Raw genomic sequence first — 56,562 nt, 5'->3', positions numbered from 1 at the left:
GATCGAAAAGAAGGGTATCGGCTACTCCGCGTTCGACCTTGCTTCGACCGACGGCGCGACGAGATGGCTGGGCGGCACCTGGCCCACCGCGTCGGTCCTCGCGCGTGCCGACTGGGTGGAGAAAAACAAGGCGACCACGCAAAAGGTGGTCAATGCGCTCGTCGCGACCATGCACTATATCGCCACGCACTCGGCCGCCGATATCGCAGACCACCTGCCAGCGAACTTCACCAGCAACCCTCTCTCCAGCAAGCAGGAATACATCGATGCCCTTGACAAGGACAAGGGTCAGTTCCTGCCTGACGGCATGATGCCGAAGGGCGGTCCCGAAACTGTCCTTGCAGTGGAGAAGGCGGCTGGAAAGATCAATGGCAACGTCGATCTGCCGTCGACCTACACCGACGACTTCGTCATCGAGGCGAACAAGACACAGGGCTTCGCGAAGTAGGCGAAAGTCGTCATAGCGCGCGAGGGGGCTCACTCCCTCGTCTGCGCCATCGGGACCGGCAATCCAAACGAGCAGTCGTGGCGCCTGATCGGAACAGCCGATCGCGGCCCCACGATGGTGCCGAAGCCCTCTCTGAACTCGCAGCAAAGCATCTGGCCTCGATGCGATGCTCCTCCGCAACCACCGTTTCTCGGTCTTTCCGATCCCCACGATGCAATGAGGAATGTGGCGCGAAAGCCGCGCCTTTGAAGGCCGAGTTTGCCGGACTTTCAGGTCCTTGTCAGCCAAGTGCGTCAAATGAAACTAACCTCTCAAGGGAATCTTCAAAAGCATGATGCGGTTTCGTTTTCGTCGGTTTTCGATTGCTGTGGCGGCTGTCATCGGGTCCGTCGGCGTTGGCTGCGGCGCGTATGCCGGGTATCTGCAGCTCAGCGGCAACTTTCACCCGGTCATCGATGGTCAACTCTATCGCTCCGCGCAGCCCACGGCTGATGAGCTTGCTGCATATGTGCGCGCTCATGGAATCAAGACCGTGATCAATCTCCGGGGAGCTAATCCGGGCACCCCATGGTACGATGACGAAGTGGCCATGGCCGACGGTCTGGGCGTCAAGCATATCGACTTCGGATTGTACGCCTCCAAGGTCGTCTCGGCGCAGAAAGTCGACCAACTTGTCGCGATCATGGAAGCCGCGCCCAAGCCGATCCTCATTCATTGCCAGGCAGGCGCCGATCGAAGTGGCCTCGTTTCTGCGCTCTACATGCGCAAGATTGCCGGCATGGATGAGCGGCAGGCCGAGGGCCAGCTGTCGTTCTACTATGGTCATGTTGGCATACCCGTCGTTTCCTCCGCATATGCGATGGATCAGACGTGGGAAGAAATGGAAGCTCGTGACAAAAAGCAGGCACAGGCGGACCTTCCAGCAGACGCCCTTGTGCGATAGCTAACTGGTGTTGCTGGATCGACGGCCCTGTGACCTATCCGGTTGAGGCAAACGTCAGGCGCACGTTCGTTCCCGTTGCGGGCGTTCCGATTTCCAATTTCGTATCGTGAAGCCGAGCGATCGCGGACACCAAACTTAGGCCGAGTCCGTTCCCAGGCGCATGCCGACTTCGCTCCGCTCGGTAGAACCTGCGCAATACAGCCTCTGCGTCCTCGGGACGAATTCCGATTCCAGTATCCTCGACACTGACCACGATGTCTTTCTGCCCGTTCTCTATGCGAACGGTAGCGCTGCCTCCCTCGGAAGTGAACTTGATCGCGTTGTCGATCAAGTTTGCGATCGCCTCGAAGATGAGGCTCGGATCGCCTAACGCGGTGGCAGGTTTCGGTCCTCCATCCAGCAGATTGAGGGCGACGCCTCGCTCTTCGGCGGCCGGCTCGAAGAACTCGACGGCATCTCGCACGATGGTCTTCAAGTCGAGCTCGACGAAACCGGATCTCCGAAGCCCGTCCTCGACTTCCGAAATGCGAAGGAGCGCGCTGAACGTCTTGAGGATACCCTGGACCTCTTCCAGGGACTCCTCGACGGCCTGGCTGTAGTCCTCGACTGACGTCGCACGCCGCCTTGCTCTTTCGAGACTTGCAAGTAGCCGTGTCAGTGGTGTCCTCATGTCGTGCGCGATGCTGTCGCAAACGCCTTTCACCTCGTGCATAAGGCGCTCGATCTCGTCCAGCATGTGGTTCACGACGGTGGCGAGCCGATCTATGTCGCCTCCCGCACGTCCTGTCGGCAGCCTCTGCTTGAGATCTCCTTTCATGATCCGGGTGGCCGCATCCGAGATCGCGTCCAGCCGTTTCATCGATGCCAATCCGATACCGCCAGCTCCAAACAGTCCCAGCAATGCAGTCGCCAGGGACGCAAACAACGTGGCGTTCTCCAGCATTTCCCGGAATTCACGCTGTTCCTGAAGGCTTTGGGCGATGAGAAGCGCACCGCCATCGGGCAGGCGATGGAGCAGCCCACGATAATGTTCCGTCCTGGCAGACGCTCGGTTCGCGAAGTCGAACGGGATTTCGAACTCAGGCTCCAGTGGGAATGCGACAGCATTGCCAGCGATGAGCTGCCGTTTGTCGTCGAACAGAGAGAAAGGCCTTTCGCTAGAGGGACCGTCCTTTGCCCTCAGCGTCAGGCGCGTGGTGATTTCGGCGACCGGGAGACGCTGGATCGACTGCATTTCGCGTTGCAACCATTCGTCGCTCCGCCGATCGAGAAAGTCATGCATCTGCCAGTCGACAAACACGAAGAGCAATGCCGCAGCAGCACCGAACAGGAGAAGAAATGCCAGCGCCAGACGAAAGCTGGTGGTTCGGAAGATTTCAAGTGGTCGCATCGAGAACGTATCCCGAGCCGCGGAGGGTGCGGATCATGGGCGTGAGACCCGGAAGATCCACCTTCTTTCGAATCTTGCTGATGTGGACGTCGATCACGTTGGTGGCCTCGCCATACCGGTAATGCCAGACCTCCTCGAAGAGCATCGTCCGCGTGACGATCTGCCCGGAATGGCGGACCATGTATTCGAGCAGTCGATATTCGCGCGGAAGCAGGTCGACGGTGTGTCCGGCGCGCATGACGGAATGTGTCAGGAGGTTGATTTCGAGATCGCCGGCGCGAAGCGTGGTCTCCTGTGGTGCCACCGAACGGCGTCTGACAAGCACGTCCAATCGCGCTGTCAGTTCCAAGGATTCAAACGGCTTCGTGAGATAGTCGTCGCCACCGGCCTTCAGACCGCGCACGCGCTCGTCGACTGCCGAGAGAGCGCTCAGAATGAGCACCGGGGTCTGAACTGAGGCGGCACGCAGCGCGGTCAGGATTCCAAGGCCGTCCATGCCACCCGGAAGCATGCGGTCGAGGACGATCGCATCGAAGTCCCCGGAGAGCGCCTTGATCAGTCCGCCCTTGCCATCGGGGGCCTGAGTGACCGCACATCCGTGGTCGACAAGTGCCGCCTCGATTTCGGACGCGGTTCCCTCGTCGTCCTCGATTACCAGTATCTTCGACACATTTCCTCCAAGAACGCTGAATAGCTCTGCGCCTAAGATACCATTGACCGATCTATGCTGAAGGCGGCATCGCCTGAAGATTAAATCAATTTCATCTTCCCGGTCGCAGGAGACGCCACCGCGCACCGAAATAGGCAGGATTGGAATGCGTCTGCTCGTAATCGAGGATGATGACAGAAGTGCGGCCTACCTTAAGAAGGGACTGTCGGAGTCCGGCTTCGTGGTTGACCACGCCGCAGACGGCGAACTGGGCGCCGCCCTCGCTTTGGAGCCCATCTACGATCTGCTGATCGTGGATCGGCTGCTGCCCAAGCTCGACGGGATCGAACTGGTCAGCCGCATCAGAGAGAGTGGCGTCCTCACTCCGGTCATCATGCTGAGCGCGCTCGGCAGCGCATTCGATCGCGTTGAGGGCCTCCGCGCTGGCTGTGACGACTACCTGGCGAAGCCCTATTATTTTACAGAACTACTCGCGCGCATCGACGCGGTGACACGGCACAGAACGCCCGGAGGGACGGACGGCGAGATCGTCGTCGGTCGGCTCTCACTCGACACGCGTCGCCGTGTGTGCACCAAGGACGGCCATGTCGTCGGGCTCCAGTTGCGCGAATTCCTTCTTCTGCAAACATTGATGCGCAATGCTGGAAGCGTCGTCACTCGTTCGATGCTCCTGGAGGCCGCGTGGGATTATGACTTCGAGCCCAGAGGCAACGTGATCGACATGCACATCCATCGGCTACGCAAAAAGATCGATGGTGATGATCCGGTCAGTTCGATAACCACGGTTCCTGGCGCAGGATATCTGGTCAAGGGATGACCAGCAGCGCTATCGGCAGGGTTTTGAGCGCGAAGACTGTGATCCCGACACATGCCGTTTGCAAGGTTGCTGGCGTTGGCTTCGCCATTCGTGCGGGCCAGACCATAAATTAAATTTCATCTTGATGCGAATTCGTCGAAAGTTGCGATCCGGCATGGTTCCAAGCGAGCTACGGCGGTGCGATCCGCCGATCGATTGAACGCTTGATGGAGTGCTGTCGTGAATCCTTCCCGCGAACCGCCGAGAAAATCGGGGCGCAAGAAAACCTATCTCTTTGGAATGATCGTGTTGGCCGCCGTCGGGACGGGGGCGGCGCTTGTCTGGTACCCGACACAAGGGGAGGGAAGGACGAAAGCGAAGTCTGAAGAGGCTGCATCGCGACCGATCCCGGTCCATTCGACGAAGGTGATGCACGAGGACCTGCCGGTTGTTCGAACCGGTCTAGGCATTGTGTCTCCGCTTAGTGCAGTCGACGTCAAGACTCGAGTGGATGGACAGCTGCAGCACTTGGCCTTCACCGAAGGGCAGGAGGTAAAGACTGGAGACGCCATTGCGACAATCGACACCCGTCCGTACGAAGCAGCGGTCGCCCAGGCGCAAGCCGACTACGAAAAGGAGCTTGCGCAGGTCGAGCAGGCCAAGGTCGACGAGGAGCGTGCACAAAAGCTCACGACGACGGGGAGCGGCACGACCCAGGCCGCCCAGACAGCAGCTGCACAGGTCAAGATCATGGAGGCCACGGCGGCGTCAGGGAAGGCGGCACTTGACACCGCGAAGCTGAACCTCGATTTCGCGACGATCAGGGCGCCGGTGAGCGGCAGGACGGGGCTGCGCCAGCAGGAGGAGGGCGCAATCCTGCACGCGACCGACAGCAGCGGCGTGGTCACAATCACGCAGATGCGCCCGATAGCAGTCCAGTTCACCCTCACGCAGGACGATCTTCCCGATCTCGTCGCGGGACAGGAAAATGGACCGCTCCCGGTGTCCGTTTTCAGTCGAGACGGTTCCAAGCATCTCGCCGACGGCAAGCTCACTGTCATCGACAGCCAGATCGATTCGACGACCGGGATGGTCAAGCTCAAGGCTGTCTTTCCGAACGACGACATGAGTCTGTGGCCCGGCGAGCTTATCACCGCGAGTATCACGCTCCGTACCGACGCCAATACGAACGTGGTGCCTTCCTCCGCAATACAGAACGGTCAAGGCGGCCCCTACGTCTTCGTCGTCAAGCCCGATCAAACGGTGGCAACGGCGTCGGTGACGACCGGTGAAGTGCATTCCGGCATGACCGCCGTGAAGCAGGGGATATCGACTGGCGATCTCGTGGTGACGTCGGGACAGTCGCGCCTGACTGATGGAACAAAGGTCGATGCTTCGCCCGCCGACACGAACAAGCTTGCCGCGACCGACGGGGAGAAGATCCAGTGAATATTTCCGAGATCTTTATCAAGCGGCGGATAGGAACCTGTCTGCTTGCCGTCGGACTGCTGATCGTTGGATCGGTTGCCTACCGGCTGCTGCCGGTGGCCTCCCTTCCGCAGGTGGACTTCCCGACTATTCAGGTTTCCAGCAGCTTTCCAGGCGCCAGCGCCGAGACAATGGCAACCGCCGTGGCGACGCCGTTAGAGAACCAGCTATCGACTATCTCCGGCGTATCGGAGATGACGTCGACCAGCTCCTCAGGACGCACGGGTATCACCCTTCAATTCGATCTCAGCCGCAATATCGATAGCGCGGCCCAGGATGTGCAGGCTGCGATCAGCGCGGCAAGTGGCCAGCTTCCCAAAGACCTCCCCGCGACGCCTAGCTTCCACAAGGCTAATCCCGCCGAAGCCACGATCATGACGCTGGCGCTGACCTCCGACCGCATACCGACGACCGAACTAGATCACTACGCCGAAGACATCATCGCGCAGCAAGTCTCGCAGATGAACGGCGTCGGTCTGGTCGACTATCATGGCCCGCAGCGCCCGGCGATACGGGTTCAACTGGACCCGGACAAGGTGGCGGCTCGCGGCTTGACGCTTGAAGACGTGCGCGACGCGATCGGAAGCCAAACCGTCAACGAACCCAAGGGACAATTGTCAGGCAATGGCAGAACCACGGTGTTGGACGCCACGGACCAGATCATGGACGTCCAGACGTTCAGGTCGATGACCATAGCCTACAAAAACGGATCGCCGATCCGGGTCCAGGACATTGGCACGGTCATCCCGGCCCCTGAGGACGTTCATCAGGCGGCCTGGCTGCAGGACAAACGGTCAGTGATGCTCGACGTCCACAAGATGGCCGGATCAAACGTTCTTGATACGATCGACGGAATCAAGAGCAAGCTGCCACAGCTGGAAGCGGGTCTTCCCGCAGGCATAAAGTTGTCCGTCGTCGCCGACCGGTCCGGAATCATTCAGGCGTCCGTCGACGACGTCAAGAAAACCATCCTGATCACGATCGGCCTTGTGGTCCTGGTGATATTTGGATTCCTTCGGAATGTCTGGGCCACGATCATCCCAGCCGCAACGATACCGCTTTCTCTCGTGGGAACGTTCGCGGTCATGTACGTGCTCGGCTACAGCCTCGACAATCTCTCGCTTATGGGGCTCACGATCGCGGTCGGGTTCGTCGTCGATGACGCTATCGTCGTGATCGAGAACGTGATGCGGCATGTCGAAGAGGGAAAACCCGTGCCCGAGGCGGCGGTCGAAGGATCGCGGGAAGTGGGCTTCACAATTGTCTCGATGACGATCTCGCTGGTCGCGGTGTTCATCCCGATCCTGCTGATGAGCGGAATCGTCGGACGACTGTTTCGCGAGTTCGCGGTGACGATCAGCGTCGCGGTCCTGATTTCCGGACTGGTCTCGCTTACCGTGACGCCGATGCTCTGCGCCTGGCTGATCAAGCACGAGCACGGCAAGTCCCACGGGGCCCTGTTTCGCTGGACCGAGCAGCTTTTCGACGCCTGCACTGCTGGCTATGGCTGGCTCCTCGACGCGGTCCTGCGAAACAGGATTCCCACATTGGTCGTCGCCATCGCGACCGTCGGCCTGACCGGCTGGCTCTATACTGACATTCAGAAGGGCTTCCTGCCGCAACAGGACTCGGGCTGGGTGCAGGGCCAGGCCCAGGCGGCCACCGACATTTCCTTCGCGGACATGTCGGATAAGATGCAGCATCTCGCTGGTATCATGATGAAGGATCCGGCGGTCGCTAATGTGGCCTACTGGATCAACCCGAGCCCCTCCGCGAGCGTCGGCCAGATGCAGGTCAACCTGACGCCGATCGGGACTAGAAGCTCGGCACAGCAGGTACTGGCGCGCCTACGCAAGGCGTCCGCGGACATGGAAGGCCTGACAGTCGGGCTTCAAGTCCGGCAGGATGTGCAGATCGGCGGCCGAGCCTCCGCATCGCAGTATCAATACACCTTGCAGGATCCGGACACTGCCGAGCTTAGCAAGTGGGCGGCAACAATGACGAAGGCGCTCAAGGCGTTGCCGGAACTACAGGATGTCATTTCCGACAGGCAGAAGGCCGCGACGAGCGTCACGCTTGACATTGATCGCCCGACGGCTTCAAGGCTCGGCGTCAACGTGTCCCAGATCGACCAGACGCTCTACGACGCGTTCGGCCAGCGACAGGTCGCGACGCTATTCACCCAAGTCAGCCAATATCACGTGGTGATGGAACTCGACCCACGCTTTGCATTGTCGCCGGACGCGCTTTCCCATCTCTACGTGAAGTCGTCCACCACCGAAAAGCTGGTGCCGTTGACGATGCTGGCATCCTTGAAGACAGGCGTGCTCCCGGTCTCGATCAACCATCAAGGCTCGATACCGTCGACGACGATCTCGTTCAATCTGAGCTCGGGCAAGGCCCTGAGTGACGCGGTGACGGCGATCAAGGCGGCAGAAATATCGGCCGGAATGCCTGCGACCGTCATCGGCTCCTTCCAAGGTACCGCACAGGCGTTTCAGGATTCGCTCCGCAGCCAGCCGTTGCTCATCCTTGCTGCGGTCGTCGCGGTCTACATCGTCCTCGGTGTTCTCTATGAAAGCGCGATCCATCCGCTCACGATCATATCGACTCTCCCGTCAGCGGGGCTGGGTGCACTCCTGGCCCTGAAGCTCGGCGGTATGGATCTTTCGATCATGGGCATGATCGGGATCATCCTGCTCATCGGCATCGTGAAAAAGAACGCGATCATGATGATCGACTTCGCTCTTGACGCCGAGCGCAACCAGGGAATGGCGCCCGCTGACGCTATTCGTCAGGCCTGCATGCTGAGGTTTCGACCTATCATGATGACGACGTTGGCGGCACTGTTCGGTGCAGTCCCCCTGGCTCTGGGGACCGGCGCCGGGTCGGAGCTTCGCGTTCCATTGGGCATAGCGATCATTGGCGGTCTGATTGTCTCGCAAGCACTGACCTTGTTCACGACCCCCGTCATCTACCTCGCGTTCGACAGTCTTCGCGGTCGAAGGAATGGCGTTGCCGCGCTTCAGCATGCTTCTCCAATGTCCAATTCGTAAGAAATCGGCAAAGTGGCGAGAAGGTTGGACGCCTACGCTCTCAATGCCCGGCGCTACCAGCGCGGGGCCCAAACCCGGAAAACTCACGATGTAAAGGAGTTAGTCATGTCAACCAAATCGCTTGCGATCGCCGTCGCTGCCGTGGCAACACTGACCGCTGGAGCCGCTCTGGCGCGTGACGAGAGCGGGACTATAACGAAGATCAACTTCAAGGCCGATCAGATCACACTGTCGAGCGGAACAACGGTCAACCTTCCTGAAAACTTGGAAGCCCACTCGTTCAAGGTCGGCGAGCGCGTCGCGGTCAGTTACAATGTCCCGAAGTCCGGCATCCCCCTCGCATCGAAGGTTCAAGCTCTCAAGAAATCTTCCGCCCCCTGATTGCGCGTACAAAGATTCAGTCGAAGCCGGGAGCCGGCAGGGTTCCCCGCTTCGCGTTCAGGTGTCCATCAGCTGCGGGCACTATGGAGATAAAACGAGACCAGAATCATAGGTGCGGCCGGCATTTGAACTACGGACGATCGGAAAACATTCGGAAGGTGCAAGTCATTGCGGTCTTTGTCGTCGCTGCGGCCTGTCTCGTGACGACCGCGGTGGCGACGGGCCACGTCTTTGCGATCGATGACAGCATGCTTCTCCTGCTCCGAAAGACCGCAGACACACGGGAGCCGGTAGGACCTCATTGGCTGTTGAACGCCTTCGAAAACTACACGAGCCTGGGCAGCTCGGCGGTAACGGGTCTTGTCCTTGCGATCGGCATCTTTTGGGCGATTGCGGAGCGTGAGTATCGAAGCGGTGTCTACATGGCGGTGGTCTACGCCGGGGCGCAACTTCTCAGCAATGTCACCAAGATTCTGATCGGCAGGCCGAGGCCCGAGGTCGTGCCCCATCTTGTTTACGCAGGTGGTTACAGTTTCCCAAGCGGGCATTCGACACTCTCGGCGGCCACCTATCTTGCGATCGGTCTGCTAGTTGCTGGCCGCGAGTGTTCGGTATCGAAGCGGATGCTGATATTGTCCGTCGCAGCGGCAATCTCGGCTGTGGTTGGTCTTTCGCGGATATATCTCGGAGTGCATTATCCCACCGACGTTCTAGATGGTTGGCTGCTGGGAGCTGGCTGGGCCCTTGTCGTTCTGGTGTTCTTTCGCAAGATCCAGCGAGGGCGTTTCGGAGGCCATGTAAAGGGGAGAAATGAGGAGGGGTGAGAACCGTATGTCCGCGCCGAGCTCCTCTGAAAACTACGCCGATTGCCGAGCGGCTTCAAAGGTACAGACTCGACTATAGGCATGCCTGCAAGCCGTGGACTGGCCTGCGGCCTTTTCCAGCGGCCCTAGCGAGTGTCCTCCTGGGCATCCAGCAGCCGTTTGATCGCTTTCACTCCCTTCGCCGTATCGGAGTAGGTTTGTCGCCAAAACAGAAGGCAGGATGAGAAAAGTGTTCCGACGAGAAACGCGGTCGGCCCGAAAATCCACGCCGCGGCGGCGAAGGTGAAGTAATAGCTTCGCACACCTGCGCTAAAGGTCCGCAGGGCCGGATTGAGAACAGCGGCCAGAGCATCGGTCCACGCATCAATATCGCGCTCCTCCGATCTGGAGGGGCTGGCGCCGATGGCTGCCAGACAGTAGTTCAATTGTCTCACTGCCCAGATGAAATCGGACAGACCTCGCGTCAGCGTGGCGAGCACGAGCAGGACCTTGGCATGAACCAACCAGGTCGGAACGGGTGTCGTCATGGCCAAAATCAGACCGTTCTCGACCGCAACCGGGGGGTCTACGAACAACGTGCCTCCGAGACCAACCAGGATCAACAGATTTGCGGAGCCAAAAAACGACGCCGAATTGATGACATGGCCGATGATCGCCGCGTCGCCAATGAAGTTGTTGTCACGGGTTAGGACCTCGCGCATCCACGCTCTTCGAACCGTCCGCATGTCAACGACAATGCCGTTGCTACCGGGCCAAAGACCACCCATCAGAGGCTCTAGCCCGAGCCAGAATATGACGAAGACGACGAATGCAACGATATCGAGGGTCGCCATGCGAGCGTATCCAGAGGAGCTTCAATTTCGGCAGATCATACAATCGGGCGATTAGTCCACAATAGCGTTCGTGCTCCTGAGATCAGAATCGCTTTAAGGGCACCATATTTGTGCACAGGTGGCAGCAAGTGCCGCTAAAGCTTGGGGAAATCCAATCTGACGCGAAGCCCCGGCTTGTTGTCTTCAAGCACGATGACCGCTGAATGGAGCTCCGCAATGGCTTTGACAAGGCTCAAGCCCAGTCCGTTGCCAGGTGTCGTTCGGCTCTTGTCGAGCCGATAAAGTCGTCTAAAGACGTGGTCGCGCTCGTCCTTTGGAATGCCAGTTCCGTTGTCTGAAACTGTGGCGCGATAGCCGTGATCAGAAGCGGTCAATGACATGGAAATCACCGTACCCGGCGCGCAGTGCGTTATCGCGTTCTCTACCAGATTGACGAAGAGCTGTGTGAGCAACTCGTTGTCGCCGTTGACAATGCAAGCACCCGGCAGTCTCGCTTCCAGCCTCAAAGTCTGCAGGCTGTCTTCTACCACATCGACATAGATCTCACAGACCGAGACCATGACGTCCCATAGGTCGACTGCCTTGAACCGCGTCTTTCTCGCGCCGGCCTCGATCTGCGAAATCCGGAGCAGTGCTTCGAATGTGCCGTTGATGCGGTCGCTTTCGTCTCTTGCGTCGAGCAGCAGGTCTTCGACATCCTCGGCCCGTTCCTGTCGCGAGATCGCCTGTTCGATCGTCAGGCGCAGTCGGTTCAGCGGTGTCTTCAGATCGTGGGCGATGTCGGTGCTGACCTGCCTCATTCCTTCCACGAGACCCGAGAGCCGGGTGAGGGCGTCGTTCATGTGGCTTGAGACGACGTCGATGTCGTCGCCGTTGCCGCGGGTCGGAATGCGGCGCGAAAGATTTCCGGCCGATACTTCGATCATGGTCTGCTCGATCGACCGGAGCCGATGCTGGGTGCGGCGCGCGAGCACGGCGCCTCCGACGATGACGGTCGCGACGATGATGATCGAAGCCCAGGCGAAGCTCATCAAGGCTATGCGCTCGATGCGGTCGGTTTCCTTATAGCTCTGGCCGACAATCAGCCTGTTGTCGCCGACACTCCCCGCCATGATCCGGATCGGATCGTCTTCTTCGAGCCCGAAAGCGGTCGAGGGCAGGGTGGATATTCCCGATGTGACATTGATCGCAGGGACATTGCCGGCAAGCTTCTTTCCGCTCCCGTCCAGAAGAAGAAACACCTGATCCTCGGAGCGCTTCAGCGCCGAGTAGGTATCGACGGCTGCGACGAGATCCTCAAGATCGTTCGACGAATAGGTGGACTGGACGATCGAGTAGGTGTCCATGATCGAGACGTCGAGCGACCGCGCGAGCTCCCGCCTCATCAGCCCGTAGGCCACGAGACCTGTAATGAAAAAGGCAACGATGAAAAACAGGCCGAAGGAGACTGCGAGCCTGAGCGGCGTGCTTCGCAGCAGCCTAGCGCGGTGCATGGATGCAGTATCCGGTGTTTCTGACAGTGTGCAGCAGCGGCACCTCGAACGGCTTGTCGATTTTCGCCCGCAGGCGGCTGACGTGAGTCTCGACCACGCTTGTCTTTGGGTCGAAGTGGAAGTCCCAGACCCGTTCCAGCAGCATCGTGCGGGTCAGGACCCTACCTTCGCCACGCATGAGCACTTCCAGCAGCGTGAATTCGCGTGGCTGCAGTTCGATCGCAATACCCTGTCGCGAGACCTGTCGCTTGACGAGATCGAGTTCCAGATCTGCCACTTTCAAGACGGTCTTCTGATCTAGGGAAGGGGGACGCCGGGCCAAGGCATTCAGGCGTGCGAGCAATTCGGAGAAGGCAAACGGCTTCGTAAGATAGTCGTCGCCGCCGGCCTCCAGGCCTTCAACCCGATCGTCGACGCCGCTCACCGATGTCAGGAACATTGCCGGGGTCTTTATCTTCGCTGCTCTGGCCGCCTTGATCAGTGACAGGCCGTCGAGCCCCGGGATCATGCGATCGACGACGAGCACGTCATATTGCTCCCGGGTCACCTGGAACAGCGCATCCGTGCCATCCTTCATAACGTCACAGATGTGGCCGGCCTCGTTCAGTCCGCGGGCGATGTATTCAGCCGTCTTTTGATCGTCCTCGACCACGAGAATTTTCATGCCTTTGCCGTAGCTCCGAGATGCCTGGTAGAAGTTTGCCCACACATGCTCCACTAACGTGTCCGCAACCTGAACGGCGCCTTACAATTTCGTAAGTCTTGAAGAATCGCAGAGTAGATTCCTGTTGAATTCCTGGTGGATCGTCTCGCTGTGCCGAGCGAGCTAAGGCGGCTCTAAGTCGAAGCGAAGAGATTTCTCTTGGGCGCTTTTCACAACCAGCCGCATCGGAATGAATCCCTTGTCTACAGGTTACGCTTCCCGTCACTCCCTGATCACGTTCGTAATCAATCTCGATCGCGCCGAAGATCGACTTCATCGCATCCGGGCGAACCTTGACAGAATTGGACTGCCGTTCGAACGCGTATCGGCGATCGACGGGCAACAGCTCGTGCTCCCAATCCGCCAATTCAGCGAATCCCGCTACCGTCTATTTCATGGCCGACGGCCCAATCCGGCCGAGATAGGGTGCTTTCTAAGTCACATTGAATGCGCAGAGCGCCTTCTTGCTTCGTCGTTTCAATATGCCCTTGTGATCGAGGACGACGTCGATGTTGCGGAGGATCTTCCTGAGCTTTTGGAGGCCGCGCTCCATACGCAGCATGCTTGGGACATCCTGCGGCTTTCGACCGTGAGTAGCGGCAAGAAGCACCGGTTTCACCAGCTAACCGCCCAGCGATCCCTTGCAATATCACTCACCCGTGAAAAGGGGTCGGGCGCATATTTGATCAATCGCGACGCTGCACGTTGGTTCGTTAAGAGCTTGTTGCCGATGCGCCTACCTTTCGATCTGGCTTTCGATCTCGAATTCTTGGCGGGTTTGAAATCTGCATTCATCGATCCGGTCCCAATCTGTCAGAATACGGGCCTGCCGTCTCAGATCCAGCTTGTCCAAGGCAAACGCCGTAGCTTCCACCTGCCGCGCTGGACTTATGCGACTGTGATTCCCTATCGGCTCTGGCTCGAATTTGCTCGTATCGCTCTCCGACTCGTGAGGCTGGTGAATGTCTCCCTCTTGGGGGCATTGCCTGTCGAGCAAAAGCAGCGGGAGACGAAAGATCGCACGCCCGCCGATTTGGCCGCAGGGGATCCGGAAGTGGGTTGCGAAAGTCTGCAGGTTTGCTTGTCAGAGCGGCCGACCGATTGCACTCGACAGGCGATCAGCGCGCAATAAATGCCTGCAATTGTGTAGCAACGGAACTAGGCAGCAACTGCCGCCACACATCCTTGAGGTTCCGGGGGCGAGGAAAATCATCGCCGTCTTATATAAACAGGATCCTCTTCCGCGCCTTCGCCGGCGGTGTCCGCCGTTGCCGTGCGTATAACCTGCCAGACTGTCGCCGCTGACTCGATGCCAAAGTCCTCTTCCATCCAACGGATGAACGTTCTTGTACCCATCAGTGCGATATCGGCTCGAACCGCTCTCACAGCGTCGCGGCCGTCACGATCATCCATGATCACGATGATTTCCTCGGTTTGCGCTAATACAGCTTTGAGATCTTGGACGGCGGAAAAGACACTTCGTTCCCCGCGGTCGCTCCACTCGGGATGTTGGTCATCCGGCTTCCCGGCCCTTTCCCAGAGCCGCATCTCGCGCTCGTACCGCTGCGGTTCGACTGTCGCGAGAACCGTGATCCTGTCCCGGTTTCTTTCCAGCCATCCAGCGACGTACTCCCGAACCTTCCGTCTCTGATCGCGGCTTTCGCCTGGTTCGCGAATGGCCGCGGCAATCACCATGTCGGTTATCATCACATCGCATCCCGGTTCAAAGAGCCAGTCCAGCGCTTCAATCGTGCCAAGAAGGGATAGTGGAGTGTTGTCCATAATGAGGAAGCGGGGTGTGCTCGCGTCTTCGGGTTCAGGTTTGTCAATCATCGACCATTCCTCCTGAACATGTTCCTGACCCTCTCCAGTTCCACATCGACAGCATCGTCGTTAATGCCGTTGATTGCATCATCCGACATCTGGTCCAAGACACGTTCGAAGTCTCTCACATCGTACCCAAGCCGATCCGGAACATGATGTACCACCACGCTTCTTCGCTGAAGGAGATCAAAGGGAACAGCCTCTCCCGCCATGCGCTTCAGCCGACAAAATTCCTCGACCGACAGAATTACGTTACGCGGCTTTCCGTGAGACGTGATCACAACTCCTTCCTGCGATGCGGCTCGCTGAACGTCGCCAGTCTGCCTCTGGAGCTCAATCGATGTGAACGTCCGCATGGCTTACGCCTCCAAAGAACTTACTTTATGTATTTTAGGCCATTGTCAGCGTTTGCGCGACCTTGAGACTGTATCGGGTCATTCCGATTTCGAAAGGCTTGGTGGCACTTGCTACGCAATTCGCCACGAGATTGGTGGCAGTTACCACTTATCTCTGTAAATGGTCTGACGTCGATCATGCGTCTCTGAAAACGTTTGAAGTCGTGCTCGGCCTGTTCATGGAAGGCGCATTGCCTCAGTTCGAGCATTACACACGCAAAGCGGCCATCGAGAGCGCCACATCCCGGAAATGCTACGCGGCCAGCCGTGCAGCTAATGTCCGGAAGTTTTCAGAATCGAAAAGAAAGCGGGAGCCGCAAGGGCATAGGCGAACGCGCTGATGCCCATAACGAGGCCAAATCCGACTGAGGTTGCGATGATCGGGACCAACGCCGCACCGACGACGGAAAAGCAGCCATTAACGCCCCAGGCCCACACGAAGAGAGGTTCTTTGCCAAGGCGGGCTAGCCAGCTCATTCCTGTCGCCATCGGGAAGCCCATTAGAAAGGCGGGCGGCGCGACGAGCAAAGCGCAAATCAAAATTCGCAACCCGTAAGGCAGCCCTCCAATGATGCTAAATGCGGTGGGAAGCGCGGCGGCATAGAAGCACAGCACTATAGCGATTCCGATGAGGATCGGCGGCATCGTATGCCGAGGTTTTTCTACCACGCGCTCGCTACAGAGACTGCCAATTCCGGAAAATATCAGCAGACACGAGATCAAGACCGAGGCCGAGATGGTCGGATTTGCTAATACCTGCGTAAAGCGGCTGATCAGCCCCACCTCCACCATTATGTAGCCGAGGCCGAGGCAGGCGAAATATAGGACGCTTCCTACCTTGCCCGGCATGCGAGCAAGAGGGCTCCGCCCCTGAAAAATGACCGGGAATAGGATCAGCGAGCCGGCAGCTACCGTCGCGATCCCAAGCGTCACCCATAGAACCAGATAGCCCCAATCGTCCTGGAACAGGTCAAGCCGATCGAGCGTCTTCGGGAGATCGACGAGTTTTTCGTATCCCGCAAAGTATGGTCGGTTGTCGGAAAGCGCTGAAACGTCGAAAGCATAGTCCCGCTGAAACGTTGTCCAATCTCCTCCCATCAAGCTCGACCAAGCCAACCGTGCCAAGCTCGTGGAGGGAAGGGGTGTTTTCGTCGTTCCGGCATCGTCATCAGGAGGCACGGCTCCGGGATCGGCGTCCGAACTGCTCGCATCGTCGATTGCGGTCGTTGGGCCGCTTCCGAAGATCGCGCTGCGAATATCCCCGAGCAGATGCGGGTTTGCCGGAGCATCGTTTGCGAAGCCCGGAGAGTAGATTTCGTCGAATGACATCGAACGAGTGTAAGCGCGCAGCTGGTCGATCTCGGATGTCGAAAAACCAGCCTTCTTGTAAAGCACCGTCGTGGTCGAAAGGTAGCTTGAGACGACAAAGAACGATTGCGCGGCATGATTTGGATCAGAAGCCTCTGCCGCCGCTGCCATCGTCGCATAAAGCTTCAGGACCGATTTCGGAGGGTCTTCCTTGTTCCATGCCGTAACGGACAGAATTCCGCCGTCGGCCAGGGCATTGATATATTCGGTCATGGCCTCCTGGGTGTACGCATAGCGCTCGACGATTGCGAAGCCGCCTGGGTTCGAGAGCCCCACGGATCCAGCAAGGCTGAGATCGATGACGTCGTACCGCCCGCCAGTATGCGAAAGATACAGCCGCCCGTCGCCCGCGACGATGTTGAGCGCGGGATTGTCAATCAGGCCTGCGAGATAACTCTTCAAAGTTTGGTTGCGAAGTGCCGCGACAACTGCTGGATTGCTCTCGGCGGCAGTGACGGATTGCGCGCGAGCGTGCAGCGCCACTCTTGACGATATGCCGCCCCCAAACTCGACTATGAACGCCTTCGGTTGCGCTTTGACAACATAGGGGTAGTGCGCCGGGAGATACTCATAGTATGCGGAGTTCTCTGGAGGGAGGTCACGCATGATGCCTTCCGGTCCGTCTCCATCGATGTAGAGCCCGAGGAATGCGTCGGACGGAACTTCTGGCATGTTGAAGGCTGCGTTGTCGGATAGCCCCGGCGCAAAATGCATGTAAGCGCTTTTGTAGATCTGCAGGTCGCCGAACGGCGAGACATTGCGGAAAAGCCGGGTTGCGTCGGGGAAATTCCGCGCATACGAGATTCCCTTGTATTGCGATACCGCGATCGGCGGCACGTCAAGCAGCCGCGGCAGGCACAGAAACGCTGCGATCGATGTTCCGGCGACGAGCGCGCCGACGATCGATGCGGCGGTTGCGCGCTTGGGGAGAAACCAGATCAGACCGCCACAGGCCCACAGCGCTAACGGCGACAGCAGCATGTCTTCCGGAGACAGCAGGTAGAGGGCGCCTAGCGTAAACAGGCCGCCGACGCCTGAGCCCGTCAGATCTGCGAAATAGAGGCGGTTGAATCCGCTCCGGCCTTTGAGAAAAACTGTCCCCAGGAACATCGCGCCGGAGAGAAAGGGGAGCAGATAGAGGAGGAAATTGGCAAGCAGACGCCATTTTTGCGTGGGATCCGACACGATGAAGATGGCGTTGAAGGGCAGTTGTTGTGCAAGCAGATTTGCCAGGACTGTGAGCGGACCCATCGACCAGAGCGTCGCGGATGTGACGATCCTCCAATGATGTTCGATCCACTCCCTGAACGCAAAAATGAACATGCTTGAAAGGCTGAAAGCCAGCATTGCCAGGCTAACGACCAATGAGCCAAAATGAGCCCAGCTGCCGACGGCAAAGACGCGCATTACCGCAATCTGGAGCGAGATGATCGAACCCGCGACGAGTGCGATGCAAAGCTGGACGCCGATCGATGCGTGAAACTCGTGAGATTGGAATAGGCGACGGTTCTCCTCCATCGCCCTCATCCGCCGCTATGCGTACCGTTAATAGAGCCGTTGTCGAGCTTGGTGAACGGAACGAAATTCACGACGGACCCGTGATAGATGTCCGAGCGATCGACGGCGATGGAACCGTCCGCGGCCTGGTTCTTGACAATTTTGAGCACGTGCTGCGCGCCGGGCGGACCGATCGGAATAACCATCACGCCATTGGGCTTCAGTTGCTGCAGAAGCGGCGGCGGCACGTGATCGATGCCGCAGGTAACGATGATCTTGTCGAAGGGTGCGAATTCGGGCCACCCGTAGTAGCCGTCCGAATTTCGCCGGTTGATCGCTCCATACTCGCTGTAGCCCCTCGAGATGAGATCGGAAAACACGCGTCCCGTCCGCTCGTAAAGCGGCCTGATAATCTCGATGCTCCAGACCCTGTTGGTAAGGTTTGAAAGGTATGCCGCCTGGTAGCCCGACCCGGTGCCCACCTCGAGAACCTTCTCTCCAAAGCGCGGGTTGATCGTGTTCGTCATCCTCGCAACCGTGTGAGGACCGGTTATCGTGACGCCGTAGCCGATATCGAGATAATGCCATTCATAGGCTCGCGCGCGATTTGGCGCCGTCACGAATTCCTCGCGCGGGGTCATCAGATAGGCTCGTTTGTTGCGATCGTCCCAGACGTCCTTATGCGCGATGAGCTGGAGAAATCGATCGTATCGCTGTGCCAGAAGGGCAGGGTCCTCGCCTCGATATTGAACCATCCAGTCCACGAACGCCTTACGGTCGTCCATTGGCGGCGCAGCGTTCCGGTCATGCGATATGGGCATCGCGGCTTCGACAAGTCGAGGCATCGCTCCCGTCGCCATCGCCCCGACGGAGGTTGCGATAAATTGCCGCCTATTCATGGGAATCTCCATCGCTGAGCATCTGTGAGTGGGATAGTTGCGGGCTTGGGTTTCCCCAAGCCCGCACACGACGTCGGCCGTTACCGGAGGGGCACACGGGCCTCGGCTTCGATCGTCGTCTCTGGTTCGGTCGTCTCCGGCTTGAAGCGGATTGTCATGTAGACCACGATGAGGACGATGACCGCCAGGAAGATCAAGCTGGTGTAGATCGTCCCGAGACCGAGGCCTCCATATTCCATAGGCTGGGAGAGATAGTCGCCAAATGACGCGCCAAGCGGCCGGGTCAGAATATACGCGAGCCAGAAGGCAAGGATGGCGTTCAGGCTGAACAGATAATAAGCGATGGTGATCGCCGCGATAATAGCACCGAAGATTACCCCGGTCGTCACATAGCCAAGACCGAAAACCTCGGCCACCAGATCGCCAACGGCCGTTCCCAGCGCGAAGGTGAAGAGGATCGCCAGCCAGTAGAAGATCTCTCTTTTGTCTGTCGAAATCGAATGGATGGACAATGTCCCCTCCGACTTCCACCACCAGTAGAAGGTAATTGCCAGAAGAATACTGAACACAATGCTCGTTGTTTGCAGGGCAACGCCGAAATTATCGACCAGATTGTCGGTGACAAGCGTGCCGACGATACTGATGAGCACCACGGCCAGCCAATAGCTCCACGGAATGTAGCACTTCTGTCTGAACTGGATCACTATCCCAACAATGAGCAGCGCCGCCATGATGAGCGAAGTTACGGTCAGACCTAGGCCGAGGTTGACCGCCAGGTAGTCGGCCGCGGTTTCACCCATGGTCACAGCCATGAGCTTGATCATCCAGAAGTCGACGGTGACGCGTGGAACGCGATTGAGTCCGTTTCGCGAACCTGTGGAGGTCGCTAGGGTCATGTCGTCTCTCCTTGCTTGGGATCACTTGCCCATGATCTTCATGGCATCGGCCGAGAATTTATCGGATCGCGTGTCGTCGTCGGCGTTGCAACGTTCGACAGCTTTGGCTTCGAGCGCGTCCACCTGCGCCTTGTCGGCGTCGCTCAGCTTGGCGGTCGCTTTGGCGGCGCGCATATCCTTCAGTGCTTCCTCACACGGTACGGCGGCATGAGCTGGAGCGGCCGCAATGACGAAGCCAGCCATAAAGATGGAGTTGAGAAAGGCAGCGGTAACGAGGGTTTTCAAGGTGGTCTCCATTTTTTGATCTACGAACCTGCCATCCCGACCGTGGCGTCTTTCCGTCCACGGGATTGGCATGCGTAAAGCTGTAGCGGCGGCGACTTACGTCTCATTGTCCGAAAGAATACGGATCGGTAAGATTTTTGGGCTCTTGGCGGAACTTGGTCGGAAAAGGCGGGATTCGGATCGGGGTGGCTCCATGCCCCTGTTTGACGAGGGCTAGCGGTCACAGAAGCGAACGGATCTCGCGCAAATTACAAAATGGTAAGCATCTCCTCATGTCCCCGAAATAATCGGGCGCGATCCTGCTTTCGAGTATTTCGGGAGATCGCAACATGTTCGGGAAGCGCCTAATTCCAATTTGTACGATCGCTGTGCTCGCCATGAGCGCGACAGTCGGATTGATGTGCGGCTACAGCTTTGCCGCAGAAAAGGCCGTTGCGCCTGAGCACAATCCTCCGGGAGACATTCCGGACAATCAGGTGTTCATCGCCTATGTGGCCAATGGCTTTGCCATGAAGGTTCCGGAAGGCTGGTCGCGCAAGGACATTCCGGGTGGCGTAAGTTTCTCCGACAAATACAATCTCATTGACGTTTCGATCGCGCCAGCCGCGGCGGCGCCGACGGTCGAGGAAGTGAAAGCCCACGAGGCCAAGGACATTGCCGCTGGCGGTCATGCCGAGAAAATAAGCAATGTCGCGGCCGTCAAATTACAGAGCGGCCCAGCCGTGCGTATCGATTACCAGTCGAACTCTCAGCCCAACGCAGTCACGGGCAAGAAGATAAGGCTCGAGCGCGTCAGGTACTTGTTCTTCAAAGCAGGTCGGCTGGTCACGCTCGACATGGCGGCACCATTGGGGGCGGACAATGTCGATCAATGGCTTCTGATGGCAAATTCAGTGAGCCTGCCGTGACGCCCGTTGCCGAAGCGACTGAACTGTACCGCTTCTATCACAAAGGTGATGAAGAGACGGTCGCATTGCGCGGCGTCTATCTGACCTTGAAACGCGGTGAGCTGGTTGGGCTGATGGGACCATCCGGAAGTGGAAAATCCACATTGCTCGCCTGCCTCGCCGGGCTGGACGATCCCGATGGCGGTCGCGTCACCATCTGCGGCGAGATCATGAGCCGACAGGCGCAGCGAGCGCAATCACTTCTGCGCCGTCGACATATCGGTATCCTGCTGCAGCACGGCAATCTCCTCGAACATTTGTCCGTAGCGGACAACCTTCGTCTCCAACAGGATCTGGCCGGAAAGGGAGACGTTGCCGCGCGGCACGCAATTCTGGAGCGCCTTCGGCTGGACCATCGGAGCGGATCTTTGCCTTCGCAATTGTCTGGAGGCGAGGTCGCGCGAGCTGGGCTTGCGGTCGCCTTGGCGAACGCTCCCGTCCTGCTGATCTGTGATGAGCCGACAGCGGAGGTCGATGCACAAACGGAAGCGGATATTATACAGATGCTCAAGGAGCAGGCGCAAAACGGCGCCGCAGTTCTGATCGCCACCCACAGCGATGCCGTCGCGACGGAAGCCGATCGCATCGTTAGACTGCGTGACGGAAGGGTCGTCTCTTGAGATCTCCCGGTCAGATCCTGGTCGACGTGGACCGCGCGAAGCGAGTATTTTCCGCGGGTGGAGCGCCGACCGTTGCTTTGGAAAAGGCCACTTGCCGCGTTTCGGTCGGCGATCGTATCGCGTTGGTGGGACAGTCAGGCAGCGGAAAGTCAACGCTCCTGCACATCATGGCGGGCCTCGATCAGCCGACATTCGGAACTGTAAAGTGGCCCGCATTCGGCGCCGTCGGAGGGCTCCGATCCGGCAAGATCGGCATCGCCTTCCAATCCCAGAGCCTGGTCGGATGGCTGACCGCCGTGGAGAACGTCGCACTGCCGTTGCAGTTGGCGGGGCACGGAGAGGACGCTCACGGAAATGCTCACGACGCGCTCGCCCGCTTCGGCCTGGATCATCTGTCCGACAAGCTTCCGGAAGAACTTTCCGGGGGACAGGCGCAACGTATTTCCCTCGTTCGAGCCACAATTACAAATCCGCCGCTGTTTGTTGCGGACGAACCCACGGGTCAACTGGATCGTCAGACTGGAAAGGAGCTCGTCGACATGCTGTTCCAGTGGGCTGACGAGAACGAAGTCGCAGTCGTTGTCGCGACCCACGACTTAACGATCGCGGAGAGATTTCGGACCATTTGGACCATGCAGCGCGGTCTTCTTTATCCCGCGGTCGGAGAGTTTTAGATGATAGTCCTGATGTGGCTATGTGGGGTGGCGAGGACCCGCTCGGGACGCCTTGCCGGAATGGCGATCGGCATCGCGGTGACAGTCGCATTGCTTTGCGATCTCGGAACGTTCCTCAACCAGAGCGCCGCGTCGATGACCATTCGCGCCATTCGTGGTGTTCCGATCGATTGGCAGGTCGAGTTGGCGCCCGGAGCCGACGTCCAGCAGATCAAGGACGCCGTCAGGGCGGCCACGACCGTCCGTAGTCTGGAGGATGTCAACTATGCAGACGTCGACGGCTTCGAATTCAATTCCTCCGATGGCGTCCAGGTAACAGGCCCCGGCAAAGTCGTGGGCATTTCGGCGGACTACCTTCAGGCCTTTCCGGGCGGCTTTCGGCTTCTCTCGGGTAGCATGAAAGGACCTATCCTGCTGCAGCAGACCGCCGCTAATTTACATGCTGCTCCTGGCGACGCGATCACAGTGCATAGACCGGGTCTGTCCGATGCCAGCATAACCGTCGCCGGGGTGGTAGACCTGACAACCGCGGATACCTTTTTTCAGGCTGTCGGCGTGCCGAGGGGTTCGGCGCCCCCAGCACCTCCGGACAACGCAGTCATTCTCCCGTCGGAGCAATGGCATGGATTGTTCGATCCATTGGTGTCGGTTCGTCCGACTGCGACGCGCCAACAGATCCATGTTCTTCTCGATCATCGCAGTCTGCCGTCGGCTCCGGATGCAGCCTATCTCTCCGTCAGCCAGGCAGGACGCAATCTTGAAGTGCGGGTCGCAGGCAGCGCATCATTGGCGAACAATCTGGCGGCGCAGCTTGACGCGACGCGCGCCGACGCACTGTATGCCCACGTTCTCTTCCTCTTTCTTGGAGCGCCAGGCGTCGTGCTGGCGACCCTGCTGACAATAGCCGTCGCCGGCGCCGGGGCGGACCGGCGGAGGTTGGACAGCTCGCTGCTAAGGCTGCGCGGCGCCGATTACTGGCCGATATTCAGATTTGCGCTAGCTGAAACGGGGCTTATCGGGGTGGTCGGGAGTTGCCTTGGAACTGCATTTGCTGTCGCCACGGCCCCTTTGTTCGGCCAGACGGCATTCGGCGAGGGGCGGGCGCTTTGGGTCGTCGTCGCTTCGGTCGTTGGACTGTGCCTCTCGGCGTTCGCCGTTCTTGTCCCCGCGATGCGGTCGGCGCGACAAATGTCGATCACGGAAGCTCGACAGATCGTCGGACGGAGGCACGAGCCTCTGTGGGAGCGCCTTTTCATCGATTTGATCTGCCTCGGGCTTGCAGGTCTGGTATTTACCGAAACAGCTACATCCGGTTACCAGGTCGTCCTTGCGACCGAGGGCGTGACCGCCATCTCCGTCGACTACAATGCCTTCCTTGCTCCCATGCTTCTATGGATCGGTTCGGCACTTCTGACGGTACGGGTGATCAGGTTCGTTCTGGCTCACGAACCCGCCTTGCTAGTCTCCCCCGCTCGGATGCTTGTGGGCAATAGCGCACCTGCGCTCCTGTCATCGCTTCTCCGCCAACGTGGCCGAATATCTGCAAGCGTCGCATTCGCCGCTCTCGCAACGGCATTCGCGGTTTCGACGGCAATCTTCAATACGACCTATCAAGCACAGGCCAATGTCGATGCATTGCTGACAAATGGCGCGGATGTCACGGTTGCGGGCACCGCTACAGCGCCTGCCGGGCGGTTGCTCGATAGACTCAGGCGCATCACGGGAGTCATTGCCGCCGAGCCTATGCAGCACCGATTTACCTACGTAGGAACCGATCTGCAGGATCTCTATGGAATCGACGCCGAGCGGATCCGGAATGCTACGCCCATCGTCGACGCCTATTTCGGCAATGGCGATGCGGACGCCTCGCTTGCGGCATTGGCTCGGACCGAAAATGCTGTCCTTGTCTCCGAAGAAACCGTCACCGATTTCCAGTTGGCCATCGGGGATACGATCAATCTTCGAATCCAGACCGCGGATGGAGCATACCATCCGGTCCCGTTTGTGTTTGCGGGCGTCGTCCGAGAGTTTCCTACTGCACCGAGGGACAGCTTCGTGGTCGCCAATGCCGGATATGTCGCGCGAATGACCGACCTGAATTCGGCGGAAACAGTTCTTATCAAGACCTCACGCGAACCCGATGAGGTCAAGGCGGCCGCGGCTGATCTCGTCAGCGGTCTGCCCGGAGCAAGAGTCACGGCCCTTTCCGACGCGGCGCACGTCATCGGTTCGAGTTTGACGGCAATTGATCTGGCCGGATTGACGCGGCTTGAACTGGCCTTTGCATTTGCCTTGGCGGTCGGAGCGACCGCGCTAATGCTTTCATTGGGGCTTGCCGACCGGAGGCGGAATTTCGCCATTCTGTCGGCGTTGGGAGCAACGCGGCGGCAGCTGTTGGGTTTCATTCTCGCTGAGGGGCTTTTGGTTCTGCTCGGCGGAGCGCTTTTCGGCGTTTGGACCGGCTGGCTCGTCGCAGATATGCTGGTGACGGTTCTTCAGGGCGTATTCGACCCGCCTCCGGAATATCTCAGCATCCCGTGGGCGTATCTCGTCAGTCTGGCGGTTGTGACATTGGTTACGACAGGTGCGGCCCTGGCAAATGCCATACGTGACGCCGTTCGCGCACCCATCGAAAGGCTGCGTGAATTTCGATAAATCTCCTCGCTCCAAATGTGCTCACCTTACAAAACGGTATGTCTTGAGCGAGGTGAAGGTAAGCAAGGCCCAGCATTCTACGTTGCAGCGCGGCATAAAGATCGCGCTGGAAACGGAGATTGTCTATGAAGAAACTGTTGCTCGCCCTTTCCCTGCTTGCGGTACCTGCAATTGCGCCCGTCGTCCTTCCATCACCGACACTTGCGGCGGCGCCGAGCGCTCTCGGGGACCTGTCGTCCTTCCAGACGATCGCAACCGATACACTCAAGCTCGTGGACGCCGGTGATCTGGCTGGTGCTCAAAAACGCATAACCGATTTCGAAACAGCATGGGATGCTGCCGAGCCAACGCTTTACGCTCTGGACAAGGCGGACTGGATGGTTGTCGACAAGGCTGCCGATGGTGCGATTTCGTCTTTGCGTAAGCCCAAGCCGGACGCCGCTAAGGCAAAAGTGGCGGTTAAGAAGCTGATCGCCACTATCCAAACCCCGAGCGCAAAAAAGTAGCCGGTCGACGCGCAGCGGGTATCCAATACTTTGTTCCACTGGAGCCTGCGCACCAGATGTGCGCGGGCGAACGAACCTCGGGTCACAGTCGCGGGTTGGGTTATCCGTCGGCGAGAGGGCGACCCGTTCGCGAGGTTGGTTGGAGAAGTCCTGCCGCTTCTCGATAGGCGTTTCTCCGGAAAGTTCCTTACCTATCTGTAAGCTGCCGGACAGGCAGTCGTATGAATTGCCCGCTACTGCCTGATTGAGTGGCTTTGTTCAGAGCCCGCATTTTTCTTGAGTAATTTCCGGTTTTCAGAATGTCCGGACGTTGGGGCATTCCTTCATAAGGACGCGTACGTGCCCGATATTTTGAATGCACTGGTTCTGGGGATCGTTGAAGGACTTACAGAATTCATACCGGTTTCCTCGACGGCTCATCTCATCCTCATGGGCAAACTTCTCGGGTTCGGGTCGGCCGGCACCTTTGACATTCTTATACAGCTAGGGGCCATCCTCGCGGTGGTCATCGTTTATTTCGAGCGGCTTCTGATGATTGCAAGACAGATAGGCCGCAATCGCAGGGCACAGCATTTCGTCGTCGCAGTTCTCCTTGGATTTCTGCCCGCGGCGGTAATCGGCGCCCTGACGCATGACTTCATCAAGTCGGTTCTCTTCGATGCGCCGACACTCATATGCATCGTTCTCATTCTTGGTGGACTGCTTCTCATCGCTGTCGACAGAATGGTCTTCAATCCGGTTCATCACGAGGCCATGGACTTTTCGTGGCCGATGGCTGTTAAAATCGGGTTTTTTCAGTGCCTGGCGCTGGTTCCCGGTGTCTCGCGCTCCGGATCAACGATTGTCGGCGCTCTCTTGCTCGGCGCGGACAGGCGATCTGCGGCCGAGTTTTCATTTTTCCTCGCCATGCCCACAATGCTTGGGGCGTTCACCCTCGACCTTTATAAGAGCCGCCATGAACTGGACTTCCACCAAGGCAGCCTGATCGCGATCGGCTTTGTCGCTGCATTTTTCTCCGCCCTGATAGTCGTGCGTGGACTCCTCAACTTCGTTTCGAAGCATGGGTACGGCGTCTTCGGGATTTGGAGAATTCTGGTGGGAGCCGGAGGATTGCTCGTCCTCACGTGGCCATGGTGAGTACGCATGGGAGCGAATGAGCGATGATGGGCAGGCTTCGCGATTGGACGATTTCGTTGGCGTCGAGTCGGTCCGCCGAGGTGTGGCTTGCGGTCACTGCTTTCGTCGAGAGCTCCGTCTTCCTTGTTCCGGCGGATGTCCTCTTTATTCCCATGGTGCTAGCTCGTCCGTCTAGGCAATATCGGCTTGCGGCAATCGCAACGATCGCTTCTGTCGCCGGCGGTATCGCGGGCTGGCTGCTTGGTTATTACGCCTATGAGGCGGTGGCAAACCCCATCCTTGCGTTCTACGGAAAAGATGCAGCATTCGAGCATATGCGGTCCTATGTCGACGCAAAATGGATCGCAATTCTCCTTGTGACCTCAGGTCTTTTTCACGCTCCCCCGATCAAGGTGGTCACGATCCTCGCGGGCGTCGTCAAAATGAACCTCCTCCTGTTTGTGGTTCTGGCAACCGCGGCCAGAGGCGCGCGCTTCTACCTGCTCGGATTTCTTCTCGCCCGCTACGGCGAAGCAGCACTCGACCTTTTCAAGCGGCGGACGATGCTCGTGACACTTGTGGCAATGAGCGTGACCGTCGTCATTGCGATCACTTACGAAATGATGCGTCGCCCATAGTTTGTCATGTTCGTGAAATAAACATTTCATAGATAGCAACCGTGAAATGTTTACAACGAGACCGCAATGACGAGCTATGATCCTGACGAACGCCTGTCCTTGAACGAGCTTATTGATGCCGCGCTTCCGGCAATGTCGCCGGCCGAGCAGAGGATGGCGTCCTTCTTCAAGACCCAGAAGCAAGCGGTCTTGCTCTCGTCGGCAGCCGAAATCTCTGCAAAAGCCGGAACAAGCGACGCCACGGTCGTTCGCACCGCACGTACCCTGGGTTTCGACGGCCTTGCCGACTTGCGCGAGGCCATACTTGCGGATTTGACGGCGTCCGGTCCGGAAAGCCGCCTCAGCCGAACGTTGGAAGACCTGGGGCAGGATCCGGGCAGTGCCCTCGGGCTCGTGCTGCGCGCGCATCGCGAGAGCTTGGAAGTGATGTCGTCGAGCGCATTTGCGGACGCCTTCGCCAAGGCAGTGAAGATCTTGTTTTCCGCCCGGCGCCGCTTCCTTTTCGGCATCGGGCCCTCCGGAAGCGTCGCGGAATACGCGTCCCTGCAGTTCAACCGCCTCGGCCTGCCGACAAGTGCGTTGTCGAACAGCGGCATCGGGCTGGCTGACCAAATGATCTCGATGGAGAAGGGGGATGCGATCATGATGATCGCGCACGCCCCGGTCTACCGCGAAGTGACTGTCGTCCTCGAACACGCGCAAGCGCATGGAGTGCCGGTCGTCCTCGTTGGCGACAGCCTGTTCCCGCATGTCAGCGACCAGATCACAGAACTGCTGCCTGTTTCGCGCGGCCGTGCCGATAACCTTTCGATGCACGGAGCGACCATTGTCTTGGTCGAGGCGATGATAGTGGCGCTTGCCGCCGAAGATCGCGAGGCGGCGCTCTTGTCCCTGGCAAAATTCGGCGCGCTGCGAGGTGCGATCGACAAGCATTGGCTGAAGCGCGGTGTCAAAAAATAATCTTCGACCCACGCCCCGCATTCGGGGATTTTCAGAGGAATGGCAATGAAACCGATTAGATATTTGAGTTCTATATTTGTCGCGTTTTCCGCGGCTGTAGGTAGTGCGCACGCTGCAGACCATCTGGTTGTGTATTCCGCACTCGACACGGTCGATTTCGCCGCCAAGGCATTCACCGAAAAGACCGGAATCCAGGTCGACCTCGTTCGATTGTCCACGGGCGAACTCCTGGGCAAGGTTGCGGCCGAAGGTGACAATCCGAAGTTCGACGTCCTGTGGGTCGAAGGATCCGCCGTAATGAACAGGCTGGCAGATCAGAAAATCCTGAAGCCTGAACCAGGGCTAGCCGACAGTGCCGATTACACCGATCTGGGCCACCGCCTCGTACCCAAGAGCCAAGCCTACTTCCCCGTGACCGTCTCGACGACCGCAATCGCTGTCAACGACAAGAAGATTGGAAGCGCGCAGCCGCCGAAATCCTGGAAGGATCTTGTCGGTTTTGCCGGGAGCGTCGCTGCCAAGGACCCGAACCTGTCTGGACCTGCATTCCAATGGCTGGCAGGCTATTTTGCAGACAAGGGGGTCGAAGCTGGCAAACAGGAGCTGCAGAACATCCTCACCAACACGAAGATCAGCGGTATCCCCAGCGGCGGCGCCGTCAACAAGTCTCTGATCACCGGCGATGCAAGCGTCGCGATCCAGCAGGATACATCCATCTACGCGTTGATCGATCAGAAGGAGCCGATCTCGATCGTCTATCCGAGCGAAGGCGTGGTCGCGATCCCGTCCAGCGCTGGCGTTGCACGCACGACGCAGCATGAAGACGAGGCGAAAAAGTTCATCCAGTTCCTCCTCACGAAGGAAGGCGAGAATGCGATGGAGCAGGCCGACGGCGGCGACGGATTCTTCGCGCCGTTGATCCAGGGCGTGAAGGCAAAGGGTGCTCGCGTCGACAATACGTCGAGCTGGCAGATCCTCGACGATGCGAGGGCCTCGGCTAACGAAACAGAGTGGAAGCAATGGTTCAGGGACCAGTTCGTACCATGATCGGACCGGTGGCGCGGAATCTCCGCGCCACCGCTATCGACGACGGGATCGACGGAAGAATGACGATGCGTTCATCTATCGCTTCGGGCAGGGCCAGGGGCTGGGGAGGCGGAGCTCCGCTGTCCTGGCTCTTCGCATTCGTCCTTATCGGACTTCCGATGCTGCTTGTCGTCGTGCAGGCCGTCGTTCCGAAGCTCTTTGATCCAACGGCTCCAAGCATCGCCGTGTCGATTGAACCGCTGTCGCACATGGTGACCTCTCCGCGATTGCTTCGCGGGATCATCAATACTGTCGTCCTTGGTCTGGTCGGAGCGGTTGTCTCCACCCTTTTCGGCCTGGCGCTGGCTCTTGTGGTTCACCTGACGGACGTGCGCTTGGGCACAGTTTGGAAGTCGCTGCCGTGGGTGGTGTTCGCGACGCCGAGCTATCTGAAGGGGCTCGCCTGGGTTCTGCTCATGTCGCAGGGCGGCTATCTGGTCTACCTTGGAATCCTCACGCCCGCGCAGGCCTCGTCCTTTTTTGGACCTCCGGGCCTCCTGCTTGTGATGGCGCTGTCCCTCTTTCCCGTGCCGTATTTCATTATCCGCGCAAGGCTGGAAGGCATCGGTGGCGAATATATAGACGCCGCGCGCATGGCCTCGGCGAATTCCGCAAGGACGATCATCCTCATCGTCGTTCCTATGATCATGCCCGCGATCGGGCTGTCGTTGCTCACGAGCTTCGCAGAGATTGTCGGAGACTTCGGCATTGCAAATACCATCGCTCGCTCGATGAACCTCGGCCTTCTGACCTACAACATCTATGCCGCGACTTCGAGCTTTCCCGTGGACTTCGCGGCGGCAGGAGCTCAGGCGTTGCTCCTGGGCGTTCTGGTCTCGGGCTCCGTCGTCGCGGCCGCATCTGGAGGTACCCAGCGGGACGCCCGTTTCCTCTCCGGACGAAACCGCACTCTTCGTCCTTATCGCCTGCGCCTCTGGCAGCCTTTGGCCATCCTCCTTCTCTCTCTTCTCACGATCGCTGCGGCGGTGTTGCCTCTGCTGGCGGTGGCGCTCCGGGCCTTGACGACCTCTCTCGGCGCAGGCTTGTCGCCATCCAACTTTTCTTTGAGCGCCCTGCGAACCGTCTTCGACACCTCCAGTGTCGCGGGGCAGGCATTGGTGTCGAGCTTCGAATATGCGTTCGCGGCCGCCTTCTTTACCGTCGCATTCGCGATCGTCTTCGCCTATCGGGTGTCGCTCGCCTCGAAGAGGACGCGGGTGCTAGCGGCGGGTCTCGCCATGGTGACAGTGGCCGTTCCGGGTATTATCCTCGCGTTCGGATACATCCTCCTCTACGACCGCGTTCCGGGCTTCGAAGACTTAGGGCTCTATGGTACCAGAACCTTGCTCGTGCTGGGTTATTGTGCCGCGGCGCTTCCCTATTGCCTCATCTTCATGTGGGCCGCGCTCGACAGACTCGGCTCCTCGATAGGGGAGGCGTCACGTCTCGCGGGCGCAGGTCCGCTTCGCCACCTTCGCCTGATCGTCGCTCCCCTGATCGGCAAGGCGATCGCCGCGGCGTTCGGAGTTACGATGATCCGCACCATCTTTGAACTTCCCATGTCTCAGTTTCTTATGCCTCAGGCCGGGCCAGCCATTCCGGCGCTGATCGTCGACGATTTCACGCAGGACAGGGACGCCGTCGCGTGCGCGCTCGCGCTTGTCGCACTTCTTGCCGTCGCCGTTGCCTCGGGTCTCGTTGCCTTGATTGGCCGTTACAACTTCAGATCAAAAGAGGCCGCATCATGGTAAAATACGCGCTGGAATGCATAGGGGTCAGGAAATCCCTCGGCGGCAAGACGGTGCTCGACCAACTCGACATCTCGGTCGAGCCCGGAGAAGTCGTGGCGCTCGTCGGTGCCAGCGGCTCTGGCAAGTCCACGCTGCTTCGATCGATCGCGGGTTTGACGGATCCCGACGCAGGCGAAATCAGAATCCACGAAAGCACCGTGTGGTCCCAACGCAAGCAGGTGGCGGCGGAACATCGCAATGTCGGCCTCGTCTTTCAGGACTATGCTCTCTGGCCGCACATGTCGGTGCGCAAGAATTTGAGCTTTGGTCTGGAGGCCAAAGGATATGATCGGCGCGAGATCGCTAGGAGAATAGACCACGCCCTTGAGATAACTCATCTGGGAGCGCTGGCGGAGCGCCGTCCAAGCGAGCTCTCCGGAGGCCAGCAGCAACGGGTGGCGATCGCGCGTTGTCTTGCCATGAGACCGCGACTTCTTCTTCTCGACGAGCCTCTGAGCAATCTGGATGCGGTGCTACGCGATGATCTTCGTGCAGAGATGATGCGGCTGATACGCATGGAAGGAATGTCCGCCGTCTATGTGACCCATGATCAGGTCGAGGCGATGGCGGTATCCGATCGCCTAGCGGTCATGGACCGGGGTGCGATCGTGCAGCTTGCGACGCCGGAGTCCATCTACGAGTCCCCCGCCAATCCATTTGTGGCCAGGTTTCTCGGCGGTTTCTCTCTCCTCAACGGCGTTGCGTCCGACGGCAGCTTCAATATCTCGGGGGTCGACAGCGTACTCAACCACGCGTCGTCAGGGCTGCAAGGTGCTGCCGTTCTCGTCGTCCGGCCGGAAGACGGGCGTCCCGCCACCGGATTGAACGATCTCACGGGTGAAGTGGTCGACAGTGCTTTTCAAGGGCGGTGCTGGCGCTTGCAGGTCCGGGTCGGAGCGGACGTTCTAAGGCTGGATTGGCCTCATAAGGAACAGACTGGCTCCTCCTTATCATTTTCGCTTCCGCCGGAGCGATGCACAATTCTTCCGGCGTGAAGCAGCATTCAAGAAAGTTGGAATGACACTATGACCACCATTACAAGTATAGCCTCGACGATAACGGCGTCCTTTCTCGGCTCGTTCGTAGAGGTCGTCGAAGCATTCACGATCATCCTCGCCGTTGGCATCACCCAAAGCTGGCGACCCGCCTTTATCGGCACCGGACTGGCGTTGGCGACACTTGCCCTTCTTGTTCTCGCACTGGGGCCGCTGATCGCATCGATCCCGATCGAAGTGATGCAGCTCGTCATCGGCACCTTGCTGGTGCTCTTCGGGCTTCGCTGGCTTCGAAAGGCAATTTTGCGAGCATCGGGTTTCATCGCATTGCATGACGAAGGCAAGGCGTTCGCCTCCGAAACGGACAACCTGAAACGCCAGGCATCCGATGGGCGCGCCGATTTTCTTGCGGGTCTCGCGGCGTTCAAGGCTGTGCTCTTGGAGGGCGTGGAGGTCGTCTTCATCGTTCTTGCGACCGGGGCAGGCCAGGGAATGATAGGCTATGCCAGCCTGGGAGCGCTTGCCGCCTGTGTTCTGGTCCTTCTCGTAGGCCTCGTCTTGCACAAGCCGCTTACCGCGGTTCCCGAAAACACCCTCAAATTTGTCGTCGGCTTGCTTCTCAGTGCTTTCGGCATCTTTTGGGTGGGCGAGGGGATGGGCGCTAGCTGGCCGGGCTCCGACCTCTCACTTCTGCCAATATTTGCGGCTTTTGCAGTCTTCTCGTTCGTGGCGGTGCGCATGCTGCGCCAGTTCCATCACACTCGCATCCAGGGAATTGCACAGTGAGCATTTTGAAAACCGCCTTTGAAGAGCTGATGGGTATGTTCATCGACGATGGCGCGCTGGCGTCATTGTCGCTGGTATTGATCGTCGCGGTGGTGATCGGTGCCAAGACTGGATACGTCTCCGGCCTTGTCGCCGCTCTGATCCTTCTGGTCGGAAGCCTGCTGATCCTGGCGGAAAGCGTCTCGCGAGCCGCTCGGACGAAGTTCCGGACCAAGAACTGATCGCTCCGGCCAATCGTAGCTCTGATGGAATCGCGATGAACTTTAAAGCTCTGACAATCGCCGCGTTGCTTAGTTCGCTTATGTGGGCGGGGTCGTTCGACCTCGCCCGACACGCATATAGAGACGCGCAACGACTGGGCGTCGTGCCGAACCTGCACATCAAGGCAACCATACATGAAGCGCTCGACGATGACGACGACGTCTAAACGCGCATAGCGTCGGCATCAGGTGTCCTCGTTTCCTGCCATGTTCTTGGATATCAGCCACGCAAGCCAGATAGGCGACTCCGCTAGGAAGTTCGCGGACCGCGGCGTCTCTTTGTCAGGACGGGTCGGTCTGTTCGATGCGCTTGTAGAGCGCATCGACGAAGGCCTCGAAGAGAAGCTGCATGGGACGCTGCTTGTACGGGAAAATGGTGACGGGATCCATCGAGTGGATGATCATCGCGACGTCCGCTTCGAAGAGAAGCAAACGGCCATCCGGCAGTTCGGCGCAATCTATCGCAAAGTAGTCCAGACCGAGGCGCCGATACAGTGCGTCGAACGCATTGGCATGACGCCGTGCGAAATCGACGTCGAAACTCGCCATCCAAGAAGCCTCCTCGGCTCGGCGATCGGCGTGATCCGCCATACCCGCACTCAGATAGTGGACCATCCAGTGGTCCGAGACCGCCAGATGGCTTGCGAAGGCACGACCATCGATGAAAGTAATCCGCTGCTTGCGGAACTTGCCATCGGTTCCACTGTAGTCGACAAACGGCGCAACGAAGAACGTATCTTCCGGTCGATCATTCAGATAGACTTCGAGCTCGGAGGCGGTCGCGATCTTGGCCATACCGCCTCCGGCGTGGGTTCCAACGGGCCTCACCACAAATGGAAAACCCGCCATCATCCGAAGGCCACCGGTGTCGGCCGCGCTTGACGCCAGATCAATCAATGCTCCGCGCTCGACGCAAATGGTGATCGGCGCCAAGATCGAAGGCTCCGTGCTCAGGAGCTCGGCGACCTTGTCCCTGGCGAGATCGATGATCCGTCGCGGAGCATTGTTCATTATGGGTGTCTTCCAGTCGACAAGAAGACGCTCCAGATTTTCCAGGACTGGCATGTTCGCTTCGGATTCAGCGATCGCGACGAACGCAACGTCGTGGGGCGGGACATCGTCCAGCCTCTTCGTTCGGCTATCGACATAGTGAAGGAGGATCGTCGTGTTTGACCGCTCAAGAAGGAACTCCAGCGGGGTGTTGCTCATGAAGTCGCCCGCCGTGACCAATGCAAGAACACTGATCCCCGTCCCGTGACCGTTGTTTATCCTGAAAGTTCGGGATATCCCGAGGGCGGCGTTCTCGCTGGCCGACGCATCTTCAGGACGGCCAAGGGCATACAAGATGGTGGCAAGGTCGTGGAAGGCAGATGCGTCGGTCCCGTTCGCCGACACCCTTTCCAGCAGTTGATCCCAAAGGGGGCGGATGTCCCGTCCTTCGTATAGCGTCCTGACGATCGTCGCCTTGCCGATGAGCGCATCCTCGTCATCAGCTCCTGAAGCAATCCCGCTGTTCACACGATCGGCCCTTTTCAACCTGTCCCAAGACAATGTCCAATGCCCTTGCCGTAACCATTGGGAATGGCTGAGGGATCGACTCAAAGTTCGGGCTCGTCACATTTGGCGCGAAATTGGATCTCGTTTTTTGCTGAGACCTTACGGAGACCTTACTTCTTCGTAAGGTCGCTCCCCTCCATGAACTCTCGTCGCGGCTAGCCGTTCCAGAAGCGTCGCCCAGTTTTGCGAAGCCGCAACACGTCGGACCGGCATGGTCGGTGTCGCCGACGCAACCGCCTACTTTCTAAATTGCCGATGCGGGAGTCGGATCAGGAAAACGCCAACCAAATCGCGATGTATCGCAGCGCCTGGCAAGGCCGAAGCGTCGATCCTAGGACGCAACATCACTGCTATCGAAACGAGCAAGGAGCCCTCGGGTTCCGGAAGGATATCCCATGAATTTTGCAGAACAGATTGCGCCGGATTCCAACGTGAGACAGCGGGATACCCAGAAGGTGGCGAGGGTGACTTTGGCCTTCTGGATCATGAAGATACTGGCGACCACGCTTGGGGAGACGGCTGGCGATTTCGTGTCCATGACATTGAACCTCGGCTATTACGTCGGCTTTGCGATCACCTTCACAGTGCTGATCGTCGTTCTTTTCTTTCAAATTTCCTTCCGCCACCTGCGTCCCGCCATTTTCTGGCTTGGCATAGTCTCGACCACGACGGCTGGAACAGAGGTGTCGGATTTGATGGACCGTTCCTTTGGCCTTGGCTACCTCTGGGGCTCCGTTATCTTGGCTCTCGGTCTCGCCGCAACGTTCGCAATCTGGTATCGGCGGGATCCCAAGCTGGATGTGGATGCGATTGCATCAAGAGATATTGAAATCCTCTTTTGGATCGCGGTGATCTTTTCCAACAGTCTGGGAACGGCGTTTGGCGATTTTCTTTCCGACAACCTGGGACTGGGATACGTCTCAGGCGCGCTCGTGACTGCAGCCGTCATCGGGATCGTTGTCGCGCTCCACTACACAACCCGGATCAATCACGTGATCCTTTTCTGGGTCGCCTTTATATTCACTCGGCCGTTCGGCGCGACTTTCGGTGACTTTCTTACGAAGCCCGTGAAAGATGGAGCGCTGAACCTGCCACGCGGAGAGGCTTCCCTCATCAATGTCGGTCTGCTGTTCACGGTTCTGGTCGTCGCGGGCCTTCTGCACAGGTACCGGAATCCCTCCGATGACCGACGTATCCTCTGAAGGGAACCCAGCTCACGGATCGGAATCTCGCCTTCGTGAGTTGCCAATTGTCAGGTAATCCGTCGCTACGGTGGTAGCAGTCTTCGGTAAAAAGCGACGTCGGCGGCTCCGGACGCAGGCGGAATTCGTCCAACGTCGCATCGAGAAGCCAACGGCCGCAGTTGTGCTCGACGGTGAAAAATGATGGGCTTTATGCCGCCGCTAGCGGCTACGTTAGGTGATCGGCGATGATGTTGTCGCTCGATCGGGGCGAGGTCAGTCGCGCTTCATCGACGCCAGCGCCTGCCACATGTCCGCACCTGTCTCGAAGGCGTCCGCATTAAGTTGGAAAGCGGCTCGGCTTTCGACTTCGGTGACGGCCTCCTGCAACGGATCCACATTGGAGGTGGCCGGATCGGCGGCGGTAGCCGAGGCGGTCGACACTTTTGTCGCGACGCCACCTGGCATCAGCGCAGAGGAGCTAGCTGTTGAACGACGATAGCCGGGCGTGTCGATATTCGCCATGTTATTTGCGGAGGTTGAAAGACGGACCGACTGCGCGGTTATGCCTTGGACAGAAATCGCCATAGCACCCGAAATATTCATTGTCCTTCAATTCCTTTTGCATCCGACGGAATGCCTGAACTTTAAGAGGTTTGTAGCCGACAAGTCTTACGTCGTGGGTAAATCAATTCCTAAAATGCGAGTCATTGAAGGATCAAGACCCGGAAAATCGAGCAATCACGGCAGATCCTCCCGTCGTCGTTGATCGGCTTGGTGGCAAACGCCTGACGTCCTCTTTCCGGAAGCAAACTGGCGATCTCGGCAATACGCGAGGCGGAAGCGAATTAAGGCAGCAGCCCAAGTGTCCGATAGTGCGAGATCACATCCTCGCGCGTTTCGATCTCGTTTCTGAGATGAGCAATTTCGGCTTCATCGACCGTTGCTTTTTCATATGCGAGGAATCTTGCATCAAGTAGCTCCTCGATTTCCTCACGCAACCATTCGGCATGCTGACTGGCACACGCATGGAAGGTATTGATTTCGGGACGAGGAGGGCGATTCATTTAATGTTCCATCAGGTGGGAGAGTTGCCTTGTCGGTTCGATGGCGTGGCTCGGTGTTCACCTTTCCGGATTTGGACTAAGGCACGTAGCGTGCCGATCAATGATCACCAGGTTCTCTAGGGTGAGCTGCTGCTATCGATGGCGTGAGAGCTGCGCGATCGACAGAAGAGTGTTGGAGCTAACGCCAGCACCGCTTGAAGATCCGCCCTGCAGGATGCTGAGGGCCGACGTGGCGGTCGAGGTGGCGCTGCTGGAATTGTTCTTCAAATCATACATGGCCGAGAAACGCTTCAGCAGCGCATCGAGCTTGGCCGGGTTATGCAAGTCCTTGACGTCTACGAATTTGCCCAACGCGGCTGCTTGCGTATCGGTGTTCTGCGATGACATGGCGGACGGCAGGTTGAAGGTCGTGGTTATGACCTGGTACAGCGCGGCGTCTCCCATGATGTCGTACATGGAGTTGATGTTGGGCGCCTTCCGCTGGAAATAGAGCGCCAGGCGGATCCCGTCATCGCTTTTCCCGTCCTGCGTCTCAAGCGTCTGATGCAGATAGAGATTGTCGGTTTCGATCCGATTGCCCTCGTCCTGTGAGGTGCTCATCTTGGCGTTGGTCAGGTTACCCTTGGTGTCAAAGTTGAAGGCGTCGACAATATCCTTGAACTGCGCGCCTGCCGGAGTGTTGATGAAGCTGCTTGTATTCGTCGGGTCCGACGCGAAGGCCTTCTTCAACGTGTCGGTCGTCACCTTCTTCGGATCGATATGGTTGGCCGTCAACACGAAGTCGACAAGCTTGCTGTCCTTCAGGAAATCGGAAACCGTGCCGATCTTGTTTATGTTGTCGGCAAAGTAGGTCGCGTCAGTCTTTGCGGTGGCTTCCGCCTTCTTTAGAGCCGGGCCCTTCAGGTCGATGATCGCCTGCCCATCGTACTGCAAGATGTAGGTGTTGATCGTATTTTGCGAAATCGGCTGGACTGGCTGCTGGGCGTCGCCCTTGCTGTTGAAGTCGAATGCCTTGGCGAGGTCGGTATATTTGCTGTTTTTCAGCGAGCTGACATAGCTCTTGGGGTCGTAGGGGTCGCTCTCGACGATCTTCGTGAACTGCTGCTTTGAGACCTGCGATGGATCGAGGCCATAAGCCTGCAAAGCCATCTGATAGAGCTCCGGATCGTCGTCGTTCAAGACGGCCTTGTCGGCCTTGTTGCTGACAAGAAAGTCGCTGATGGTCTTGTCGCTCGCGATCCGCTTCGTATAGTTCTGCACCGCGTTCGTCATATCCGTCTGATGGACGTTGTCGTAGTTTGCGGCATACGACGTCGTGGTGGCTGTCGTCTGGGCGCTGGACTGGACGCTCTCGCCGGCGGGCACGGTGCCGTCTTGCTTGAAATTGAACTCCTTAAGAACACCCGTCGCGCCGATCACGGCCGCGAATGATCCGGGATCGTTGGGATCGCTTGCGATGACTTGCGAGAACGCGTAGGCGCTCATCTTGGGATCAAGGCCAAAGGCGGCTTTCACATAGTCGAAGAGCCGGGCGTTGCTTGTCAGTTGGTCCGCCGAAGTGACCGAACCGATCGTGTTCTTGTAATAGGTGGTGTTGTAGGTCGCGGCCGTTGCCGTGGAGAACGATGGTACGGCGTAGTTGTACTGGCTTTCGACCGCCGTCTTCTGATCTGCGGTCTGCGCGGTTTTACCTTTGAGCGTGCCGTCGGCGTTGAAGCTGAACTCCGCGGCCATTTGCTTGTAGGAGTCTGATCCGCTCGTATTCACCGCGCTGTTCGGATCACTGGGGTCGCTTGTCAGGATCGACCGGAGATAGCTATCGGAGGCGTAGGTCGGATCGATGCCGTATGCCTTGAGGGCGTAGTCCTTCAGCTCGGGGTCGGCGAGAAACTGGTCGACGTTGGTGACCTTGTCGATATGAGCGTCGTAGTAGGTGGTGGCGCTGGCCGCGGCGTCCTCTTCGGTCGTAAACGACTGCTTGTAAAGGTTCGTGAGCGTCGTTGCCTGAGCCGTCGTCTGGATCTGGGGCTTGGTGCTGACACCGAAGTTGAAGGCGGCCGCGAATTCCTTGTAGCGCGGGTCGGTCAGCTTGTTGGCGAAGCTGTGCGGATCGCTCAGGTCGCTGGTTAGCACCTTTTTCATCATGGCCTTGGCGTAGGTCATGTCGCTCAAGCCATAAGCTGTCATGGCATAGCTAAAGAGCTTGTAGTTCTTTAGAAATTCGTCGACGGTTTTGACGCTGCCGATGTTTGCGTCAAAATATTGCTGGGCGCGTTTGACATCCTGCTGCGAGGCGACGTTCTTCAAGGTCGTCGCCGTGTCTTTAGTGGCGTTTGTATAGCCAAGATAGGTGGAAACCATCGCCCTGTCCTTCGGTGCTCTTCCAAAACCCGGATGCCGAATCTGTGGGCGATTGTTCCCGTTGAATCTTAGCTGTGACTTAGACGTATCGTTCGGAGCCTTTGGATTTGTCTCCGTGCGTCGACGGGTAGACCGTCGGTGATGCCGCGGACATTATTCGGACGCTTCGCATTGTCACTCGGAACCGTATCGGACTCTTTCTCCTCGAAATCGAGGATGTTTGTGGACCGATTACAAGCGCGGCGAGGGGGTATGGAGGATCTTGCCGCTACCATGCGGCGCCGTCGTCGGAAAGCGCGCGGAGGAAGAAATAGAGATCTCTGGCCGCTTCCATCTTCCCCGATTCCCTCAGAGTCGGGGGCAACTTGATACCGGACAAAATTGGCCTTGCCAGATTAACCCAGGGTAGCAGTGTAGCCGCGGAGACCCAATACCTCACTTCTCGAAGGGAGGGCCTCCCGTCGAGTTTGCTGCAAAAGGGAGCAGTTTTCACCCCTGCAGCGAAGCTCACGAGTAGCCTTCGGAATCGGTTCGCCATTTTTTCTACCAGAACTTGATCAGATTCATGTAGATCTTTGAACCAATGCGGCATTTCATTTTCGAATGCGGCCTGGAAGTCCTCGATCACTTCACGATACGACAATCTAAAATCAGGTTCGTGGCGGGCGCTGCAGTCCTCGGGCAGCAACGGAATCTCGGCATACATTTCTTTGTAGAATGACATCTTCGTTCTCATGGGACGATGAATAAAGTGTCATTCTGGATTTCCGTCGGCGCAAGTGGCCCTCCACACCTTGTCCTATCGGTCTCGCTGACCCCAACCACCGCCAGTGGAGCGTGTTCAATCGTGGGTGAAGATAACCGCGACGATTCCGAAAGGGGGCGAGCTATTGAATTTCGCGGCTTCGTTGCCCGGCACGCCGAAGTTAATCCTGCGAGCAAAGAATTCGGTGCGGAGAGGCCCCTTTCCATCCCGGAAGGGCTCGATGTGATCCTGCCACCACCGCTGCTCCGTACGGTTCGCGGGCAGAAGCATGACCACGGTCGCACCCAGACGGTGTTCGCACCAGGCCTTCTCAACCCAGGCGCCGATGTTGCTGTACGGTGGATTGCACCAGACGGAGTTGGGCGCCCACGGCTGAGCGAGCCCGTCCGTGTCGATGTCGTAGAAGTGCTCACACTTCGCATTTACGGAGTTGGCGGCCGCATCAAGGGTGAAATGGAATCGTGCATCCATAGCGTCAAAAAGCCATTGCGGCGTTATGCGCTCGTCGACTGTATCCTTTGCCCCCCGTCTGGCAGTTTGTTGAGGATGGTTCTCTATCTTGAAGCCGAGCATCATGCGCCGGCTCCAATGTCGAATGCGACAGGGCTGGCTGAAGCAGGGAGTGGAGCAAACGGTTCTTCGTATAATTGCATCGTCGGTCTCGTGGTGGGATCGATAAAGTGTCACCCTGGATTTTCGCCGGCGCAACCGAACCCTATCCGCAACTGGTCTCCAGCCTGCGAGGGAGGCTAGGTGCACGCGAAAGCGCGTCCGTTCGAAGTCCCGACTGCTAGCCACCTGCCTGTTTCGCGAACACCGATGCCACGTGTTGTTGCAAATTCTCAAGTCGTCGATCGACGGCTGCGCAAGCGTCACAGCAGTATCGAAACCGCTTCGGTGTGACCTCCTTGCTGAACACCCAATTCAATATCTTCATTCCGAGGCTAAGGCGGGGCTTCACCTTCGGACCTTCAAAATATTCGACAATGCCTCGGCGAAAACAGCTTCTCGACGCCAATAGATTAGTCAGATCCTCGATCTGCGAGTATCGCTGCTTCAGCATCGCTCGGGCTGTGACTTCGTCCAAACCGGAACCGTTGGCGGTCTTCTCGGCCATAAAACGGAGAAGACCGACATCCCGTCCTGGGCCACGCCCTCCCTCGGTGAACGTCACTGCGACGGACTGCTTGCCGTCGCGGCCAGCGCGTCCGAATTCCTGCAGATAATCCTCGACGGAGGCTGGCTGCTGCCAGTGAATGACGAGCCGCACATCCGGCACGTCCAGTCCCATGCCAAACGCGTTGGTGCATATGATGTGGTTTACCACCGGGCGACTCTCACCCTGGAAACGCTTGAGGAGCTCCTGACGCTCCCATTCGCTACCCAGCTTGGAATGATAGAACGGGACGTCGAGCCCGTTGTTCTTGAGGTCGGTCTGCAGTTCCTGGCCGATGCGTGCGGTCGGCACGAATACCATGACCTTTCGTCCGGCGAGCACCGGGAGCCGCAACAGCGACGCGATTTCGTGATGCCGCGCTGAAGATGCCGCCTGCCATCGGACCATAGCTATGTTCGGCCGATCAACACCTCGAACGAAGACTTCTGCATCTTCGATCCCAAGCGATGCTAGGATACGCTGCTGCATCGCCTGACCTGCGGTAGCGGTGAAAGCAAGGATCGGCGGAGAGCCGAGCTTCTCCCGGACCTCCGCAAGGCGACCATACTCCGGTCTGAAATCTCGGCCCCAAGCATCGACGCAGTGGGCTTCGTCCACGACAAGGAATTCGGGCTTGCTTTCGGCCAGCGCCTTCCTCTCCCTTCGGCTCTTCACGAAGAAGCGCTCGGGCGCGAGATACAGGAACTTTACCGCATTCACACCGACCATGTCGTAGCGGATTTCCTTCTCCTCAGCACTGAGACCGCTATTGACGAAGGTCGCCGGGATCTTCTTGCGAAGAAGCCCGGAGACCTGATCCGCCATGAGAGTCTTCAGTGGACTTACCACCATTGTGCAGCCACGTCGAAGCAGGGCAGGGATCTGGAAACACAGTGACTTTCCGGATCCAGGTCGGGCTGACGACGAGCACGGATTTCCCGGCAAGTGCTGCCAGGACGATCGGAAGTTGCCCACTCCTGAAATGGGAGACGCCGAACAAGCGCAGGACGGGTCCGAAGTTTATTCCGGCCTCGAGACCCTGCGCATCCCGATCCAGCCAGCGAGCCAGGCGCATCGCCCAACGCTCTATCGCGCGCCTTGCGAGTCCTCCTGCCAGGTTGGGATGGTGGGCGGCGTGGCAGCCGTCACACAGCGCCACCAGGTTTGAGAGTTCGTCGGATCCGCCCATCGATCTCGGAAGAAGGTGATGAATGTCGGCGTCGCGCGACTTCAGTTTCGTCGAGCAGGATACGCATTTGAAGCCGTCACGCTCCAACACGAGTCGGCGGGTATCTTCCCAATCTACCAATGAACACCACTCAGCCCGTTGCCTCAGCTCGGGATTGTGAAACAAAGTGCCTGCGAAAGTGTAACCAGGAAAATTGCATGAGATCAGTTCTCGGAATTGACGCCGCATGGACCGAACGGGAACCCAGCGGCGTTGCGCTGGTAGCTGACGACGGCTCCGGCTGGCGCTTGATGCACGTCTCGGCTTCGTATGCGGCCTTCCTGCGGCCTCCGCTCGCCGTGGAACCGGTCCTGCGACACAGGGGTTCGATCCCCGACGCGACCGCCATCATCAATGCGGCGAATTGTATGGTCGGTTCGCCGATCGATATCGTGGCCGTCGATATGCCCTTGGCGATGACACCGATCATCGGTCGCAGGACGTCCGACAATCTCATCTCGATAGCGTACGGTGCCAGACACGCGGGAACGCACACGCCAAGTGAGACCCGCCCGGGCAAGCTCAGCGACGAACTCCGGATCGGTTTCCACACCATCGGCTACCCGCTGGCGAGATCGCATCCCCGCGGACAGGCTCTGATCGAGGTTTACCCGCACCCTGCGCTCATCGAACTCGCATCGGCCGAGCGAAGGTTGGCATACAAGGTCTCCAAGATCGGAAAATACTGGCCGGAAGTCACGCCTGGCGTCCGGCGGGAGAACCTGCTCGATGTGTGGCGCCAGATCGTATTGCTGCTTGAAACCCGGATCCAAGGCGTTGTGCAAGCGTTACCTCTCCCGCCTGTCACCGGACGGGGATATCAGCTGAAGGCGTTCGAGGATTGTCTCGATGCCGTCGTTTGTGCCTGGGTGGGAGCTTGTGTTCTGGATGGGCAGGCGAGGCCATTTGGGGACGATACGTCAGCAATCTGGGTGCCAGGAGTTCAGGAGCCGAGGTGAGGACCTAGCTGTGATCGGCATAGGCTCGGGTTCATATAGCGGCGCATCGGGAACCGATAGCACCATCGAGGATGACCGCCACGGACTTCGCGCCGCGATCCAGTAGCAAATCGAGGAGTTCGAAAAGCTGCTAGAGTTGCTAGGAGAGCAAGTTCGGTAACCCGCGGCGATTCGATGGCAATTCTCTTCAAGACTCCAATCAGCGAAAATTCAGCATTCAAGTTCATCGAAGAAGCGCTGTCGGGCGCCCACCAGTATGACGGCTATCTCAACATCGCCAGCGACGCGGGAGAGAAGGCGCTGTCCTGGGGACCAGCAATGCACGCCGAGGAGTTCAAGGCCGAAATAAGTGAGATATTGAGGCAGACTTGGGATGCGGCCCGCTTCTGGGCCGTCTACGAGCGTCGCGACGATCGGAGAGATCCGGAGACCACCGACATCCGAAATGCGGCCTTTCGACTGACACGCGGTTACGCCGGGGTGATTGTCGTCACGCTCAGCCTTCTTGGAAAGCGCGATAATGCCAACGACCTGGAGCTCGTCTTCGTTTGCTTCGAACAGGATTTTCACAGACGGAATTTTCGGGTGCGCTACGAAGGAAAGGCGATCTCCGACGACAGCTGAGATCGCGCGGAAGCATGTTGATCATCCACGCGGACCGCTTTAGGTTCCACTTAAAGGCGAGGGCAGGGGTTTCTCTTGAAAGGCATTTTCGATACCAAGCGGGACTCTGGTTACAAGGATGATGTCGCGTTCAGGTACCATTTTCCGAAGCAGTATCGCCGGACTGCAGAGACATTGGTCGGCGACTGGATCGTCTATCGCGAGCCACAGCGAAACGGTGGTCGCAGGGCTTATGTGGCGACCGCGAAGGTCGTGGCGATCGAAGATGATCCTAAAGAGCCCGGGCACGCGTATGCCGTCATGGCCGAGTATCAGGAGTTCGATGAACCCGTACCCTTCTTCCGTGATGGGCGCTACTGGGAGACGTCCCTGCTGTCGGTAGCAGATCCGACGCGCGTTGGGGCGTTCCTCCAGGGCAAATCAATTCGTGTCATTCCCGAGACCGATTTCGCGGCCATCGCACGAGCGGGGCTTTCCGAGACGCTCGCGCCCGATAACGCCATCCGTCTGGAACTTGATCCGAAGCATGTCGACGGCCCCACTCAGGAGCTTCTCCATCTCCCGCTCATCGAGCAGGAGCGCCGTATCGAGCAGATTCTAATGAACCGGAAGATCCGGGAAGCCAGCTTTCGACGCAAGGTCTGTGACGCCTACGACAGTCGCTGCGCGATTACAGGGCTTCGTATAGTGAATGGCGGGGGTAAGTCCGAAGCCCAGGCCGCCCACATATGGTCGGTAGCAGATGGCGGTCCGGACGTCGCCCAAAATGGTATCGCACTATCGGCCACCGTGCATTGGCTCTTCGACAGGCATCTGATTTCGCTGACCGATGACTACCGGATCCTTGTGTCGCACAACAAGGTGCCGTCGGAGTTGCGAACGCTGTTTGCGAAGCAGATGGATCGCATTCATTTGCCTGAGGATGCCCGGATGTGGCCGCATCCAGCTTATGTGGCGCGCCATCGCGAGCGGTTCAGTTCGTTGTGACGGGCGTCGTTTTTGCGGCGGGCTCAGCATTTCCGTCAGGCATATGCTTGCACTTCCGTCCGGATTGTCGGAAGACGCGCTCGTTGGTCTAACTTGAGATCAGAAGCGATTTTGTTAGTATGGCACCTGAGTTCTATTCCGTTGCCAGCCCCGACCGCCGCGGGGCTTCTCCTTTGGGATGGCAGTATGAATGACGAGCAGAAGATTGCCGTAACCGAGGTGCGTGAACTGATGTCGCTTCTTAACAAGGCGATCAGACGGGCGACAGTCCTCGGTCTGCGCGTGAACGCCACAGTTGAAGAAACATATGCGCCGAGTGTCTCGCTCCTCACACCGCAGTTTGATCTTTCGATGAGTTCCGATACTCCACCGACACTTGGCGAAGCCCTCGCAAAGGCCGGATTCAAGCCATATCACCGGAGTCGCGTTTTGCTCCGCGAACGGCGTAGTCGGGAGCTATTGAAGCGTCGCGATTAGCGATCTCGTCTCCACATGCGATGCGCGTTCAGGACCCGTGCAGGGGGCAGACCCCTCGGTTTGCGACGGAGACGATTGGTGCCTCGTCAAAATGCCTCTTCCGCGGTTCGGCAACGTCGATTGATCGCAGGGAACGCCAAGCGATCAGGACTTTCCCATGGCCGCCTGCCATAAAGAGAGCGTGCGATCGCCTCGGGGGCTGAGCTACGACATCAACTCGCGTGAGGTGCCGAGCATTTCGGCCTTTTTGCCCAATGGGATTTCATCCGGCACGAGCGGGGGCGCCGGAATCCCAACACGAGTCTTCGCGGGCCAAAGCATGGCCTCCCAGTCCCATATCACGTCTTTCATTGCCGAGAACAACGCCAGGCCGACCGCCTGAGCCAATCGACGGGGGACTGCGTTGCCTATCTGGGTTGCTGTCGCCTCCTTGCCGCCGCAGAATTCCCAGTTGTCGGGAAAATCTTGCAAGCGAGCGCACATCCTTGCGGTGAGAGCAGGGCGGAACCCCTTCAGCGTCCCCTGCGTGGACGTTGGGGCCTCGTCTCGGAGACTAGCGATGTCGACGCCTTTTCCAGCCCATCTTGCTGTTTCGTTCGGTCTGCGCTTGCCCCGGCTTGTCACCATTGCGGACGCGAGCACTCCTCGTGCTATGATATTGCCTTTTGGATCGAAGACCGGTTGCTCGCGCCGCTCGCGCGCCCATTCATATGCGCCTTCCCATCCGTTTGCGGCCATCAGGTCGACGAGCGCGTCTCCGAGGTTGGATCTGCGCTCCGGGAAGGTCGGTGGCATGCGGAATGCGCCCGCAAGCTCCCTTCGGACGCCGATAATCAGCACACGCCCCCGCTCCTGGGCTACGCCGTAGTGTTCTGCTCTTATCCGATAGATGTCGGCCGCGTATCCAGCCTTTCTGAAGCCACGAAGGATGGCGGCTATGTGGTCGGCGTGCCGCTCATGAAGCAAACCTTCGACGTTCTCAAACACGAAGGCCCGCGGCTTGACTTCACTCACGACCCGAACGCACTCCGGGAGAAGATCTCTCGGATCGTCCTTTCCCCGTCCAAAACCATCGGCGGAATATGGCTGGCAGGGCGGTCCGCCCGCGAGGAGATCGATACCTGTCTTGCGGTATGGTCGGAAGTCGATTTTCCTGATGTCTTCCTCTAGTACGTTCCAGTCTGCTCTGTTCTTCCTCAGCGTCGCAGCCGCCTTTTTGTCCCACTCAATCAGGGCGACATGTTCGAAACCGGCGCTTTCCAGCCCGAGGGCCATTCCACCCGCCCCACCACAAATTTCGAGAACCTTTAGGCGATGGTGCTGTGGCGGAACCTGACGCACTTTGACCCTGTCGTCCTTGTACTCGCCGAGCGCCTTCCCGCTCAGGTGAAACAACGGCAGAAAACCCGGGTGGCGCTGGCGCACGAGCTTTCGGCCCACGTTTTCATCGATGAGCGTACCCTGTTTCAGACGGACAAGTGTACGGTGAGCCGTTGCCAGGGCATGGCGCGATGACCCAGCCTTTATCTTCGTGGGGTCGGGATGCTCTTGGCCGAACAGGGATTCAAATTCTTTCAGCAAGCGCCCGGCTTTCACGCGGATGTCGCTCGACGCAAGTCGTTCGGTCTTGTGTTCGTCCACGATGCCGTCAAGGAACGATTGCAGATCGCTCTTGAAGTGCTCTCCGGCCTCGCCACCTCTTTTTCGCGCCGCGGCGGTGACAAGCTTGGCATTCCGCTTTGCCAGAACTTGGAAGGGCGTAAGCTGTGCGTCCCTCAGCCGCTTCCGGATTGCCGAAATCTCCCTGACGTCGATCCTGGCGCCGATCACCATGCGCTCAAGAACCTCGTTACGGGTATCTTCGTCCGCAGCGACGAGCGCCTTCATCACCGGGAATGACACGCGGGCATCATGCAGAAGAGCCTCGTAGCCTTTCAGCGTTTCCCCGAACGCAACGTAGGTGGCAAGTTCGGAAGAGGGCACATTGCAAGTGACGCGAAGGAATTCCCGCGTTTCGTCCTCGGTCGCGATTTCGGTGAGCTTCTCCACTTCGGCGGCGATCTGGAGAATGCGCTTAGTCATTTGGGATTGAAGCGCCAGTATCCGCTTCTTTGCTGCAGCCAGTGCTTTCGCCTTCGAGTTCATTCCGCCCACGCAAACCATAAGTGTAGTCTGGTGTCCCATATCGGATCAGGCTTTAAAGGCGAGGATGTGGTTTCGTTAGAATGCTAGCTATCTGCGAATTCGTTTCGAGAAAGGTGCGGGCGCACCGCATCATTGAGCAACGCCACCCGTCCTTCCCGCTATTCACCGAGACGAGGGCCTTCGTGGAAACTGCGCTGGCGAGCGAGGCGCTCAAAGCGCTCGCGACAGATATGCGATGACTTCGTCGGCGCGCTGGCTGAGGTGCTGGCCGACGCCGCCGATCGTCCGCACAACGACGGCGATGCGTACCTTGCCGCCGCGCTGCTCGCTCGACCTGGAGCTTTGCCTTCACCCGGGCGCACGCTCTGCTGAGCGAAACAGGCGATGTCGAGGCGGCGAAGCTTAGGTTCCCGGCCCTGATTGACCGCGGGACCATCGGCGCTCGCTGGTACATCCTACGTCTGAATAAGGCGATGTAGAGGATGATACAACTAGCTGAAAAGAGACCGGCGAGGTCCGCACTCGGCATCCATCCGGCGTGCGGAAAAAGAAACCAAAAGGATGCGCTTTCGAGTTGTGCTGTTCAATTAAGATGTCCGCGCTGAGGCAATTGTTTTTCGCGCGCGTCAGCCGAAAAACTTGTTCTTCATTCTCGGCGTCGGAGAATACCTCGCTTCGCTCAGGTAACGCATGCCTACTGGCACTTGCCTTTACCTCGAAGGTCTACCAAATTGAAACCTCAACTCCGAGGCGAGCTGCGCAGATAAGATATCGCCCCAATGCAGCAGGCAATGCATGAGCCTTCCATACGATCCTCAAAACAAGTCCATGGCTGTCTACGCTTTGGCGGTGTCAGGGTTCGCAATGTGGGTGGTGGGCACCATCGCCAACGGCATCGCGGGCCTGAGCATCGAGAACAAGCAAGCTGAATGCGCCAATAGCTGGACTTCAACCACCTTGATCTGGTTGGCGGTCGGTTTTGTTTCACTGGCGACCCATATGGGCATCGGCTACCTGTACTTCAGGTCGAACGGCGAGGGTCCGTATGGTCCACTCCCAAAGCCCCGGAGCAGAAAGAAGCCTGAGCGCAAGCGCCTTGTGCCGTACGTCAGCAACCTGTCTATGTTCGCAGTGGTGATCTTCCCCGCGATGTTCATCCTTATGCACTTCAACTGCTGATCGAAGGCAGGGGTGTCTACCGCTCAAAGCTCGGCACCCAGCCCCGCGTCAAGCCCTTGCTCATTGCCGCCTGTGTGAGGGCGAGCTGATATCTCAAGTGCTGGGTATCTTCGAGGAGTGCCTTGATGGCGGCCACGTGGTCCCCATCGTGGTACGCTAGCACGGTGCTTGCCAACTCGGAGGCGGAGAGTTCTGGCTCTGCGCTACCAGTGGTGGCCTGTTCAATCGCTGGGGTGTTTGAGCTGGTGGTCATCGGTTTGTTTTTTCCTCTGATCACCACATGATCCCGACTGCTTCCATGGCAGCCACGGCGCTGCGCAAGGTGGCGTCCATGTCTTCGCCTACGGGAACCCAAACGGCATCAAAGGCTCCGTCTTCTTCTTCGGTAGGGCCATGTGCCCATACACAACATGCTTCTCCCTGAAGACGATCAATGGCGATATCCAGGCTGCCTATAGGGTCTCCATAGCGAGCAAATAGCGGCGCTGAATGGAACTCTATGTCAAACCTGCCCGCCACCTCTCGGAGCAACTTCATGTGCAGCTCGTTGGGCTCGGCTTCATGCACTGGCGTCCAGTAGGGATACAGGCCGTTGTCTTCTTCTTCAGGCGCATCCGTGTTGGTGATTTCTTCCTGTGCCATGGTGATGAAACTCCTTGTGCCTCGCCACGTTTGTTCTCATTATGTTCTCATTTAGCGAGGAGTCAATGATCACCAGCCATAGAGCCATCCCCGTCGTTGGCACGACGGAATATCTCTGGAAGGATGATCATTGGGAGGCCGCCTTCGTCAGTTGCCATCGGCTCAAAAGCGATCTCAGACCGCCGACAATGAGGACATGCTGGGAAACAGCATTGCGGTTGAAGATCAGCGTCGCCTCCCGGCTCAAATCCTTGAGATCGAGTTCCCCCCACGCATCGGGTCGATATGGGATCGCATCGGATGACCAGATCTTCAATCTCGCTCGACCTGAACCAGTAGATTGCATTCAGCGCGCCAACGGGAACAGTTGTCTTCCACAATCCTCCGTCCTGCACAATTCCGGCTCCGCCCCGAACCAGATTTTGGGACTCGATCAACCAACCCGCCGCCGAGCGCTTGTCGTGGAAGCCTGGGCCATACGGTTTAAGCATTGCCTGAACGACAGACTCGTCCGGCCGGTCGTCGCTCTTCCACGGGGCTGTCGGTGTTGCTTACATAGATCATCTCCCGCTCGGGAGCATCCAGGCTGGGAATCCAATACTGTATCCACAGGGCTTCCAGGGAGTGGCGGCAGTTCAACGTCCGGACGAATGGGCGGCTATTCCAGTAACCCCACGGAACAGCGAGTTTCCACGGCCCGAGGTAAACGTCGACTGGATGGTTCGACTGGATCAGCGCGCTGCGCTGTCGGTTCAGATCGAAATTCTCATACGACGTGCTGCGCTTTGCGTCGTCGCAAGGAAGATTATAGACATCTTCTCTTGTCTCCGGTGTGCTGGGTTCGGAGTGATCGTGCATCGAAAGCACGCCCCAGGCACTGACACCTGCCACCAACAGAGCAGTAACCCAGCCAACGGCGATGACGGCCAGCGCGGTGACCGTCAAGAGCCGTTGCAAGAACTGAAAAAGCCATCGGAACATTGCCGATCATTGCGCCGCTCGCACGTGCATTTCAAGGAAGCAGAATGCCGCTGATCGCGCGATGGTTGTCGATTTCTAAATTTCCTGGCGATCAATCTGCCACGGACTGAAGTCCACCTATGGCGCCAGGAATGTCCGCATCTGGCTCCTCTTCGGATCTTTGCCGGCTCTAGCGAATACACGAAAATTCTCCTTATCCGCGAATCAATCGGCCTGTAAGATCATCCGATATCGACCGTTTTTTCACGCTGGATTTTGATCATGATTGTTTTCAGAATCGATTGCTCGAATGCGTTCTATGCTGTTGCTCTCCTCGCCGCCGTTGTTTCCTCCGCAGCCAACGCTGCCGTAAACGATAACAAGTGCGTCAAGACGATCAACGTTTTGGAAAACATGTTCGATGCCGAGAAACTGCAGTTCAAGAATGATCACTGCGCGCTGCTGAAGGCGGCGGCGGCAAACCGCGGGGCAATGATACATGAGATCAATGCCGATCCGGAGGAATGCGGGCTCGATCCGAAAGTCGTGGCGGCAATTTTTACTCAATATCAGCAGTTCGGTCAGCAGGCGACCGCTTGTAGGTAATCTCCCCGAGGCATGGTTCTTGAATTATCTTTTAAGGGATAGCAAACCCGAGCGATGGTTTCGGCTGGCTCTTTCGGCGGCCATCCTGATCGTCGGAATGACTTCGTTGGTGCGTGGTTATGAGCTGGCGTTCAGCAAAGACGATGACGGGTTTTATCGACCCGACGGATACACGACCAACGGGACATATATCTCAGTCGCCGTACTCGCTTGGTTTGCCTGCTTTCTGGGGCGGCGTCTCAGATTGCTCTCGTGGGTAATGATTTGTGCTCTCGCGTGGTGGGCCAACACCACAACCTGGTATTATCTTCATGACCTCTACTACGCCATGGGACAGGACGGCTGTCTTACATGCGATGACCATATGACCGAGCTTCACCTGTATACCACCGGTTTCGCGCTGCTTTGCCTGGTCTGGGCCGTGGTCTTCAAGCGGCACGTTGTCGATCGATTGGCGGAAATATCGGTCTTCGTAATCGCCTGGATTATCCTGACGATGTTGGTGGGTGCCAACGATGGCTAGCGGGAAAGCGATCCCGCAAGAGGTTCCATGGCGTTGGGTTCGGGACTGACTCTCAGGGCTACCGAACCCGACTTGACGTCTTTGGACTGCTCGTTAATGTCACCATCAGGAGTTCGAAAATGGATGCGAAAGCTAACGTTGCAAAGAAGCCGACGCTTGCGGAAGCGCTCCAGAAGTCTGGCTTCATCCCATATAGCGGCAGCCGCGTGATAGTTGAACAAGGCCGGAAGCGAGAGCCGTTGAAACTGGCGGCTTGAAACGAAGTTCCGAGGAAGAGGTGACTCTCGATTGCTCTCACACCTCGGCGGGTTGTTCAAGAACGCCGCGCGGCTGTGAGCTCTCTCAGGATCCTTCATGTGCGTCGCCTGGCAATCGAGCATTGTCCGCTTCCATTGCCGGATCCGGACGACGGCCGGAACAATTGTTCCCCCGGATGGTTGATCCAGTCCAAACCATGGGAGCACGAAAATGGATCACACCAATCACGTTCGACTTACCCCTGCCGAGCTTACCCCTGCTATTCTTGAAGGCGCAACGGTGTACGGCGCTGACGACGACAAGGTAGGGAAGGTGGACCACGTTCATGGCGCCGGCGGAGCTGGCGTTGGCAGCATTGTTATCGACGTTGGCGGCTTCCTCGGAATTGGTGCAAAGCCAGTTGCCGTCCCGATCAGCGATCTCGATTTCATGCGAGATGAAGACGGCGACGTCCACGCCGTAACCAACTGGACGAAAGATCAATTGAAGGAAATGCCAGAACATCGCGATTGATCTTCGATGGCCCGGTACAACCGCCGGGCTTTCTCTTGAGGTGCAAGCCGCTGCTGCGGCGGTCAATTTATGCGTGGTTGAGTTCGATGATGACGGGAGCGTGGTCGCTGGTATGCTCCCAGCTGCGGACATCCCTGCAGACCGTGGTCGATACGAGCCACTCGGCGACAATAGGAAATGGTCGATGCGCAGTCCGGCGTCTCGGGCGAACGCGTTCCGGAAATATTTCCAGAATGTATAGACGCGCTCATCCGGATGCAGGTGGCGGATCGCGTCCGTCCATCCCTGGGCAACAAGGGCAGCATACGCCTCGCGGACTTCGGGACGGAACAGGGCGTCGTCTCGCCACCGTTCTGGTGCATACACGTCGAGATCGCTCGGCATCACGTTGAAATCGCCGACCAGCATTGCGGGCACGTCGAGGTCCAGAAGTTCACGCGCGTAGTGCTGCAGGCGCACGAACCAACGAAGTTTGTAATTGAATTTCGGGCCGGGCGCGGGGTTACCGTTTGGAAGATAAAGGCAGCCAATCAGGAGACCGTTCACCGCAGCCTCGATGTAACGACTGTGCGTGTCATCAGGGTCGCCCGGAAGGCCCCGTCGGGTGAGGAGGGGTTCTGCGTCTCTTGCAAGTATAGCTACCCCGTTCCAGCTCTTCTGGCCGTGCCAGATCGCGCCGTAGCCAGCCTGCTCGATAGCCTTTCGGGGAAATTTGTCGTCCGGCGTCTTCAATTCCTGCAGGCACACGACATCCGGACGATCTTCGGCAAGCCAGCGCAGCAGCACGTCAAGCCTGCCGTTCATGCCATTCACGTTATAGGTCGCGATCTTCAATGTGCCCCCTCTGGTGAGAGCGGGTGGACGGGTAAGAAGCTCGACTGCCGTTTCGTTGGCCATCGGAGGAAAACGGAAAAACTCCGATGTTCTTCTGCACCGTCGCGTCCGTTTGGCACAGCCCGCGCTCGCCAGCTAAACACTAAAAAACGCCGAACGTTCCATTGCCTGGCATCGATTGATCTGGTTTTGGGGCGCCTGTCCTCGACCATCATCCCTGCAGGGCCACCCAATTCGTTGACATCAACAAAAATTAGAACATAATAAGAACGTACATCCCGGGAGCAGCGTCATGGCTCAATACAGTCACCGCGACAATCTATTCCAATGCAAGGCTCCGTTGTTCGATGAGGATCACGAGCCCGGTGTGCTTGCCCGAGAGCGTGGTATTTATCGATGCAAGGTATGTGGCGAGGAGATTGTTGCAAACGAGCGGAATCCGCTGCCTCCTGGCGACGACCACATGCATGAGAATGGCGAGCCGATCGTTTGGCAACTTCTCGTTTTCGCTCAGGGTTTCGATAGAGAGGATCGCTCGTATTTGGACGATGATCCGGAGGCCTGGATCGATGAGTCAGAGGGTATCGTCGAAGAGGTGGATCGGCATCAAGCCTGCAAGTGGGCCATTTCCAAGGAATTCTCCGCGATGTTCAAAGCTGGCGTCGATAAGGGCTGGAGCGAGGCGGAGGTCCTTGCTGCAATCACGGATTCGGCCGATATCGCCACGCTCGGCCACGGGCACGCCTCGGAGGTCGAAACGCTGCTCAACAACATTGCCCGGAAGGCGGCTGAAAACTCGAAGGGCTAGTTTCAAGCCTGATTTTGAGGTTGCTTCGGGACACGACACCAGACCACAGCGGTCGATAGAATTTGATCTTGGCGATGTACTCGGGGATATCGCTGAAATCCGGACAGGCACCGATGTCACGGCTATTCGCAGTCACGCGAACTATCGATGAGATTGTCTCCCACTTCGGTGTCGACGTCCCCGCGTCGGTCGAGGTGCCGACAGAAACTGTCGAAGGGACATACGGGCTGGTCGTCATCGAGAAGGACGGGCTCCGCACGCTCAAGTGGATACCGTGGGGCTTCCCGAGACACACCAGGGAGATGCGGGCGGAAGGGGAGCCGCCCGGACGTATCGGGTTGGTTGCCGATCTCACGAATCCGTTGTGGTCCGGAACTGTGGTCGATCCCAAATATCGTTGCCTTATCCCGATCACCCATTTTGCGAATCCGGAAGGGCCCAGGGGAGAGAAGAAGCGTACATGGTTCTCGTTGCGGAGGGAGCCGCTTGCCGCGTGGGCGGGCTTCTGCCGAAACACTCAAGAGTTCGGCCCCGTCTTCGCGGGGATGACGACGACTGCCCCGGAGATCGTCCGCCCCCTGAACGACCGCATGCCGGTCCTCCTGCGAAAAGCGGAATGGGATCTGTGGCTCCATGGCGGGATCGAGGACGTCATCGCATTCCAGTTCCGCGAACCGATTGCGTCCGAAGAGCTGGACGTGCTTCATACGCGCGACCTGTGGAGGAGCGGGATGCCGCCGCGTCCGCAGCCGAGACGACAGACTTCTTTGCCACTATAGCGGCCTCGTTCACTCGAACAAAAGGGACCAGCATGTGTAATCTCTACACCGTTCGCAAAAGCGCGGCTGAAGTAGCCGCTCACTTTGGCGTCCTTAATCCGATTTTGTCGAATGCGCCGGACGAGGTCTATCCCGGAGGACCGGGGCTGGTCGTCGTCGAGCAGGAAGGCGCGCCGTTCATGAGGTCGATGACGTGGGGTTTTCCACTGCGCCTCAAGGGCATGAAGCCGGAAGCCAAGCCCAAGCCCGTGAACAACGTTGCCGATCTTACCAAAGGCATGTGGATTGGTCTCGCCCGGAAGCCGCAGTGGAGATGCCTTATCCCGGTCACGCACTTCGCGGAACCGGAGGGAGCGAAAGGCGCGAAGACACGGACCTGGTTCAGTCTTCGGGACGAGCCGATATTCGCCTGGGCGGGCCTTTGGCGGGTCAGCGACGAGTGGGGTCCGGTCTATTCCGGCGTGATGACGGACGCGAACGAAGCGATCGCTCCGGTGCACGACAGGATGCCCGTTCTCCTGCACCGGAACGAATACCAGCGTTGGCTGAACGGCAGCTTCGACGAGGCTCTCGCGTTTCAGCGGCGTGTCTTCCCGCCCGATCGGCTTGATATGGACCGGACGAGCGAGTTGTGGGTCAAGAGAAAGACGCCTGGAGCCGAAGAAACTTTACTCCTCTAGGTGGGAGCGGCTGTCCACTGTAGAGAGGGAGCCGCACCATGTATTATTGGAATGGGAGACGCCACACCAGGGAAGGTGTGTCAGGAACCCCGTTGCGCGGTTCAGATCCTACCCCAGACAAGTCCTACCAGATCACTTTGGACAACTCGGAAATAATGGCGTTCCCATAGGCCTCATCTTTGACGGCGAATTCCGCTTCGCCGGAGATCAGATTGAAATTGAAATAGACTTCAGACTGGTCCTGGCCCAGAAAGAGTTTGGTCGTATACCAATCTCCCGGCGCGCCGCCGTAACCGCCGCCGGGAGAGCGTATGGTCGGCGGTCCAAGAAATACTGCATCGAACAGTAGGGTCTCCTGTTTCTCATCTGAAAGGCGCGCTTAACTTGCAACCAAGGCTCTTTTCAACTCTTCAAGAAATCGGACCGGGTGTGAACCTGGCACATGGCGGAACAGGCCATGGGACTCATTTTGCAGTTCGATCACAAATTTTGTTTCGTCGTCGCCTTTGCCATATGAAGCCATCAAGGCGAGGACGTTGGGATCCGAACCAGCGGCCAACTGAACCACACGGAGAGCAAGGGCGTTGGACGTGCTATCACCGCGAGGGGTAAGATTCTGTGCACAAGCTTCGCCGGAAAGCGCGGCGCCCAGCAACATGATTAACGCGGAGCGTCGACTAATCATTCTGTTCTCCGAAAAAAATGCCTGTTGTGCTTCCGCAAGGGCGTGTCTGTCGCTGCCAAGAGGCTAGGCCCACGCCGCAAAAGAATGTGCTTCTGAGGCGGGCTGTTCAGTTTAGATGCCTGCGCTGCGGCATTTGTTCTTCATGTTGCGTCAACCGGAAAACTTGTTCTTCATACTCGGCATCGGAAAGTATCTCGAGCTTCTTTAGATACTGGAGACGCATCATCTCCTTCTGAGGATCCGCATCGAGGTTAGCGGAACCGTATAGTTGATCGTGTCCATTGGAGTGGTGTAGCTGACGGCTGATTGCCGTGCTTTCCGACGTCGGGTCGGAGGGGATGTCAGCGTGCCACAGCGGGCAGACT

At 58.1% G+C, this 56,562-nt stretch carries 59 protein-coding genes and 2 pseudogenes (1 of these 61 only partly in view); 35 read left to right on the top strand and 26 right to left on the bottom strand.

Annotated features, from left to right (window positions below; genetic code table 11):
- A protein-coding gene (locus EV561_RS18320; protein ID WP_132523742.1) for an ABC transporter substrate-binding protein crosses the window boundary here: on the top strand, nt 1-448 show its 3' portion. The gene continues 584 nt to the left of window position 1, outside the view; the window shows 448 of its 1,032 coding nt (coding positions 585-1,032); the start codon falls outside the window, past its left edge; the stop codon is at nt 446-448.
- 331 nt (nt 449-779) lie between these two features.
- Complete coding sequence (locus tag EV561_RS18315; protein WP_245512726.1) at nt 780-1,391, top strand: dual specificity protein phosphatase family protein; 612 nt, start codon at nt 780-782, stop codon at nt 1,389-1,391.
- A 34-nt stretch (nt 1,392-1,425) separates the two neighbouring features.
- Here EV561_RS18315 and EV561_RS18310 read toward each other — a convergent pair whose 3' ends face one another.
- Both EV561_RS18310 and EV561_RS18305 read right to left on the bottom strand, forming a co-directional pair.
- A complete protein-coding gene (locus EV561_RS18310) occupies nt 1,426-2,781 on the bottom strand; it encodes an ATP-binding protein (protein ID WP_132523741.1) in 1,356 nt (451 codons plus the stop codon).
- On the bottom strand, nt 2,768-3,451 hold the full coding sequence (locus EV561_RS18305) for a response regulator transcription factor (protein ID WP_132523740.1): 684 nt from the start codon (nt 3,449-3,451) through the stop codon (nt 2,768-2,770). The genes EV561_RS18310 and EV561_RS18305 overlap by 14 nt, the downstream gene beginning before the upstream one ends.
- A gap of 145 nt (nt 3,452-3,596) precedes the next feature.
- Here EV561_RS18305 and EV561_RS18300 point away from each other — a divergent pair, with 145 nt between their 5' ends.
- The 5 genes from EV561_RS18300 (at nt 3,597) to EV561_RS18280 (ending at nt 9,996) form a co-directional block, all read left to right on the top strand.
- Nucleotides 3,597-4,268, top strand: a complete 672-nt coding sequence (locus tag EV561_RS18300) for a response regulator transcription factor (protein WP_132523739.1) — start codon at nt 3,597-3,599, stop codon at nt 4,266-4,268.
- A 219-nt stretch (nt 4,269-4,487) separates the two neighbouring features.
- Nucleotides 4,488-5,696: an efflux RND transporter periplasmic adaptor subunit gene (locus EV561_RS18295; protein ID WP_245512725.1), complete on the top strand. Its 1,209-nt coding sequence runs from the start codon at nt 4,488-4,490 to the stop codon at nt 5,694-5,696.
- Nucleotides 5,693-8,791, top strand: coding sequence for an efflux RND transporter permease subunit (locus EV561_RS18290; RefSeq protein ID WP_132523738.1), 3,099 nt, complete (start codon nt 5,693-5,695; stop codon nt 8,789-8,791). Before EV561_RS18295 ends, EV561_RS18290 begins: the two co-directional genes overlap by 4 nt.
- 105 nt (nt 8,792-8,896) lie before the next feature.
- A complete protein-coding gene (locus EV561_RS18285) occupies nt 8,897-9,172 on the top strand; it encodes a DUF1344 domain-containing protein (protein WP_132523737.1) in 276 nt (91 codons plus the stop codon).
- Nucleotides 9,173-9,330: 158 nt separating this feature from the next.
- Nucleotides 9,331-9,996: a phosphatase PAP2 family protein gene (locus EV561_RS18280; protein WP_165927850.1), complete on the top strand. Its 666-nt coding sequence runs from the start codon at nt 9,331-9,333 to the stop codon at nt 9,994-9,996.
- Nucleotides 9,997-10,121: 125 nt separating this feature from the next.
- Here EV561_RS18280 and EV561_RS18275 read toward each other — a convergent pair whose 3' ends face one another.
- The 3 genes from EV561_RS18275 to EV561_RS18265 form a co-directional block, all read right to left on the bottom strand.
- A complete protein-coding gene (locus tag EV561_RS18275) occupies nt 10,122-10,829 on the bottom strand; it encodes a DUF599 family protein (RefSeq protein WP_132523735.1) in 708 nt (235 codons plus the stop codon).
- Nucleotides 10,830-10,963: 134 nt separating this feature from the next.
- A complete protein-coding gene (locus EV561_RS18270) occupies nt 10,964-12,322 on the bottom strand; it encodes a HAMP domain-containing sensor histidine kinase (protein WP_132523734.1) in 1,359 nt (452 codons plus the stop codon).
- Nucleotides 12,309-12,986 carry a winged helix-turn-helix domain-containing protein gene (locus EV561_RS18265; protein WP_132523733.1) on the bottom strand — a complete coding sequence of 226 codons (678 nt, stop codon included), beginning with the start codon at nt 12,984-12,986 and terminating at the stop codon, nt 12,309-12,311. Before EV561_RS18265 ends, EV561_RS18270 begins: the two co-directional genes overlap by 14 nt.
- A 238-nt stretch (nt 12,987-13,224) precedes the next feature.
- Here EV561_RS18265 and EV561_RS18260 point away from each other — a divergent pair, with 238 nt between their 5' ends.
- A complete protein-coding gene (locus tag EV561_RS18260; RefSeq protein WP_245512724.1) occupies nt 13,225-14,157 on the top strand; it encodes a glycosyltransferase family 25 protein in 933 nt (310 codons plus the stop codon).
- Nucleotides 14,158-14,234: 77 nt separating this feature from the next.
- On the opposite strand, the gene EV561_RS18255 is transcribed toward EV561_RS18260, so the two are convergent.
- The 6 genes from EV561_RS18255 to EV561_RS18230 all read right to left on the bottom strand — a co-directional run bounded on the left by EV561_RS18255 (nt 14,235) and on the right by EV561_RS18230 (nt 20,189).
- Nucleotides 14,235-14,858: a hypothetical protein gene (locus EV561_RS18255; RefSeq protein WP_132523731.1), complete on the bottom strand. Its 624-nt coding sequence runs from the start codon at nt 14,856-14,858 to the stop codon at nt 14,235-14,237.
- The gene (locus tag EV561_RS18250; RefSeq protein ID WP_132523730.1) at nt 14,855-15,205 is read right to left on the bottom strand and encodes a type II toxin-antitoxin system prevent-host-death family antitoxin; all 351 of its coding nucleotides are present in this window, start codon (nt 15,203-15,205) and stop codon (nt 14,855-14,857) included. The genes EV561_RS18255 and EV561_RS18250 overlap by 4 nt, the downstream gene beginning before the upstream one ends.
- Before the next feature lie 312 nt (nt 15,206-15,517).
- Entirely contained in the window at nt 15,518-18,130 is a 2,613-nt protein-coding gene (locus tag EV561_RS18245) for a hypothetical protein (protein WP_132523729.1), read from the bottom strand.
- A 5-nt stretch (nt 18,131-18,135) separates the two neighbouring features.
- Nucleotides 18,136-19,008: a protein-L-isoaspartate O-methyltransferase gene (locus EV561_RS18240; protein ID WP_132523728.1), complete on the bottom strand. Its 873-nt coding sequence runs from the start codon at nt 19,006-19,008 to the stop codon at nt 18,136-18,138.
- A gap of 80 nt (nt 19,009-19,088) precedes the next feature.
- A complete protein-coding gene (locus tag EV561_RS18235; protein ID WP_132523727.1) occupies nt 19,089-19,904 on the bottom strand; it encodes a hypothetical protein in 816 nt (271 codons plus the stop codon).
- 21 nt (nt 19,905-19,925) lie between these two features.
- Nucleotides 19,926-20,189, bottom strand: a complete 264-nt coding sequence (locus EV561_RS18230; RefSeq protein WP_245512723.1) for a hypothetical protein — start codon at nt 20,187-20,189, stop codon at nt 19,926-19,928.
- Nucleotides 20,190-20,518: 329 nt separating this feature from the next.
- Between EV561_RS18230 and EV561_RS18225 the strand changes: the two genes are divergently transcribed.
- The 14 genes from EV561_RS18225 to EV561_RS37225 all read left to right on the top strand — a co-directional run bounded on the left by EV561_RS18225 (nt 20,519) and on the right by EV561_RS37225 (nt 33,389).
- Complete coding sequence (locus tag EV561_RS18225) at nt 20,519-21,097, top strand: hypothetical protein (RefSeq protein WP_132523726.1); 579 nt, start codon at nt 20,519-20,521, stop codon at nt 21,095-21,097.
- Nucleotides 21,061-21,756, top strand: coding sequence for an ABC transporter ATP-binding protein (locus tag EV561_RS18220; RefSeq protein WP_132523725.1), 696 nt, complete (start codon nt 21,061-21,063; stop codon nt 21,754-21,756). Before EV561_RS18225 ends, EV561_RS18220 begins: the two co-directional genes overlap by 37 nt.
- Complete coding sequence (locus EV561_RS18215; protein ID WP_132523724.1) at nt 21,753-22,430, top strand: ATP-binding cassette domain-containing protein; 678 nt, start codon at nt 21,753-21,755, stop codon at nt 22,428-22,430. The genes EV561_RS18220 and EV561_RS18215 overlap by 4 nt, the downstream gene beginning before the upstream one ends.
- Nucleotides 22,431-25,085 (top strand): ABC transporter permease, encoded by a 2,655-nt coding sequence (locus tag EV561_RS18210; protein WP_245512722.1) that lies wholly within the window; start codon nt 22,431-22,433, stop codon nt 25,083-25,085.
- A gap of 125 nt (nt 25,086-25,210) precedes the next feature.
- Nucleotides 25,211-25,591 (top strand): hypothetical protein, encoded by a 381-nt coding sequence (locus tag EV561_RS18205; RefSeq protein WP_165927849.1) that lies wholly within the window; start codon nt 25,211-25,213, stop codon nt 25,589-25,591.
- Between the two features lie 339 nt (nt 25,592-25,930).
- The gene (locus tag EV561_RS18200) at nt 25,931-26,728 is read left to right on the top strand and encodes an undecaprenyl-diphosphate phosphatase (protein WP_132523723.1); all 798 of its coding nucleotides are present in this window, start codon (nt 25,931-25,933) and stop codon (nt 26,726-26,728) included.
- 23 nt (nt 26,729-26,751) lie between these two features.
- A complete protein-coding gene (locus EV561_RS18195) occupies nt 26,752-27,345 on the top strand; it encodes a YqaA family protein (RefSeq protein WP_132523722.1) in 594 nt (197 codons plus the stop codon).
- Between the two features lie 66 nt (nt 27,346-27,411).
- Nucleotides 27,412-28,305: a MurR/RpiR family transcriptional regulator gene (locus EV561_RS18190; protein WP_132523721.1), complete on the top strand. Its 894-nt coding sequence runs from the start codon at nt 27,412-27,414 to the stop codon at nt 28,303-28,305.
- A gap of 45 nt (nt 28,306-28,350) precedes the next feature.
- Entirely contained in the window at nt 28,351-29,352 is a 1,002-nt protein-coding gene (locus tag EV561_RS18185) for an extracellular solute-binding protein (protein ID WP_165927848.1), read from the top strand.
- 65 nt (nt 29,353-29,417) lie between these two features.
- Nucleotides 29,418-31,142 carry an ABC transporter permease subunit gene (locus EV561_RS18180; protein ID WP_165927847.1) on the top strand — a complete coding sequence of 575 codons (1,725 nt, stop codon included), beginning with the start codon at nt 29,418-29,420 and terminating at the stop codon, nt 31,140-31,142.
- Nucleotides 31,136-32,176, top strand: coding sequence for an ABC transporter ATP-binding protein (locus EV561_RS18175; protein ID WP_132523718.1), 1,041 nt, complete (start codon nt 31,136-31,138; stop codon nt 32,174-32,176). The genes EV561_RS18180 and EV561_RS18175 overlap by 7 nt, the downstream gene beginning before the upstream one ends.
- Before the next feature lie 30 nt (nt 32,177-32,206).
- Nucleotides 32,207-32,962, top strand: a complete 756-nt coding sequence (locus EV561_RS18170; RefSeq protein ID WP_132523717.1) for a TMEM165/GDT1 family protein — start codon at nt 32,207-32,209, stop codon at nt 32,960-32,962.
- A complete protein-coding gene (locus EV561_RS18165; protein ID WP_245512721.1) occupies nt 32,959-33,183 on the top strand; it encodes a hypothetical protein in 225 nt (74 codons plus the stop codon). The genes EV561_RS18170 and EV561_RS18165 overlap by 4 nt, the downstream gene beginning before the upstream one ends.
- Nucleotides 33,184-33,218: 35 nt before the next feature.
- Nucleotides 33,219-33,389 carry a hypothetical protein gene (locus tag EV561_RS37225; protein ID WP_165927846.1) on the top strand — a complete coding sequence of 57 codons (171 nt, stop codon included), beginning with the start codon at nt 33,219-33,221 and terminating at the stop codon, nt 33,387-33,389.
- 115 nt (nt 33,390-33,504) lie between these two features.
- On the opposite strand, the gene EV561_RS18160 is transcribed toward EV561_RS37225, so the two are convergent.
- A complete protein-coding gene (locus EV561_RS18160) occupies nt 33,505-34,740 on the bottom strand; it encodes a tetratricopeptide repeat-containing protein (RefSeq protein WP_207910558.1) in 1,236 nt (411 codons plus the stop codon).
- A gap of 434 nt (nt 34,741-35,174) precedes the next feature.
- Between EV561_RS18160 and EV561_RS18155 the strand changes: the two genes are divergently transcribed.
- Nucleotides 35,175-35,981, top strand: coding sequence for a hypothetical protein (locus tag EV561_RS18155; RefSeq protein ID WP_132523715.1), 807 nt, complete (start codon nt 35,175-35,177; stop codon nt 35,979-35,981).
- 255 nt (nt 35,982-36,236) lie between these two features.
- Here EV561_RS18155 and EV561_RS18150 read toward each other — a convergent pair whose 3' ends face one another.
- The 6 genes from EV561_RS18150 to EV561_RS18125 form a co-directional block, all read right to left on the bottom strand.
- Nucleotides 36,237-36,566 (bottom strand): flagellar basal body protein, encoded by a 330-nt coding sequence (locus EV561_RS18150; protein WP_132523714.1) that lies wholly within the window; start codon nt 36,564-36,566, stop codon nt 36,237-36,239.
- Nucleotides 36,567-36,808: 242 nt separating this feature from the next.
- The gene (locus EV561_RS18145) at nt 36,809-37,027 is read right to left on the bottom strand and encodes a hypothetical protein (RefSeq protein ID WP_132523713.1); all 219 of its coding nucleotides are present in this window, start codon (nt 37,025-37,027) and stop codon (nt 36,809-36,811) included.
- A gap of 132 nt (nt 37,028-37,159) precedes the next feature.
- On the bottom strand, nt 37,160-39,388 hold the full coding sequence (locus EV561_RS18140) for a DUF1217 domain-containing protein (RefSeq protein WP_132523712.1): 2,229 nt from the start codon (nt 39,386-39,388) through the stop codon (nt 37,160-37,162).
- A gap of 268 nt (nt 39,389-39,656) precedes the next feature.
- Nucleotides 39,657-40,112 (bottom strand): hypothetical protein, encoded by a 456-nt coding sequence (locus tag EV561_RS18135; protein WP_132523711.1) that lies wholly within the window; start codon nt 40,110-40,112, stop codon nt 39,657-39,659.
- 117 nt (nt 40,113-40,229) lie between these two features.
- Nucleotides 40,230-40,730 carry a DNA N-6-adenine-methyltransferase gene (locus EV561_RS18130; RefSeq protein ID WP_207910557.1) on the bottom strand — a complete coding sequence of 167 codons (501 nt, stop codon included), beginning with the start codon at nt 40,728-40,730 and terminating at the stop codon, nt 40,230-40,232.
- 214 nt (nt 40,731-40,944) lie between these two features.
- Complete coding sequence (locus EV561_RS18125) at nt 40,945-42,285, bottom strand: RecQ family ATP-dependent DNA helicase (RefSeq protein WP_245512720.1); 1,341 nt, start codon at nt 42,283-42,285, stop codon at nt 40,945-40,947.
- Here EV561_RS18125 and EV561_RS37915 point away from each other — a divergent pair.
- Nucleotides 42,278-42,478, top strand: a complete 201-nt coding sequence (locus tag EV561_RS37915; RefSeq protein WP_245512752.1) for a hypothetical protein — start codon at nt 42,278-42,280, stop codon at nt 42,476-42,478. The genes EV561_RS18125 and EV561_RS37915 overlap by 8 nt on opposite strands.
- 15 nt (nt 42,479-42,493) lie before the next feature.
- On the opposite strand, the pseudogene EV561_RS37605 reads toward EV561_RS37915, so the two are convergent.
- Nucleotides 42,494-42,727, bottom strand: a pseudogene (locus tag EV561_RS37605) (hypothetical protein); the annotation flags it as partial.
- Between EV561_RS37605 and EV561_RS18120 the strand changes: the two are divergent.
- The 4 genes from EV561_RS18120 (at nt 42,697) to EV561_RS18105 (ending at nt 45,585) form a co-directional block, all read left to right on the top strand.
- Nucleotides 42,697-43,497 (top strand): DUF429 domain-containing protein, encoded by an 801-nt coding sequence (locus EV561_RS18120; protein ID WP_132523710.1) that lies wholly within the window; start codon nt 42,697-42,699, stop codon nt 43,495-43,497. The pseudogene EV561_RS37605 and the gene EV561_RS18120 sit on opposite strands and share 31 nt — an antisense overlap.
- A 174-nt stretch (nt 43,498-43,671) precedes the next feature.
- Nucleotides 43,672-44,121, top strand: a complete 450-nt coding sequence (locus EV561_RS18115; RefSeq protein ID WP_132523709.1) for a hypothetical protein — start codon at nt 43,672-43,674, stop codon at nt 44,119-44,121.
- A gap of 174 nt (nt 44,122-44,295) precedes the next feature.
- The gene (locus EV561_RS18110; RefSeq protein ID WP_245512719.1) at nt 44,296-45,108 is read left to right on the top strand and encodes an HNH endonuclease; all 813 of its coding nucleotides are present in this window, start codon (nt 44,296-44,298) and stop codon (nt 45,106-45,108) included.
- A gap of 186 nt (nt 45,109-45,294) precedes the next feature.
- Nucleotides 45,295-45,585 carry a hypothetical protein gene (locus tag EV561_RS18105; protein ID WP_132523707.1) on the top strand — a complete coding sequence of 97 codons (291 nt, stop codon included), beginning with the start codon at nt 45,295-45,297 and terminating at the stop codon, nt 45,583-45,585.
- Between the two features lie 204 nt (nt 45,586-45,789).
- On the opposite strand, the gene dcm is transcribed toward EV561_RS18105, so the two are convergent.
- Nucleotides 45,790-47,472, bottom strand: coding sequence for a DNA (cytosine-5-)-methyltransferase (gene dcm, locus EV561_RS18100; protein WP_245512718.1), 1,683 nt, complete (start codon nt 47,470-47,472; stop codon nt 45,790-45,792).
- Between the two features lie 1,053 nt (nt 47,473-48,525).
- On the opposite strand from dcm, the gene EV561_RS18095 reads away from it, so the two are divergent.
- Complete coding sequence (locus tag EV561_RS18095; RefSeq protein WP_132523705.1) at nt 48,526-48,909, top strand: hypothetical protein; 384 nt, start codon at nt 48,526-48,528, stop codon at nt 48,907-48,909.
- Nucleotides 48,910-48,925: 16 nt separating this feature from the next.
- On the opposite strand, the gene EV561_RS37910 is transcribed toward EV561_RS18095, so the two are convergent.
- The 3 genes from EV561_RS37910 to EV561_RS18080 form a co-directional block, all read right to left on the bottom strand.
- Complete coding sequence (locus EV561_RS37910; protein WP_132523704.1) at nt 48,926-49,162, bottom strand: hypothetical protein; 237 nt, start codon at nt 49,160-49,162, stop codon at nt 48,926-48,928.
- Between the two features lie 20 nt (nt 49,163-49,182).
- Nucleotides 49,183-49,551, bottom strand: coding sequence for a hypothetical protein (locus EV561_RS18085; protein WP_132523703.1), 369 nt, complete (start codon nt 49,549-49,551; stop codon nt 49,183-49,185).
- Nucleotides 49,552-50,034: 483 nt separating this feature from the next.
- Nucleotides 50,035-50,532: a hypothetical protein gene (locus EV561_RS18080; RefSeq protein WP_207910556.1), complete on the bottom strand. Its 498-nt coding sequence runs from the start codon at nt 50,530-50,532 to the stop codon at nt 50,035-50,037.
- 255 nt (nt 50,533-50,787) lie between these two features.
- On the opposite strand from EV561_RS18080, the gene EV561_RS18075 reads away from it, so the two are divergent.
- The 3 genes from EV561_RS18075 to EV561_RS18065 all read left to right on the top strand — a co-directional run bounded on the left by EV561_RS18075 (nt 50,788) and on the right by EV561_RS18065 (nt 52,411).
- Nucleotides 50,788-51,117 (top strand): hypothetical protein, encoded by a 330-nt coding sequence (locus EV561_RS18075; RefSeq protein WP_132523701.1) that lies wholly within the window; start codon nt 50,788-50,790, stop codon nt 51,115-51,117.
- A 19-nt stretch (nt 51,118-51,136) separates the two neighbouring features.
- A complete protein-coding gene (locus EV561_RS18070) occupies nt 51,137-51,640 on the top strand; it encodes a hypothetical protein (RefSeq protein WP_132523700.1) in 504 nt (167 codons plus the stop codon).
- 468 nt (nt 51,641-52,108) lie between these two features.
- Nucleotides 52,109-52,411 (top strand): PRC-barrel domain-containing protein, encoded by a 303-nt coding sequence (locus tag EV561_RS18065; RefSeq protein ID WP_132523699.1) that lies wholly within the window; start codon nt 52,109-52,111, stop codon nt 52,409-52,411.
- 67 nt (nt 52,412-52,478) lie between these two features.
- Here the strand turns inward: EV561_RS18065 and xth are convergent.
- A pseudogene (xth, locus tag EV561_RS18060) lies at nt 52,479-53,245 on the bottom strand (exodeoxyribonuclease III).
- A 292-nt stretch (nt 53,246-53,537) separates the two neighbouring features.
- On the opposite strand from xth, the gene EV561_RS18055 reads away from it, so the two are divergent.
- The 3 genes from EV561_RS18055 (at nt 53,538) to EV561_RS18045 (ending at nt 55,512) form a co-directional block, all read left to right on the top strand.
- Nucleotides 53,538-54,053 carry a hypothetical protein gene (locus EV561_RS18055; RefSeq protein WP_132523698.1) on the top strand — a complete coding sequence of 172 codons (516 nt, stop codon included), beginning with the start codon at nt 53,538-53,540 and terminating at the stop codon, nt 54,051-54,053.
- A 113-nt stretch (nt 54,054-54,166) separates the two neighbouring features.
- The gene (locus EV561_RS18050) at nt 54,167-54,832 is read left to right on the top strand and encodes an SOS response-associated peptidase family protein (RefSeq protein WP_132523697.1); all 666 of its coding nucleotides are present in this window, start codon (nt 54,167-54,169) and stop codon (nt 54,830-54,832) included.
- A gap of 32 nt (nt 54,833-54,864) precedes the next feature.
- Nucleotides 54,865-55,512, top strand: a complete 648-nt coding sequence (locus tag EV561_RS18045) for an SOS response-associated peptidase family protein (protein WP_132523696.1) — start codon at nt 54,865-54,867, stop codon at nt 55,510-55,512.
- Between the two features lie 379 nt (nt 55,513-55,891).
- Here the strand turns inward: EV561_RS18045 and EV561_RS37905 are convergent, their stop codons facing one another.
- Both EV561_RS37905 and EV561_RS37600 read right to left on the bottom strand, forming a co-directional pair.
- Nucleotides 55,892-56,197, bottom strand: coding sequence for a hypothetical protein (locus EV561_RS37905; protein WP_245512717.1), 306 nt, complete (start codon nt 56,195-56,197; stop codon nt 55,892-55,894).
- 106 nt (nt 56,198-56,303) lie between these two features.
- On the bottom strand, nt 56,304-56,562 hold a 259-nt coding region (locus EV561_RS37600; RefSeq protein WP_207910555.1), incomplete at its 5' end, for a hypothetical protein.

This window comes from Rhizobium sp. BK376 (assembly GCF_004341625.1).
Taxonomy (GTDB): Bacteria; Pseudomonadota; Alphaproteobacteria; order Rhizobiales; family Rhizobiaceae; genus Rhizobium.
This window is presented reverse-complemented; position numbering and strand designations above follow the sequence as displayed.

Coding starts and splice junctions, on each gene's coding strand:
- EV561_RS18140 (WP_132523712.1), bottom strand. CDS start 39,388: ATGGTTTCCACCTATCTTGGCTATACAAACGCCACTAAAGACACGGCG.
- EV561_RS18195 (WP_132523722.1), top strand. CDS start 26,752: ATGATGGGCAGGCTTCGCGATTGGACGATTTCGTTGGCGTCGAGTCGG.
- EV561_RS18185 (WP_165927848.1), top strand. CDS start 28,351: ATGAAACCGATTAGATATTTGAGTTCTATATTTGTCGCGTTTTCCGCG.
- EV561_RS18275 (WP_132523735.1), bottom strand. CDS start 10,829: ATGGCGACCCTCGATATCGTTGCATTCGTCGTCTTCGTCATATTCTGG.
- EV561_RS18065 (WP_132523699.1), top strand. CDS start 52,109: ATGGATCACACCAATCACGTTCGACTTACCCCTGCCGAGCTTACCCCT.
- EV561_RS18145 (WP_132523713.1), bottom strand. CDS start 37,027: ATGAATCGCCCTCCTCGTCCCGAAATCAATACCTTCCATGCGTGTGCC.
- EV561_RS18105 (WP_132523707.1), top strand. CDS start 45,295: ATGAATGACGAGCAGAAGATTGCCGTAACCGAGGTGCGTGAACTGATG.
- EV561_RS18205 (WP_165927849.1), top strand. CDS start 25,211: ATGAAGAAACTGTTGCTCGCCCTTTCCCTGCTTGCGGTACCTGCAATT.
- EV561_RS18175 (WP_132523718.1), top strand. CDS start 31,136: ATGGTAAAATACGCGCTGGAATGCATAGGGGTCAGGAAATCCCTCGGC.
- EV561_RS18190 (WP_132523721.1), top strand. CDS start 27,412: ATGACGAGCTATGATCCTGACGAACGCCTGTCCTTGAACGAGCTTATT.
- EV561_RS18130 (WP_207910557.1), bottom strand. CDS start 40,730: ATGATGCTCGGCTTCAAGATAGAGAACCATCCTCAACAAACTGCCAGA.
- EV561_RS18300 (WP_132523739.1), top strand. CDS start 3,597: ATGCGTCTGCTCGTAATCGAGGATGATGACAGAAGTGCGGCCTACCTT.
- EV561_RS37225 (WP_165927846.1), top strand. CDS start 33,219: ATGAACTTTAAAGCTCTGACAATCGCCGCGTTGCTTAGTTCGCTTATG.
- EV561_RS18150 (WP_132523714.1), bottom strand. CDS start 36,566: ATGAATATTTCGGGTGCTATGGCGATTTCTGTCCAAGGCATAACCGCG.
- EV561_RS18270 (WP_132523734.1), bottom strand. CDS start 12,322: ATGCACCGCGCTAGGCTGCTGCGAAGCACGCCGCTCAGGCTCGCAGTC.
- EV561_RS18240 (WP_132523728.1), bottom strand. CDS start 19,008: ATGAATAGGCGGCAATTTATCGCAACCTCCGTCGGGGCGATGGCGACG.
- EV561_RS18085 (WP_132523703.1), bottom strand. CDS start 49,551: ATGGCACAGGAAGAAATCACCAACACGGATGCGCCTGAAGAAGAAGAC.
- EV561_RS18220 (WP_132523725.1), top strand. CDS start 21,061: ATGGCTTCTGATGGCAAATTCAGTGAGCCTGCCGTGACGCCCGTTGCC.
- EV561_RS18250 (WP_132523730.1), bottom strand. CDS start 15,205: ATGCGGACGTTCACATCGATTGAGCTCCAGAGGCAGACTGGCGACGTT.
- EV561_RS18080 (WP_207910556.1), bottom strand. CDS start 50,532: ATGTTCCGATGGCTTTTTCAGTTCTTGCAACGGCTCTTGACGGTCACC.
- EV561_RS37910 (WP_132523704.1), bottom strand. CDS start 49,162: ATGACCACCAGCTCAAACACCCCAGCGATTGAACAGGCCACCACTGGT.
- EV561_RS18055 (WP_132523698.1), top strand. CDS start 53,538: ATGGCTCAATACAGTCACCGCGACAATCTATTCCAATGCAAGGCTCCG.
- EV561_RS18045 (WP_132523696.1), top strand. CDS start 54,865: ATGTGTAATCTCTACACCGTTCGCAAAAGCGCGGCTGAAGTAGCCGCT.
- EV561_RS18255 (WP_132523731.1), bottom strand. CDS start 14,858: ATGATTGACAAACCTGAACCCGAAGACGCGAGCACACCCCGCTTCCTC.
- EV561_RS18135 (WP_132523711.1), bottom strand. CDS start 40,112: ATGTCATTCTACAAAGAAATGTATGCCGAGATTCCGTTGCTGCCCGAG.
- EV561_RS18245 (WP_132523729.1), bottom strand. CDS start 18,130: ATGGAGGAGAACCGTCGCCTATTCCAATCTCACGAGTTTCACGCATCG.
- EV561_RS18235 (WP_132523727.1), bottom strand. CDS start 19,904: ATGACCCTAGCGACCTCCACAGGTTCGCGAAACGGACTCAATCGCGTT.
- EV561_RS18265 (WP_132523733.1), bottom strand. CDS start 12,986: ATGAAAATTCTCGTGGTCGAGGACGATCAAAAGACGGCTGAATACATC.
- EV561_RS18155 (WP_132523715.1), top strand. CDS start 35,175: ATGAATTTTGCAGAACAGATTGCGCCGGATTCCAACGTGAGACAGCGG.
- EV561_RS18285 (WP_132523737.1), top strand. CDS start 8,897: ATGTCAACCAAATCGCTTGCGATCGCCGTCGCTGCCGTGGCAACACTG.
- EV561_RS18315 (WP_245512726.1), top strand. CDS start 780: ATGATGCGGTTTCGTTTTCGTCGGTTTTCGATTGCTGTGGCGGCTGTC.
- EV561_RS37905 (WP_245512717.1), bottom strand. CDS start 56,197: ATGATTAGTCGACGCTCCGCGTTAATCATGTTGCTGGGCGCCGCGCTT.
- EV561_RS18050 (WP_132523697.1), top strand. CDS start 54,167: ATGTCACGGCTATTCGCAGTCACGCGAACTATCGATGAGATTGTCTCC.
- EV561_RS18225 (WP_132523726.1), top strand. CDS start 20,519: ATGTTCGGGAAGCGCCTAATTCCAATTTGTACGATCGCTGTGCTCGCC.
- EV561_RS18180 (WP_165927847.1), top strand. CDS start 29,418: ATGCGTTCATCTATCGCTTCGGGCAGGGCCAGGGGCTGGGGAGGCGGA.
- EV561_RS18120 (WP_132523710.1), top strand. CDS start 42,697: ATGAGATCAGTTCTCGGAATTGACGCCGCATGGACCGAACGGGAACCC.
- EV561_RS18170 (WP_132523717.1), top strand. CDS start 32,207: ATGACCACCATTACAAGTATAGCCTCGACGATAACGGCGTCCTTTCTC.
- dcm (WP_245512718.1), bottom strand. CDS start 47,472: ATGAAGGCGCTCGTCGCTGCGGACGAAGATACCCGTAACGAGGTTCTT.
- EV561_RS18115 (WP_132523709.1), top strand. CDS start 43,672: ATGGCAATTCTCTTCAAGACTCCAATCAGCGAAAATTCAGCATTCAAG.
- EV561_RS18310 (WP_132523741.1), bottom strand. CDS start 2,781: ATGCGACCACTTGAAATCTTCCGAACCACCAGCTTTCGTCTGGCGCTG.
- EV561_RS18095 (WP_132523705.1), top strand. CDS start 48,526: ATGAGCCTTCCATACGATCCTCAAAACAAGTCCATGGCTGTCTACGCT.
- EV561_RS18210 (WP_245512722.1), top strand. CDS start 22,431: ATGATAGTCCTGATGTGGCTATGTGGGGTGGCGAGGACCCGCTCGGGA.